Here is a 55,309-nt window from a genome sequence, read left to right as displayed (position 1 = left end):
GTCGATCCGCGACGGCCAGACCGCCGAGATCGGGATCGAGGCCGAGGGCGCGCTGGCGCATCTGCTGCCGCAATCGGCGCTGACGCTGAACGATGACGGCGCGCTTGGCGTGCGCACCGTCGCCGCCGACAACACCGCCGCCTTTGTCCCCGTGAAACTGCTGCGCGACACGCCGCAGGGCGTCTGGCTGACCGGGCTGGAGGACAAGGCGGACGTGATCGTCATCGGACAGGAATTCGTGGTCGCGGGCGTGCCCGTCGTGCCCTCGTACCAGGAAGCGACCCAATGACCGGAATAGTCGACTGGGCCGCCTCGCGCGCCCGCATGATCCTGGCCTTCATCGCCGTCTCGCTGATCGCGGGCGGCTTTGCCTATGTCAGCCTGCCCAAGGAGGGCGAGCCGGACATCGAGATCCCCGCGCTCTTCATCTCGGTCCCCTTCCCCGGCATCTCGGCCAGCGACAGCGAGACGCTGCTGGTCAAGCCGATGGAAACCGAGCTGTCGGACCTCGACGGGCTGGACAAGATGACCTCCACCGCCGCCGAGGGCTATGCCGGCATCGCGCTGGAGTTCGAATTCGGCTGGGACAAGACCAAGACCATGGCCGACGTGCGCGACGCCATGTCCAAGGCCGAATCCCGGTTCCCCGAAGGGTTCGACAAATATTCGGTGAACGAGATCAACTTCTCGGAATTCCCGATCATCATCGTCAACCTGACCGGCCAGGTGCCCGAACGCACCATGGCCCGCGTCGCCAAGGACCTGCAGGAAAAGGTCGAAGGCATCGACGCCGTGCTGGAGGCCGGGATCGCCGGCAACCGCGACGAGATGGTCGAGGTGATCATCGACCCGCTGAAACTGGAAAGCTACAACGTGTCGGCGAACGAGCTGATCGACGTTGTCACCTTCAACAACCAGCTGATCGCGGCGGGCGAGGTTGAGAACGAACAGGGCACATTTGCCATCAAGATCCCCGGCTCCTTCAAGGAACCGCGCGATATCTACTCGCTGCCGGTCAAGACCAACGGCGACCGCGTGGTCACCCTGGGCGATCTGGCCGACATCCGCCTGACCTTCGAGGACCGCCTGGGCACCGCCCGTTTCAACGGCGAAACGACGGTCGCGCTGCAGGTGGTCAAGCGCAAGGGCTACAACCTGATCGACACCGCCGCCGAGGTGAAGCGCGTGGTCGCCGAGGCCCGCGCCGATTGGCCCGAGGAACTGCAGGCCTCGGTCAATGTCGGCACCTCCAACGACCAGAGCCGCGTCGTCGGCTCGATGGTCCAGCAGCTCGAAGGGTCGGTCCTGACCGCCATCGCGCTGGTGATGATCGTCGTGCTGGCCGCACTCGGGCCCCGGCCGGCGCTGCTGGTCGGCTTCTCGATCCCGACCTCCTTCCTGCTCTGTTTCGTCCTTCTGGGGATGATGGGGATCACCATTTCGAACATCGTGATGTTCGGCCTGATCCTCGCGGTCGGCATGCTGGTCGACGGCGCGATCGTGGTAGTGGAATATGCCGACAAGCGCATCTCCGAGGGCTCCGGCCCGATGACCGCCTATGTCGAGGCGGCGCAGCGGATGTTCTGGCCGGTGATCTCCTCCACCGCGACGACGCTCTGCGCCTTCCTGCCGATGCTGTTCTGGCCCGGCGTCCCGGGCCAGTTCATGGGCATGCTGCCGGTCACGCTGATCTTCGTCCTGGCCGCCTCGCTGGTGGTGGCGCTGATCTACCTGCCGGTGATGGGCGGCGTCACGGGCCGCATCTCGCGCCTTTTCGGGCGGGCCTCGGACGGGCTGCGCCGGGCGGTGCCCTGGGTCGTGCGCGCCGCGCTGGTGCCGGTCGCGCTCTTCGGCATGTTCACCGGCGCGATGGCCACGATCAATCCGACCATCCTGTCCGGCCCCGGGGCCACCGGCGTCATGGCCACCCTGCCCGGCATCCTGCTGTTCCTGGCCTCTTCGGTCGCCGCCTCGATCACCCTGGGCGCCGCCAGGATCACCTGGCGCCGCAAGCGGGTGCGCGCCGGCCACCGCCGCACCGCCTTCGGCCTGCTGATCAAGCTGATCGCGGGCAACCCGATCATGCCCCTGGTCACCATCGCCGCGGTCGTCGCCTTCGTCATAGCCACGTTCAGCTACTTCGGCGAACACAACAAGGGCGTCGAATTCTTCACCGAGAGCGAACCGGAACAGGCCATCGTCTATGTCCGTGCCCGGGGCAACCTGTCGCTGGCGCAGAAGGACATGCTGGTGATGCAGGCCGAGGATATCGTGCTGCAGCATCCGGGCGTGCTGAACGCATTTGCCTTTGCCGGTGACGGCGGGCTGAACCAGAACACCGGCGGCGCGCAGCCTCCGCTGGACACGATCGGCCAGATCCAGCTGGAAATCGTCCCCTGGGAGGATCGCCGCGACCGGCCCGAGCTGGACGGCGACATCGTCATCGCGGAACTGACCGACCGGCTGTCGGGGATCCCCGGCATCCAGGTCGAGATCCTGGCCGCCAACATGGGCCCGGCCTCGGCCAAGCCGGTGCATCTGCGGATCAAGGGCGACAACTGGGACGACCTCATCGCCGCGACCGAACGCGTGCGCGCCAAGTTCGACGAGACGCGCGGCCTGGACCTGGTCGAGGACACCCTGCCCCTGCCCGGCATCGACTGGCAGATCGACGTCGATGTGGAAAAGGCCGGCCGCTACGGCGCCAACGTCGCCACCGTGGGCGCGATGGTCCAGCTGGTGACGCGCGGCCTGCTGCTGGACACCATGTCGGTCGACAGTTCCGACGAAGAGATCGAAATCCGCGTCCGCCTGCCCAAGAAGGACCGCGTGCTCTCGACCCTCGACACGCTGCGCGTGCGCACCCCGGACGGGCTGGTGCCGCTGTCCAACTTCATCACCCGCGAGCCGGTGGCCAAGCTGGCCCAGATCAAGCGCGTCGGGCAAAAGCGGTTCTTCGACGTCAAGGCGGCGGTTGTCCCCGGCCTGATGGCCAAGGGGCCGAACGGCGGCGAGGTGCCGCTGACGGCGGCCGAACGCATTGCCCATCTGCAGACCTGGCTGGATGACGGCGGGGCCGACCTGCCCTCGGGGATCTCGACCGAATGGACCGGCGATCAGGAGGACCAGGAGGAAAGCCAGCAGTTCCTCGTCTCGGCCTTCGGGGCGGCGCTGGCACTGATGTTCATCATCCTGCTCGCGCAGTTCAACTCCTTCTACAACGCGGTGCTGGTGCTGCTGGCCGTGGTGCTTTCCACCGCCGGGGTGCTGATCGGGATGCTGGTGATGGATCAGGCCTTCTCGATCATCATGACCGGGACGGGGATCGTCGCGCTGGCGGGCATCGTGGTGAACAACAACATCGTGCTGATCGACACCTACCAGGAATACAGCGCCTACATGCCGCGGATCGAGGCGATCATCCGCACGGCCGAGGCCCGCATCCGCCCGGTCCTGCTGACCACGGTCACCACGATGGCGGGTCTGGCGCCGATGATGTTCGGCCTCTCGCTCGACTTCTTCGCCGGGGGCTATTCGATCGACAGCCCGACGGCCCTGTGGTGGAAACAGCTCGCCACGGCGGTGGTCTTCGGCCTGGGGATCGCCACGGTGCTGACGCTGGTCTTCACCCCGTCGATGCTGGCGCTGCGGGTCTGGGCGGAAACCTATGCCAAGTGGATCGCCCGGCTGCTGGCCCGCCTGTCCTTCGGCCGCGGCAGCCGCGCAGCGCAGGACTGGGCCCTGCGCCGGGCCGCCCGCCGGCTGAAATCGCCGGAAATCGTCTGGGACGACGAAGGCACCGGCCCCCGGATCGTGATGCACGACGGCCCGGGCACATTGAAGGCGGCGGAATAGGCGCGCCACGACGCGCCACCTTTATCCGGCAGGACTTGCCTCGGCCGGAGACCCGGGTCCGGCCCGGCCCCCAGGGGCGAGTCGGGCCCGGCGCATCTGCGGCTGAGGGGGAGAGCCAGGGGCCGTGTGGGCCAGGGCGCGCGCGGGTCCGGCCCCTGGCCGTGCCCCCCGGCAGTGCCTCAGCAGGTCAGCGCTCCCCCCGGGACAAGTGCAAAGCGTCGCGCCCGGACATGCCTCCGCATGGCAGCCCGCCACCCGGGCACAGGCACCGCCGCGCCCCCTGCCAGGCCGCGGCATGACGATGCCCGGACATGCTGCCGCATCTCTGCCTGCCGGGCAAACCACAGAATGGCGCCGCCGCGGCTCCCGGCCATGCCCCGCACCCAAGGTTTGCGAATGTCAGGCCACGCGGCCCGGAACGGCATCGACGGGGCCCCGCGCAGGTGACGGGTCCGGGCTGTGCGGCATGGGCGCCCGCTGCAACACTTCCACCTCCCGGACCGCCTGCAAGCCCGCCCGGGAACCGCCAACGCGGCCAGGGCGGCCGCCGGACACCCGCAACCGACGCCCCACGGGACGGCGGGCGGGGCGATGTTCCGCAGGAACGAGCGCCGGGCGGCGTCAGGCGGCTTCGGCCTCCGAGGCCTGCCGCGCCCAGAGGCTGGCATAGCGCCCCTGCCGGGCCAGCAGTTCGGCGTGGCTGCCCTCCTCGACCACCTGGCCCGCGTCCAGCACCACGATCCGGTCGGCATCGGCCACGGTCGACAGCCGGTGCGCGATGGTCAGCACCGTGCGCCCCTCGCCGGCCAGGGCCAGCGCCGCCTGGATGTCGCGCTCGGTCTCAGTGTCCAGGGCCGAGGTCGCCTCGTCCAGCAGCAGGATCGGCGGGTCCTTCAGCAGGGTTCGGGCAATGCCCACGCGCTGCTTCTCGCCGCCCGACAGCTTCAGCCCGCGCTCGCCCACCCGGGTCTCGTAACCCTCGGGCAGCGAGACGATGAAATCGTGGATCTGCGCCGCGCGCGCCGCCGCCTCGATCTCGTCCTGGCTGGCGCCATCGCGACCATAGGCGATATTGTAGCGGATCGTGTCGTTGAACAGCACGGTGTCCTGCGGCACCACCCCGATGGCGGCATGCAGGCTGTCCTGGGTCACCCCGCGCACATCCTGCCCGTCGATCCTGAGCGCCCCGCCCTGCACGTCGTAGAACCGGAACAGCAGCCGCCCCACCGTCGACTTGCCCGACCCCGAGGGCCCGACAATCGCCACCTTCTCGCCCGCGCCCACGCGCAGGGTCACCCCGCGCAGGATGGGGCGTTCGGGCTCATAGCCGAATGCCACCGCGTCCAGCTCCACCGCGCCGCCGCTTACGGCCAGGGGTCTGGCGTCGGGCGCATCCTGCACCTCGGCGGGCTGGTCGAGCAGTTCGAACATTTCGGCCATGTCGACCAGCGCCTGCCGGATCTCGCGGTAGACCGTGCCCAGGAAGTTCAGCGGCATGGTGATCTGCAGCATATAGGCGTTGACCATGACGAAATCGCCCACCGTCAGCGCGCCGCTGGCCACCCCATTGGCGGCCATCGCCATCACGCCCACCAGCCCCGCCGTGATCAGCATCGTCTGGCCGAAGTTCAGGAAGGCCAGCGAATAGGCCGTCTTCAGCGCCGCCTGCTCATATCCGGCCATCGCCACGTCATAGCGCTGCGCCTCGCGGGACTCGGCGCCGAAATACTTCACCGTCTCGAAGTTCAGAAGGCTGTCGATCGCCTTCTGATTCGCGTCGGTGTCCTGGTCGTTCATCTCCTTGCGCAGCTTCACCCGCCACTCGGTCACCTTGAAGGTGAAGGCGACATAGGCCGTCACCACCGCCACCACCACCACGAGATACCAGATGTCGAAAACCCACCAGAGCACGATGGCCACCAGCAGCAGTTCCAGCAGCAGCGGCCCCATCGACAGCAGCATGAAGCGCAACAGGAAGTCGACACCCTTGACCCCGCGCTCGATGATACGGCTCAGCCCGCCGGTGCGCCGCCCGATGTGATAGCGCATCGACAGGCGGTGGATATGGGCAAAGGTTTCGAACGCCATCTGCCGCAGCGCCCGCTGCCCGACCTTGGCAAAGATCACGTCGCGCAGCTGCTGAAAGCCCACGTTCATCGCCCGCGACAGGCCATAGGCCACGGTCAGCCCGATGGCGCCAAGGCCCATCAGCCAGGCCGCGTTGTCCCCTTCGCCCGCCAGGGCATCCACCGCCGCCTTGTAGAAGAACGGCGTGACAATCGCGACCAGCTTGGCCGCCAGCAGCACCACCAGCGAGGCCATGACCCGCTTTTTCACCCAAGGATGTTCGTCGGGCCAGAGATAGGGCAGCACCCGCGCCACGATCTTGCGCCCGTTCTTCGGCATCTCGGTGGTGGTCATGGTCATGCGTCTGCTCATCGCTGGTCCCGGGCTGCCTTTTGGTTGCCGTGAGGCCGCATTCGCGCTATCACGGACCTAATTTCAACGTTTCATGAGTAGTTGAACGATGGACCGGAGTCCAGCCCTCGCCGCCCTGTCCGCGCTCGCCCACGAGACGCGCCTGGACATCGTCCGCCTGCTGGTCCGGCGCGGCCGGCGCGGGGCCCCGGCGGGCGAAATCGCGCGGATGGTCAGCGTCTCGGCCTCGCGCCTCAGCTTTCACCTGCGGTTGCTGGAACAGGCCGGGCTGGTCACCGCCACGCGCGAGGGGCGGCAGGTGATCTATGCCTTCGACCGGGCCCGGATGGGCGCGCTGATCGGCTATCTGCTGAGCGATTGCTGCGCCGACGACCCCGAGGTGCGCGCCTGCTGCAGCCAGGCCGCGATCCGCCTGCCCGCCGAGGACGGGGCGGGCTGAGCCCGTCCGCCGCCCGCTGCGCCCTCATTCGATCTTGGTTTCGGCCTCGGGCACGGTGAAGATCTGGCCCGGATAGATCAGGTCGGGATTGCGGATCCGGTCGGCATTCGCCTCGTAGACCTTGACGTATTGCACGCCCGAGCCGAGGTTTTCCCGCGCGATGGCCCAGAGGGTGAAGCCGGGCTGCACCGTCACCTGCAGCACCCCGTTGCGCATCTGCGCCTTCAGCGCGGCGCGCACATCGGCATCGGCCTCGCGTTCGAACGGTGTTTCCACGCGGGCGCGCACGGTGCCTTCGTCATCCACCTGGTCGACGCGCAGGGTATAGACCCCCTTGTCCACATTGGGCAGTTCCGTGCGCCATGTGCCGTCCTCGGCGATCCGGGAATCCACGATCGGCTTGTTGTCGAGATAGACCCGCACAAAGGCACCCGGCACACCGCGTCCGGCCAGTTCGACCTCGCCCGTATCGGTATAGGTGATGGCATCCAGCGAGACCTCGGACATGACCGTGGGCGGCGCATCCGGCGCTTGCAGCACGCGCGTCTCGTCGGCGCGCGACAGGATCACCGTGGGCGGCAGCGGTTCGGCAACCGCCGCCGGGGCGCTTGCCACCTCGACCGCGGTGTCACTGCCGGACACCGGCGCGGCGGGTGCCTCGGTCGCGGCGACCGGCGCGGTTTCTGCCAGGCCGGTATCGGCGGCGACCTCGGGTTCGGGGGCCGAGCCGGTATCGGCGGTTGCCGCGTCATCCGCATCCGCCATCCTGTCGGGCGCGGCGGTCTCGGCGTCGGGGTCGGTGCCGGCCGCGACCTCGGGTCCGGCTCCGTCGACGCCGGGCTGGCCCATGCCGGCCGCCGCATCGGCGACAACCGGGGCTGCGCCGCCGGTGCCCGCAGCGGCGCCTTCGCCCGCATCGGCGACCGCGGCATCGGCACCGGTGGCCGGGGTGCCGGCAGGCTGCGCCGCATCCGTGGAAGCCTCGGCGGGGGTGGTGGTGGTTCCGGCAGGACCGGCGGCGGCTGTGGTATCCCGCGCATCGGCCACCACGTCGGGCGACGTCACTTCGGGCGCCGCGTCGGCGGTGGCATCCGCCGTCCGCTCCGGCGGCGATCCGGCCGGTGCGGGGGCTTCGCCTGCGGGCGCGGCTCCGGCAGTGGCGACCGGGGCGCGCGGGGCCAGGATCACCCGGTCCTCCGAGGCGACAGGCCCCTGCCCCGAGGGGCCGTACATCGCCAGCGTCAGCACGCGCGGCACGTCGCTGACGGGCAGCGACAGGAAGGTGGCGAACTTGCCGTCAGAGCCTGCGACCTCGCGCACCAGCTCGTCCCCGTCCAGCTCCACCGCCACGGACCATTCCGGAGAGGCCTTGCCCGCGATCAGGGTCGACCCGTCGGCCTCGACCCTGACCAGGTCGAAGGTGGGCGGTGACGGCAGGCCTGCCACGGCGGGCGCCGGGGCGGCATCGGACGGCGCGGGCTCGGCGGTTTCCGCGGCGGGCGGGGTGTCATTGGCCGTTTCGGCGCTTGCGGGGCTGTCGGTCGCAGCCGCGTCAGCCGCAGCCGATGCCGTCACGGAGGGCTTTTTCGCCGGCGCGGTCGCCCCGCCCGTCCCGGTGGCCTGCTCTGGCGGCACGGTCGCCATCTGCGCGGGCGCGTCGGGCGCGGGCCGCAACCCGTCCAGCATGCCCGAGAAATATGCAGCCGCACCAAGCGCCGCCGCCGCCGCCACCGTGGCTGCAACGGGCCAACCGCCAAGACCTGCCAGTTTCGTCATCCCCGGGTCCTTCCAAGGTCAGAACCACGCGGCTCTGAGGTTGAGACCCTATATCAACAGGGATAACAGGGGTCAAAAGCGCATTACGCGCCTGACCCGGAAGGATATGCCCCCATGAGCAAAGCCTCGGTTTGTGTGTTCTGCGGATCACGCAAGGGCGCACTGCCCGAATATGCGGCGGAAGCGGAACGCCTGGGCAAGGCCCTGGCAGACCGCGACTGGCGGCTGGTCTATGGCGCGGGGGATGTCGGGCTGATGGGCCTGACCGCCCGCGCGGCCCAGGCGGCGGGGGGCGAGACCTTTGGCGTGATCCCGACCCATCTGATGAACATGGAGGTGGGCAAGCGCGACCTGACCAGCTTTGTCGTCACCGAGACGATGCACGAGCGCAAGAAGGTCATGTTCATGAACTGCGACGCCATCGTGGTGCTGCCCGGCGGCGCGGGGTCGCTGGACGAGTTCTTCGAGGTGCTGACATGGCGCCAGCTCGCCCTGCATGACAAGCCGATCTACCTGCTGGACACCCAGGGCTACTGGGCGCCGCTGATCGGGCTGATGCACCATGTGGTCGAACAGGGCTTTGCCGATGCCTCGGTCCTGGAATTCGTCACCATCAAGGCGACGGTCGAGGCGCTGATGGACGATCTCGCCCCGCGCCTCGCCGCCATCTGACGCGCCTCAGGCGGCGGCCAGGTCCTTGCGGATCAGCTTCTCGATCTCGCGGATCGGGTGGTTGGTGAGGGTCTTGGGCACCTCGTGCAGGACCTTGGCGCGCACCTCGGCATGCAGCTTGTCGCGCAGTTCGCCCAGCGTGGCCGGCGGGGCGACAATCACGATGTGATCGAACCGGCCGCGATGCGCACGCTGATAGAGCATGTCGGCCAGTTCGTCGGCGAACCGCTCCTTGGCCAGCTCGTGCCAGTCCGTGTCATCCAGGGCCGAGCGCTGTCCGGGCCCGGTATCGGGCATCCGCCCCGGCCGGTTGGCCGATTGCGCACGGTCCGACGGGTTGTCCTGTTCCTCCTTGCGCACGACCTCCAGATGAGGGTCCTGTCCGTCGGTCAGGTTGCGCAGGAACAGCGCCTTTTCACCATCGGCGACCAGCACCCAGGCGTCATTGGGAAGAGCGGTCATCACATGTTCTCCTTGTCGCCACTGCGGTTGCGGTCCTGCGCCAGAGGGCGCGTCGCCCCGGCCGAGGTCTCGTCCAGCCGCTTCTTTTCGTCCCGCGAGCCGACCTTGCGCTGCAGCTCGCCGCCGTTTGCGCCCTGCTGGCCGGGGGCTGGCATGTCCTCGGGGCGCTCGCCCAGGATCGCCTCGGTCTCGCGCTTGCGGTCCTGAGACTTCTGACGCTGTGCCATGTCATGATCCTCCTTCTGGCTTCACAGGGTCAACGAAGGCGCGCGGCCTCCGGTTCCTGTCCGGTCCCGCGCGGCGGCTGGTTCCGGCCTGCCGGGCGGCGGAGGCCGGGGTCCGAAACGAAAACGCCCCCGCAGATCCCTGCGGAGGCGTCCGATAGGTGTTGAAAACAGGCCCGCAGGCCCGGGATCACATGCGCGAGGCGACGTTTTCCCAGTTCACCAGCTTGTCGAGGAAGTTCGACAGATAGGCCGGGCGCTTGTTGCGGAAGTCGATGTAATAGGAATGTTCCCACACATCGCAGCCCAGCAGAGCGGTCTGGCCGAAGCAGAGCGGGTTCACGCCGTTTTCGGTCTTGGTGACCTTCAGCGACCCGTCGGTGTCCTTGACCAGCCAGCACCAGCCCGAGCCGAACTGACCCGCGCCCGCGGCCGAGAAGTCTTCCTTGAACTTGTCGACCGAGCCGAAGCTTTCGGTGATGGCCTTTTCCAGCTCACCCGGCATGCCGCCGGTGCCCGGGCCCATCATTTCCCAGAACTGGTTGTGGTTCCAGAACTGCGAGGCGTTGTTGAAGATGCCGTTCTGGGCCACGGCCTTGGGGTCGTAGGTGCCCTTGATGATCTCTTCGACCGACTTGCCTTCCCACTCGGTGCCGGCAATCGCCTTGTTGCCGTTGTCGACATAGGCCTTGTGGTGAATGTCGTGGTGAAACTCCAGCGTCTCCTTCGACATGCCGAGATCGGCCAGCGCGTCGTGGGCGTAGGGAAGGTCGGGAAGTTCGAAAGCCATAATTTCGTCCTTTCGGGTTGCGTCGGTGATTGCCCCTAGATGTTACCCCCGACCCCGGAAGGTCAAGGGGGCGCGGGCCGTTGAGGGGCGGATTGCAGGGGGCCCAAGGTGCACAACCGGCAGGCGTGACGCGCGGGTCCGCGCAGAAACCCCGGGGCTGGAGAGGGTGCCTGGCGGCGGGGATCGGGGACCGGCGGGCGGGGTTTGACGGCCGGGGGTGTCGCCTGTCCCTGTGCCGGGCGTGCGCTTGCGCAAGGGCAGCAATGGCGCGGGGAGCGAACACCAAGGCGCGGGGAAAAAGCTTGCCATTTCAGCGCTCTGGCTGTGGTCGGCCTTGGTCGCGCGGCGCCGGGCGGGCAAGCGCCGGATCGCGACAGGGCACGGGACGGGATGCCCCGCGGCCAGCGCCCTGCCCCCCATGCCGCGCAGGTGACCGGCGAGGCCCCGGCCTGCGCCGGGGCACCGCAACTCAGTAATGACCGACCGCGTCGCCCTCGCCGGCCGTGCAGAGCAGACCGAAGACATAGGCGGCAACCGAGCGGAAGCACATCAGCTCGAAAGAGCCGTCCTCCAGCATCCAGAAGGCCGCCGGGACCTGCGCCAGACGGGTGCGGCGGAAGTTGCCCGGGCCGAAGGCTGCGGGCGACAGATCCACCGGCGCCAGCCGCGCCAGCACCTCGCGGGCCACCGCGCCCTCGCCCGAGATCGAGAAGAGCGCGCGGGCATCCGTCACCTCGACCGCCAGATAATGTTCGCCTGCCATGCCCTCGGCCAGGGCCGCCAGCGCGCCCGCGACCTCGGCCGGGGGCAGCATCAGCAGCAACTCGTCCGGGGACATCCAGCCCAGCATCCGGTCGGCCGCGATCACCGCCTCTCCCGGGCCGGGCATGTCCAGCCCGCCCGAGGCCGCGCCGACAGCCGCGACCAGCGCGGCGGATTCCTGGCTGCCCCGGATGGTGATCATTCCCCGGCGGGGCAGTTCGGCGATCCGGGCCACCCCGGCATAGGTCGCGCCGTTCAGCGCGGTCACAGGCTCAGACATTCTGTTTCTCTCCGTCCTTGTCGAAGAACACCGGATCGACGATCCGGGCCGCCACGCGGCTGCCGTCGACCTTGCCGAATTCGATCACCTCGCCCATCCGGTCCGGCCCGTGCAGGACCAGCCCCATGGCGATGCCGCGCCCCAGCGTCGGCGAGTGGTAGGTCGAGGTGACCCGCCCCTGCGTCGCCACCTGGCCGTTGGCATTGGTGCCGTCCGCCACCGCATAGGCGCCATCGGGCAGGACAGACCCATCGACGGTTTCCAGGCCGACCAGCTTCCACCGGGTCGGGTCGGTCATATGGGTCCGCTGCTGCGCCCGCTTGCCGAGGTAGTCGGTCTTCTTCTTCGAAATCGCCCAGCCAAGGCCCAGATCCTGCGGGATCACCGTGCCATCGGTTTCGTCCCCGATCATGATGAAGCCCTTTTCGGCCCGCATCACGTGCAGCGCCTCGGTGCCATAGGCCATCACGCCATGCCCGGCCCCGGCCTTGTGCAGCGCCTCCCACAGGGCAAGCCCCTGCGAGGCGGGCACGGCGATCTCGTAAGACAATTCGCCCGAGAACGAGATCCGGTAGATCCGCGCGCCGATCCCGGCCACGGTGCGGTCCTCCCAGGCCATGAAGGGGAAGGTCTGGCTGTCCATGCCGGTGGCGCCCAACTGTTCCAGCACCTCGCGGGCCCTGGGCCCGACAACGGCGATCTGGGCATATTGCTCGGTCACATTGGCGACATAGACCTTCCAATCCCACCATTCGGTCTGCAGCCATTCCTCCATATGGGCATGGATGCGCTCGGCCCCGCCGGTGGTGGTGTGGCAGAGGAAGGTATCCTCGTCCCAGCGGGCAACCACGCCGTCGTCCATCAGGAACCCGTTTTCCGAACACATCAGGCCATAGCGGCACCGGCCCGGTTTCAGCGTCGACATCATGTTGGTGTAGAGCATGTCGAGGAATTTCCCCGCATCCGGCCCCTTCACCACGATCTTGCCCAGGGTCGAGGCGTCGAGCAGACCAACCGCCTTGCGCGTCTGGTTGATCTCGCGCTCCACCGCCTGCGCATGGGTTTCCCCGTCGCGCGGGTAGCAATAGGGGCGGCGCCAGTGGCCCACCGGCTCCCAGTAGGCGCCGGCCTTTTCGTGCCAGCCATGCATCGGGGTGCGCCGCAGCGGCTGGAAGGTCTCGCCCCGGGCCTCGCCCGCGATGGCGCCCATGCTGATCGGCGTATAGGGCGGGCGGAAGGTCGTTGTGCCGACCTGCGGGATCGTCGTGTTCAGCGACTGCGACAGCACGGCCAGGCCGTTGATATTGCTGAGCTTACCCTGATCGGTTGCCATGCCCAGCGTGGTATAGCGCTTGGCGTGCTCGACGCTTTCGAACCCCTCCTGCGCGGCCAGCTGCACGTCCGAGACCTTGACGTCGTTCTGGAAATCCAGCCAGGCCTTCATCCGCAGCGCCGGACCCGCGCCCTGCGGCATCAGCCAGACGGGCAGCAGCGGCGCCTCTTCGGGCGCCTCGGCCTCGGGCGCGGTGGCAGTGCCGTCGAACCCGGCGGCGGCGGCGGCCTTCAGACCGGCGGCGCAGGCATCGGCCAGCCCGCTTGCCAGCCCCATCTCGCCATTGGCGCTGCCCGCGACGGTGACGAAGGGCAACCCGTCATGGCCGGTGGGCGCGCGTTCGGCATCGGGGCGGAAATGGGCCTGGGCCTCGTCCCAGATCAGCTTGCCGCCGCAATGGGACCACAGGTGCACGACCGGCGACCAGCCGCCCGACATGGCCACGGCGTCGCAATCGATGGTCTCCAGCGCCGCGCCCTCGCCCGCATGGGGGCAGATCGCCACGCCGGTGACGCGCTTGGCGCCCATCACCTTGGCCACGGCGCGGCCCTGTTCGACCCGGATCCCCAGGTCGCGGGCCTGCTGCGTCAGCGCGCCGCCCGCCTCGGGACGCGGGTCGACGATGGCCGCGACCTCCAGCCCCGCCTGTTTCAGCGCGATGGCGGTGCGATAGGCGTCGTCGTTGTTGGTCACCACCACGGTGCGGTCCCCGGGCGAAATCGCCCAGTTCACCACGTAATCGCGCACGGCCGAGGCCAGCATGACCCCGGGGATGTCGTTCCCGGCAAAGGACAGCGGACGCTCGATCGCGCCGGTTGCGGTCACGACCTGCTTTGCCCGGATCCGCCACAGGCGGTGACGCGGGCCACCGGCTTCGGGCTGGTGATCGGTCAGGCGTTCGTAGCCCAGAACATAGCCGTGGTCGTAGACGCCCGATCCCATGCAGCGCAGGCGCAGGCGCACATTGTCCATCCCCGACAGTTCGGCCACCAAGGCATCCACATGGGCCGAAACCTCCTGCCCCGCCACGGTGCCGCCATCGACCGGGGCGCGGCCGCCCCAATGGGCGGTCTGCTCCAGCACCATGACCTGTGCGCCGCTCTGTGCCGCGGCCAGCGCGGCGGTCAGGCCGGCCACCCCGCCGCCGATCACCAGCACGTCGGTGAAGGCGTAGAAATGTTCGTACCGGTCGGCGTCACCTTCCTTGGGCGCCTTGCCCAGGCCGGCGGACTGGCGGATGATCGGCTCGTACACATGTTTCCAGAACGGCCGGGGCGCGATGAAGGTCTTGTAGTAGAACCCGGCCGGCAGGAAGCGCGACAGCTTGGCGTTCACCGCACCGATGTCGAACTCCAGGCTGGGCCAGTGGTTCTGGCTCTGCGCCGTCAGACCGTCGAACAGCTCGGTCGTGGTGGCGCGCTGGTTCGGCTCGAACCGGGCGCCCTGCCCTAGCCCCACCAGCGCGTTCGGCTCTTCGGCGCCCGAGGCGACGACGCCGCGCGGGCGGTGGTACTTGAAGCTGCGCCCCATCAGCATCTGGTCGTTCGCCAGCAGGGCCGAGGCAAGCGTGTCGCCCTCCACCCCGGTGAAGCGTTTGCCGTTGAAGGTGAAGTGAACCGGTTTCGCGCGGTCCAGCAGGCGGCCGCCAGCGGCCAGTCGGGTGCTCATGTCGCGGCCTCGTTGGGCATCGGGTTGCGGGGTCGGGCGAAGGTGTCGCAGGGGCGGAAAGGGGCGGCGGACAGGCTCACGTGAACTCTCTCCACTGCCAGCCGGGGCGCTTGGACGAGATCAGCTCGCGCAGGATCTGCGGCGGCTCGACCGTCTGGGCCGGATAGGTGCCAAAGACCTCAAGCGTGACGGTGCAGCGCGCGGCGTGGAACCACTTGCCGCAGCCGTTCACGTGGCGCCAGCGTTCGAAATGCACCCCGCGCGGGTTCACGCGGTTGAACAGGTAGCCCTCGAATTCCTGGTCCGAGCTTTCGGGGCCGAAGCGTTTCAGATGCGCCTCGCCACCGCCGTGGAATTCGGTTTCCTCGGCAGTCACGCCGCAACAGGGACATTCAAGCAAAAGCATGGCGCACCTCGGTCAAGCACGGAAACCCGGATGCGGCCAGCGGCCGTCCGGGCAGAAAAAAGGGACGGAGGCGCAAGGCCTCCGCCCTAGGGGACAGGTAAGGGACAAGGGAAAACGCGGGACCGATCCGGCGGGCGTGCCGCGGGGTGGTCGATGTCTTCCCAGGCAGTGTCGAAGAAACGCAGGCACTTGGGGAAAGGTTCCCCGAGGATGCGAAATTTTTTGCGGCGGGCGTGGCACAGGCCGCCATCGCGCGGACATGCGAAAGGCGAGGCCCCGGAAGGCCCCGCCCCTGCACATCGTCGCCCCCGCCCGGGCGGACGGGATCAGTTGCCGCTGTCGGCACCTGCCGCAGCCGCTGCATCGCCCGAGCCGCTTTCGGCCCCGGCAGAGGCCGCAGCGCCGCTGTCGGCCGCGCCACCGGCAGGCGCCGGATCGCTTGCGGCGCCCGCCGCGCTGTCAGACGTCGCGTTGATTTCGATGTCGGCGCCGCCGGTTGCCGGGGCCATGCCGTCGATGTCGCCAAAGACCCAGAACAGGATGAGCCCGACGGCAACCACAAGGCCGCCGACGATGAAAGCGAGCGGCGCAGTGCCGCTGCGGGAGCGGGTGTCGTGATAATGATGTTCGGCCATGGTAAGCCCTCCACAGTCGTTGCGTTCCCATATCCAACGCTGTGACGTGAAAGGCGGTTCCCTGCCCGGGGATGTGCCCCCGAACGGGCAGACCTGCCTGCGGTTACCGCAAACAGTCGATTTTCTGCATTTGCATTGCGCAAAATGTTGCCGATTTCCGCTTTCGGGCTACAATAAGTGGTAAGTCCGAAACGGGATGAGGCCGAGCCATGACTGACACCGAAGACCTGAAACAGGCTGTTTTCCGGGCCACGGGCGGTTCCGGCCGAGCCTGGGATTTCACTGTCGAGCGCTCTCTCGACACCCTGCCCGACGTGCCGGGCATCTTTGTCCTGCTGGCCGTGCCGCCGGCGCGGATCGGGCCGCCCCGGGCGCTGTTCTTCGGACGCGCCGAAACCGGGCTGGCCGACACCATCCCGCGGCACGAGAAGTTCGAACCGGCGATCCGCATGGGGCTGAACGCCTTTGGCGTGATCGCGATGGACACCCGGCTGGACGAGGCGCAGGCCGACCTGCTGGCCGGTACGCCCACGCCGCTGAACGCGCAACGCGACGCCCTGCGCGAGATCACCGCCCTGACCGACCTGCACCGCACCGCGCGCAACGTCGCGGCCGAATAGCCGCGCCGCACCGCCAGGGCGGGCCGTGCCGTGGGTCTGGATCGGCCGCGGGCTGTGCATCAGTGCGCGACCCCCGCCGCGACGCTTTCGTCGACGAAACGCCCCTCGCGGAAACGTTCCAGGCCAAAGCCCGCAGCCAGCGGCCCCGGCGTGCCCTTGGCCATCATGTCCGCCATCGCCCAGCCCGAGCCGGGGATCGCCTTGAACCCGCCGGTGCCCCATCCGCAGTTGATGTAGCAATTGCCCAGAGGGGTCTGCGAGATGATCGGCGAGCGGTCGCCGGTCATGTCCACGATCCCGCCCCACTGGCGCAGCATCTTGAGCCGCGAGATCATCGGGAAGGTCTCGACCAGGGCGCGCACGGTTTCTTCGATATGGTGGAACGACCCGCGCTGCGTGTAGTTGTTGTAGCCGTCCGCGCCGCCGCCGATCACCATCTCGCCCTTGTCGGACTGGCTCATATAGCCGTGCACCGTATTGGCCATCACCACCACGTCCATGCAGGGCTTGATCGGCTCGCTGACCAGCGCCTGCAGCGCCACCGACTCGATCGGCAGACGGAAGCCCGCCATTTCGGCCAGCACGCCCGAGTGACCGGCCACGACAATGCCCAGACGGTCGCAGGCGATGTCGCCCCTCGTCGTCGACACGCCGGTCACCTTGCCGCCTGCGGAGGTGACGCCGGTGACCTCGCATTTCTGGATGATGTCCATGCCCATGGCCGAACAGGCCCGCGCATAGCCCCAGGCCACGGCATCGTGGCGCGCGGTCCCCGCACGATCCTGCCAGAGCGCGCCCAGCACCGGATAGCGCGGCCCGTCGATATTGATGATCGGCACCAGCTGCTTGACCCGCTCGGGGCTGATAAATTCGGTCTTCACGCCCTGCAGCGCGTTGGCATGGGCGGTGCGCTCGTAGCCGCGCACCTCGTGCTGGGTCTGGGCCAGCATCATCACGCCGCGCGGGCTGAACATGATATTGTAGTTCAGGTCCTGGCTCAGCGTCTCGTACAGGCTGCGCGCCTTCTCGTAGATCGCGGCCGAGGGATCCTGCAGGTAGTTCGAGCGGATGATCGTCGTGTTCCGCCCGGTGTTGCCACCACCAAGCCAGCCCTTTTCGATCACCGCGACATTGGTGATGCCGTGGTTCTTGCCCAGGTAATAGGCGGTCGCCAGCCCGTGCCCGCCTGCGCCGACGATGATCACGTCATAGCGTTTTTTGGGTTCGGGCGAGGCCCAGGCCCGTTCCCACCCCTTGTGGAAACGAAGCGCCTCTCGGGCGATGGCGAATGCGGAATAGCGTTTCATGTTGCGGGCGACTCCGGGCTGGGTATGGGCGGCAAACTGTACTTTTAGCAGCCCCGACCGCAGTACGGGAACGTCATGTCGGATCACAGTTGCGACATGGTGCAGCCCTGCGTCCTTTTGCGCTTTTTTGCAAGGGCTCGGCACGGTAAACGGGCGGTCGGAAAGGGCCTGCCCATGTTGTTCTGGATCCTCGTTTCCGGCCTGTCTCTGGCCGTTGCAACCGTGCTGTCGCTGGCGGCACTGCGCGCGCGTGCCTCTGCCGGTCTGCACGGCGGTGCCGACGTGCCCGTCTACAAGGCGCAGCTGGCCGAGGTCGACCGCGATCTGGCCCGCGGCACCATCGGCGCCGAAGAGGCCGGCCGCCTGCGCAACGAGATCGCCCGCCGCCTGCTGGCCGCCGATGCCGCGCAGCACGCACCGGCCGCCGCGCAACGCAGCACGGCATCCTGGCCCGTGCTGGCCATCTGCGGCCTGGCGGTGCTGGGGGCCGGGGCGCTCTACACCACGATCGGCGCGCCGGGCTACGGCGACCTGCCGCTGTCCGACCGGATCGCCCGCGCCAAGGAACTGCGCGACACCCGCCCCTCGCAGGCCGATGCGGAACAGCAGCAGCCCGAACGGCCCGCCGCCGAGCTGAACCCGGAATTCGCCGGGCTGATGGACCGGCTGCGCCAGGCCGTGGCCACCCGCCCCGACGACCTGCAGGGCAATCGCCTGCTGGCCCGGAACGAGGCCGCCATCGGCAATTTCCGCGCCGCCTACGCGGCCCAGGAACGCGTGCTGAGCCTGCTGGGCGACACGGCCACCGACACCGATTACGCCGATTACGGCGAGATGCTGGTGCTGGCCGCGGGGGGCTATGTCTCGCCCGAGGCCGAGACCGCCCTGCGCGGCGCCCTGTCGCGCAACCCTGAAAACGGCCCGGCGCAGTATTACATCGGGCTGATGATGCGCCAGACCGGACGCCCCGACATCGCCTTCCGCCTGTGGGACCGCCTGCTGCGCAAGGGCCCCGAAAGCGCGCCCTGGATCCCGCCGATCCGCGCGCAGATCGACCAGGCCGCCGCCCTCGCCGGGGTGCAGTACGAACAGCCCCGCCCGGATGAAACCCTCGCCGGGCCCAGTGCCGCGGATATCGAGGCCGCGGGCGATCTGTCCGCCGAGGACCGGCAGGAGATGATCCGCGGCATGGTCTCGCGCCTGTCGGAACGGCTGTCCTCGCAGGGCGGGTCGGCGGCGGAATGGGCGCGGCTGATCGGGGCCTACGGCGTGCTGGGCGACACCGGGCAGGCCCGCGCCATCCGGGACGAGGCGCTGCAGGTCTTTGCCGGGCGCGAGGACGACCTCGCCACGATCCGTGCCGCCGCCGCCAGCGCGGGTCTGGGCGAATGATCCACCCCGAGATCGCCGCCTTTGCCACCACCCTGCCCCCGCTGCGCGCCCTCGCCGGGATCGACCTGGGCGAAAAGACCATCGGCGTGGCTGTGTCGGACACCTTTCGCAGCGTCGCCACCCCGCTGGAGACCATCCGCCGCCGCAAATTCACCCAGGATGCCGAGGCGCTGGCCGCCATCCTCAAGGCGCGCGGCGTCTGCGGGCTGGTGCTGGGCCTGCCGCTGAACATGGACGGGACCGAGGGGCCGCGCTGCCAGTCGACCCGGGCCTTCGCCCGCAACTTCGAGCGGGTGTTGGACCTGCCGATGACCTTCTGGGACGAACGCCTGTCCACTGTTGCGGCAGAACGTGCCCTGCTGGAGGCGGATACGACCAGAAAACGTCGCGCCGAGGTGATCGACCATGTCGCGGCGGGATATATCCTGCAGGGTGCGCTGGACAGGCTGCGCCATATCGGAACGGGAACATGACGGACGACACCATCTGGCACCGCAAGGAAATCGACTCGCCCTGCGTGCGCATCTGCGTCGTCCACCCCGAGGCGCGGCTGTGCACCGGCTGCCTGCGCTCGCTGGACGAGATCGCCGGCTGGTCGCGCTATTCCGACGAGGAGCGCAGCCGGATCATGGACGAACTGCCAAGCCGCAAGGGCCTGCTGGCCCGGCGCCGGGGCGGACGCGCCGCGCGGCTGAACCGGAACGGCTGAGCCGGGCCGCCACGCGCCCGTCTGTCACGCGGGATCGTCATCGCCTGCGCCCCCTCAGCCGCCCCCGGTCAACGACAATGCCCCGCTGCGCGATCCGCGCCCGGGGCATCGTGACTTCGGTGCGCCCCTCTCGGGGCGGATGGCCAAGGGATCAGGCGGCTTCGCCCAGTTGAACCAGTTCGATATGGCGGGCATGGACCTTGCCGTATCCGTTCTGCACCACGGCAACGACGCGGCCGCCCAGGGTCACGCGGGCGGTGCCCGGGTGGTGCGGGTCCTCGGAGATGCCGATCCGGCCGTCCCCGGCCTCTCCCGGGCGGTAGCCGATGACGATCTGGTCCTCGTTCGGATCGAAATCGTCGATCACCGGCGGGCCGTCCTCGGCGGACAGGGGCATGGCGACGGGGCCCTCATCGTCGTCGAGGTCATCCAGGTCGTCGTCCAGCATCTCGGGCTCGGGCGCCTTGCGGGTCGCCACGGGGGCCGGGCGGCGTTTGGCGGGCGCGGCCGCGGCCTCTTCTGCCTCGGTCACCGCCTCGTCCTCGATCAGCGCGGCGCGCAGCAGGTTGCGCGTCTCGTCGAAGCTCTCGTCATCCTTGCTGCCCACGGGCCTGGCCCTGGCCGGGCGCGGCGTGTTGGCATGGGTCACCACCGGATGGCGCGGATGGACCGGGGCGCCGTGCACCGCATCGACCGGCGCGCCGGTGTCGGGTGCAAAATCTTCCTGGTCCCAGGTGTCCAGCAGGTCGTCCTCGGCGTGGTCGTCTTCCAGCCGGTCGGTGTCGTTGAAATCCACGGTCGCGGCCGTGCGGGCCGTCTGGTCCTGGGACTCGGGCAAGTCCTCGCCGACCTCGTCGCCCAGGCTGTCGCCGCTCACCAGTTCGCTAATGGCGGATGTGTCGACGCCGAGGGCCTTGGCCGCGGCCTCGCTTGCGCTGCCGTCACGGGCGGCGGCACGGGCGGCCTGGGCCCGGCGGAAACGGCTTTTGCGGCCCTTGCGGCCCACGTCGATGCCAAGCACACCGATACCGCCCTCGTCGCCATCCTCCTCGTCGAGCCCATATCCGTCGCGCGCATTGCGGCCATTGCCGGCGCCCTCCGGTTCATGTGTCGTCGCGGTGAAAAACACGCCGATGGAGGCAAGTCCAAAGACAACTAGTAACTCGAGCATGGCAGAACTCCCGGTACCGATACATGCTCGATTATCCTCGGGAATGGGGCGGGTTCGTGGCCGTCCCGCGACGGTAGCATGGAATCCCGCTACTCGCCCCTAGCGGGCATTGTCAGCCAATAATCGCTTTTCTCAGCATGTTGAGGGCCACCAGCAGCAGGAATGCGGCAAAGATTCGGCGCAGCGGCTTGGGATCCGTCGCATGGGCAAGGCGCACGCCAAGCGGAGCCGTGATCAGCGTCATCGCGATCACCACGGCAAAGGCGGGCAGGTTCACGGCCCCCACGGTGAACGGCGGAAGCACCTGATTTTCCGGCGAATACAGCAGGAAACCGATGACCGAGGGCACGGCGATGATGACGCCGAACCCGGCCGCCGTGGCCACCGCCCGGTGGATCGGACGGCCAAAGAGCGTCATCGTCGGCACGCCGAAACTGCCCCCGCCGATCCCCATGAGAACCGACAGGAAGCCAAGCAGCGGAGAGAGCAGCGCCAGCCGCCAGCCCTTTGGCATGTTCTCGGCAATGCGCCATTCGACCCGCCCGAAGGCGAGGTAGAGTCCGACCACGATGCCCAGGCAGCCGAACAGCACCTGCAGCGCCGAGGAACGCAGCGCCGTTGCCGTAAGCATCCCCAGGATCGCACCGACCACGATGCCCGGCAGCCAGGCACGCAGGATGTCCCAGTCGACCGCGCCCTTGCGGTTGTGACTGGACAGAGAGCGCAGCGAGGTCACCACGATGGTTGCCAGCGAGGTCGCCAGGCAAATCTGCATCAGGTTCGGCCCGCCATAGCCAAGCGTCTGGAACGCATAGAAAAACGCGGGCACCAGGACGATCCCGCCGCCGACGCCCAGCAGGCCGGCAAGCACCCCCGCCAGCGCGCCTATCGCCATCAGCAGCACCAGCATGGTCAACAGCAATCCGGGATCGGGCATGGGCAGTCCTTCGCAGTTCTGGCCCGGGGCGTCGCGGACCGCCCGCAAACCTCAACCAGCTTTTGTGCGCTGACGCAAGTCACGGCGCCCCTTCTCTCTCACGCCAACCGTGCAGTTGCAGAAATCGCGCCTTGGCTTTGCGGGGGGCCGCGCCTAGGGTCCGCGCGCGTTTTCCTGAAAGGTTTCCCATGTTCCGGCTCGCCGTCACCCTCGGGCTCCTGTCGCTGATCGGGCCCTTCGCCATCGACATGTACCTGCCCGCCCTGCCCGACATCCGCGACGGGTTCGGCGCCTCCGAGGGGCAGGTGCAGCTGACCCTGACGGCCTATTTCCTGACCTTCGGGCTGGCGCAGCTTGTCTATGGCCCGCTGGCCGACCAGAACGGGCGCAAGCTGCCGATCTTCATCGGGACGGTGATCTTCTTTGCCGGCTCCATCGGGGCGGCCAGCGCGGGCAGCATCGCAACGCTGACCCTGTGGCGCGGGATCCAGGGCCTGGGCGGCGCGGCGCTGATGGTGGTGCCCCGGGCCGTGATCCGCGACCGCTACACCGGGCCCGAGGCGACACGGCTGATGGCGCTGATCATGCTGGTGATCTCGGTCTCGCCGATGCTGGCGCCGCTGGCCGGGTCGATCGTCATCGCCTTCACCGGCTGGCGGGCGATCTTCGGTTTCATGGCGGTGCTGTCGGTCCTCAGCCTGGCGCTCGCCGTCTTTGCCCTGCCCGAGACCCTGGCGAAAGAGAACCGCGTGCGCATCAACGCGGGCAACATGATGCGCGGCGCCAAGGTGCTGCTGAGCGATCCGATTTTCATGGGGCTGACCTTCATCGGCGGCTTCGGCATGGCCAGCTTCTTTGTCTTCATCGCCTCGGCCAGCTTCGTCTACACCTCGCAGTTCGGGCTCAGCACCACCGGCTTTTCGCTGGCCTTCGCGGTCAACGCCATCGGCTTCTTCGGCGCCTCGCAGGCCGCCGGGCCACTGGGCGCGCGGCTCGGCATCCGGGCACTGGTGCGCCTCGGCGTGGTCGGCTTCTTCACCTGCGCCCTGGTGACCGCCCTGCTGTGCCTGGCCGGGTTCGCCAGCCTGGCCGTGGTGGCCGCGGGCCTGTTCTGCGGCAATGCCTTCCTGGGGCTGGTGATCCCCACCACGATGGTCCTGGCGCTGGACGAACACGGCGACATCGCCGGGCTTGCATCGTCGCTGGGCGGCACGCTGCAGATGCTGGCGGGCGGGCTGGTGATCGCGGTGTCGGGCCTGTTCTTCGACGGCACGGCCACGCCGATGATGATCGCCATCGCGCTTTGCGCCGGTGTCAGCCTGACGCTCACGCTGATCGTGCTGCCCCGCCGCGCGGGCGCCGCCGCCTGACCCCGGGGCCTATTCCGCCGCCGCGGCCGCCTCGGCCGTGGCGGAGGTGACGGCCTCCAGCGCCTCAAGCATCAGCGCGCTGCCCGCTCCGGCGCGATGCGCGCCCTCGGACAGGATGCGCCGCCAGCGCCGCGCCCCGGGCCGCCCGGCAAAGAGGCCCAGCATGTGCCGCGTGACCTGCGCCAGCGTGCCGCCCTCTGCCACATGGGCATCCACATAGGGCACCATGGCCCGCGCCGCCGCGACCGGATCGCTGTCCGGGCCGCTGCCGTGGATCAGCCGGTCCGCCGCGCAGAGGATATCCGCCGGGGCGTGATAGGCCGCCCGGCCGATCATCACCCCGTCCAGCCCCGCGTCGAGAAAGCCGCGCGCCTCGGCCAGCGAGGCGATGCCGCCGTTGATCGAGACATGCAGATGCGGGAACCTCTCCTTCATCCGCAGGACCAGCGGGTAGTCGAGCGGCGGCACATCGCGGTTCTGCTTGGGGCTGAGGCCCTGCAGCCAGGCCTTGCGGGCATGCACCGTCACCCGCCCCACCCCGGCATCCGACATGCGCGACAGGAAATCCGGCAGGATCACCTCGGGGTCCTGATCGTCCACGCCGATGCGGCACTTGACCGTCACCTCGACCTCCACCGCCGCCTGCATCGCCTGCACGCAGCGCGCGACAAGGGCCGGATCCTTCATCAGCACGGCGCCAAATGCCCCGGATTGCACCCGGTCCGAGGGACAGCCGACATTCAGGTTGATCTCATCATACCCGGCGGCAGCCCCCATCCGCGCGGCCTCGGCCAGCTCTTCGGGGTCTGAGCCGCCCAGCTGCAGGGCCACCGGATGTTCCGAGGCATCGAAGGCCAGCAGATGCACCGCCCCGCCCCTGACCAGCGCGGGGGCGGTCACCATCTCGGTATAAAGCAGCGTGTCGCGGCTGAGCAGACGGTGGACGTACCGGCAATGGCGGTCAGTCCAATCCATCATGGGTGCCACGGCAAGCCGTGACGCATATTTTGCATTTACTTTCATACACTTACTCTCCGCATACGCAGACAGCCACCTAACGGGATTTCTCGTGATTCCCGGGGGTTTTCCCTGGTTTCCGTGGGTTTTCCAAGACAGCTTGCTACCGAGTAGCAACATCCATCCCGCCAATCATGTCCGAGCCAGAGCTCCGCCAGGGTCAGGCGACCCACCTGATTCTGGCTGCGCCTCGACTTACCCCATCCGGACGGTTTCCGGCCAGATCGAAGTGACACCACGTTCTCGACGATCAACAAGAAAGGGACGGTCATGTCTCACACGACCCAAGTTAGCTCCAAAAATATACTCCAGCAAATCTCGCGTGACCGCGCAGCGGGTTCTCCATTTGCCTTCCGCGCAGAACTGCCCGCCCAGCCGCGACCTGCCGAAAGTTCCGGGACCAGCAAGAAAGACTCTTTGCGAAAGCCGAAACAGACCAAGCGGACGCAAGTGTCGACCAAAGCGGATAACTTGCCCACAGTAGAAGACTGTTCGGACGAACCCTTCATTTCGGCACGCGCTCCGAAAGACGGCCTCCCGAGATACTGCGCGCAAATCCGTCGCAGGACCGACGGTGGTCCAATCAATATAAGCAAGACATTCACAAGCCTCAAGGACGCCAAGAAGTGGCGAGATGACACGTTGGCCCAGATACAACTGGGTTTACTTGCTCCCAAGCAAGAAGAAGGCTCAAAAACGGCACCTCGTGTCTGTGATCTAATTCAAAAAAGGAAGGACAAGGGGCGGAGCGTCGAGAAGACCGCAACCCAAAATCTCGAATTTTGGATCAATCACCCACACTGTCAGGAGCCAGCGTCTACCATAGACCTGAAGTGGTTCCAAAACGCGGCAGAGGACCTGCTCAAGTTGGAAATGATGCCGCAAACCGCGGCGACCTACATGACAATGCTTGCTTCATCTTTGAAATGGGCAGCTGAACGCGACGAGGATGTTCCATACGATGTCGTCGTTCGCGCCATGAAAGTATTGTGGCACGATGAAATCTTGGCACGGTCCGAGGAGCGTGAACGGCGCCCCACTCTCGATGAGCTCGATCTGATCTTTGACGCAGTGCTTGCGAACAAAAGGCAAAAGATCCCTGTTATCACGATAAGTGTGTTCGCCATCTTCTCCTGTCGCCGCCTCAGTGAGATCTGTCGTCTTCGCTGGAGTGACCTAAACGTGACTGATCGAAAGATTCTGGTGCGGGAGATGAAGCACCCCCGCAAGAAGAAAACTAACGACGTTTGGGTGAAGCTCACCCCTCAGGCCATGAAAATCATCCTTTCCATGCCCAGGACGTCGGACTTTATTTTCCCATACAATCCGCGTTCAGTGGGCACCGCTTTTCGACGCCACCGGGAGCGCGTCAAGATTGACGATCTGCGTTTTCACGATCTCCGGCACGAAGGTATCAGCCGTCTGTTCGAGAAGGGAAAGCGTGACCATTTCGTGATGAAGACCTCAGGGCATCAGTCTCGAAGCTGCTTGGATCGGTATGTGAATGTCGAAAAGAAGGGCGATAAATTCAAGAATTGGCACTGGCTGGACTGGGTTCTGGCATACTGGGCCAGAACCTGATCACCTGCCGACTCCGTGACTTCGGCGCGTTCTCTGGCGACAGGGCCACACCTGAGTCGTGACTCAGGTCTGTTGGAAATTCCTTGGCGGCTTGCACTGACCAGCTGGAGGTTCGGCGCCTATAAGGCAAGGAGGAAAAGTGTAGTTGGCTAAGGCAGGGCTTTCCGATCGTCAACCTTCCCCGATTGGAACTGGCACGACGCGAACAGCCCAGGGCAGCGTCGGCACGGTCTTGGCAATCTCCGTCTTGGCGTGATCTGCCTGGTGCTCGCCGTCTCCAGTTGGGTGGGGTGTTGCACCACCCCGAAATGACGCCACTCGCGATCTCCGACCACCGTCGCGAAACGATCACGCTCGTCATGCACAGCAGACTTCCGCAAAGGAACTTTTCCGCGTCCTGCAGTTCGATCTCAATTCCTATGCAGGAACCATGCGGAGGTAATGATGACAACACTTGATATGCTCCTGGCCCACTTCGGCGGCACACCCGTAATTCCTCTTGAGGTGGCGGCTCAATACTGGGGCTATGAGGCAGACACATTGGCCAGGAAAGCCGACAGTGGGGAGGTTCGAGTACCCTACTTTCGGCTCGACGAACGTCAGAAGGCAGCTCGTCTCATGATGCTTACAGACATTGCCACTATCATCGAGGAGCGCCATCGTGCAGCGCGCGCCAACTTTGAAAAGAAATGGCAAGACGATGGTGAAGAAGACGGCTGACATGCTATGCGAATAGAGGAAGCTGAAGGGAACAAATGACAGGTCGCAAGCTCTCAACTCGATCCCCAACCGAGAGGTTCACACCCAAGGGGCCTTCGAGTGTCAATTCCGGCGCGGTGGCAGGGCAGATCGCCTATCTCTCACAAGCCGAGGAAGATGACGCCGACTGCGTGGTGATCGACACGCCGCCCCATGCCGGCGGCACGATCGACGCCGCGATCCGCGCCGCAGACTTGCTCATCATTCCCATTCGGTCGACTCCCTTCCACATCAACGTGGCCGCGGGCACGGTCGAGATCATGAAGCAGAACGGTCGGCAGGGAAGATTCGTCCTGAGCCAGGTGGCGGCCGTCGGGCCCCAGGGCGACGACACCGCGGCGGTGCTGCAGGAACTCTACCCGGACGTGCCGGTAGCCAAGGCGCGGCTCTGGCAGCGCAAGGCCTTCATGCAGGCGCTGATTTCGGGCCAGGCGATTACGGAGTTCGATCGGCCGAGCTCGAAGGCCGTCACGGAAATCAAGGCGCTGTTCCGGGAGGTGCGGAGCAGGCTGTGACCGCTGAAAGCTGCATCAGATCAGGCAAATGCCTGCTTTCGATTTTTGCCGTCCGAACCCATCTCTTTTAGCAAAGGCATAAGAAGACACGAGCAGCATGGTCAACGTCACGAGCGTAAATCTTCCCGCACCTGCCGACTGGCAGGCATTCGAGCGGCTGACGAGGGATCTGTTCGAAAGCGAATGGCAGACAGACGATGCGCGCGCCAATGGCCGGTCTGGTCAGGAGCAGCATGGTGTCGATGTTTACGGCACGGACCGGGTTCACAAAAAATGGGTCGGCGTCCAGTGCAAAGGCCGCTCCGGAGGCTACGGGAAGGCGCTTAAAGAAAAGGATCTTCGCGAGGAGGTCGAGAAAGCCAAGTCATTTCACCCTCCTCTCGACAGGTTCATCCTCGCCACCACAGCCCCCAATGACGCGCGAATACAGGAAGTCGCGCGAGAGCTGAATGAGAAGAACCGAAAGAAGCTTCTCTTCGAAGTCGATGTCATGGGCTGGGACGAGATCAAGGCTGTTCTCAATCGCCATCCTCGCGTTGCGGCCATTCATTGCTCGGGCGTGTCGACGGTCGCCGACCTCCAGATATCTGCAGCAATGAACGATCTGCGCGGTGACGTATCCCGAGATCTGGCGGGGCTCACGTCCAGTATCCTCGATCTCCAGAGGTCAGTCATAGCGGGCTTGGAGCGTGAGCCGACTGGAGACGCGCTCGGTCAGCGCATCACCGACGCCGCCGACCTCCTGAACGATAGCCCGGCGCAAACCGCCATCACCCGGCTTGAACGACTTCTCGAAAATGAGGGCCGCACTGCCAGCGCTCGAGACCGTTTCCGCATCAAGGCCAACCTTGGATCCGCCCATTTTGCCAAGGGAGACAAGGATGCAGCCGTAGATTGGTATCGTCAGGCTCACGACGAGTATCCCGATACATCCGAAGCGCTATCCATACTCGCGGCCGCCGAGTCCATCGCAGGCAATCGTGAGAAGGCGGCTGAACTGGCCGCCAGCGCCATGGCGATGCGAGAGCCACAGCAGCGGGCAGCCGGAGTGTTCTTGGAGACGGCTCCGGCGGAAACGCAATGGCAAGAGCTTCAGGCTCAGCTTCCGGAACAGTTCCAGCGGATCCCGGAGTTCCTTCTGGCGCTCGCGGAGCACGCGCAGAAAGCGGGTCAGATCAAGGACTGCCGGCGGTTGACCAAGGATGCGGTCAATCGAGATCCCGATAATTGGCGCGTGCGCGCATATGCGGGCTACCTCAGGTTCCAGGAAGTCGCCGAGCGAGACGACATCCGCAGCCTCAGACTCGTGCGGAAAAGCGACATCGAGATCGTCGAGGATGCGAGAGCACACTTTCTCGTTGCCTGGGATCTTCTTCAGGCAAGCGGGTGGGCGCGAGAGGCTGAAACCTGCGTCATGAATGCCCTCTCGGCCTCCCTGATGCTTGGGGATGAAGAGAAGGCCGAAGAGCTCATCGAAGAGGCCTTCCGGAGGATTGGAAATACGCCGCAACTGCTCCGGTTCCGCGCCGCCTATCAGATGCACAAGGGTGAGGATGCCGCGGTTGCCGATGCGCTGTCGAGGATTCCCGAAGGCGATCGGGATCCGAATGATGAGCTCATGCTCCTCCAGGCGCGCATCAATGAAGGGGACCCAGAAGCAGCTCTCGCACGTGCCGACTTCCTATATCGAACAGCAGAAGACGCCGGCTTGCGTGTCGCGTTTGGCAACTGCCGTATCCTGGCGGCTGCGCAGATCAACCCTGATCTCTTCAAGGAAGTCACCCATGACATCTTGACGGAGCATCCGGACTCCACACTGCTCTTGGCCTATTATGTGTTCAACCATCCTGGCGATCTCGACGATCCCGCAGTCATCGATCGCCTTGCCAAGTTGTCAGAGCGCGAAACCAACAGCTTCGCACGTGACCGTGCGGCCCATGCCCTTGCCATGGTCGGCCGGAACTCCGAAGCCGCGGACATCTATCTCGATCTCTGTAGTCCTGACACGGATACGCCCCAACTCAGGATGGCACTCCAGACACTGGTGAACTGCCGCAGGATTCGAGAAGCCCGAGAACTCTATGGGAAGCTCGACGCCAGGATCAAAGATACCGCCAGCATGCGCAGGATCGGCGCTGTCATCTTTCAATGCGCTGGCAACTTGAAGGGCGCCAGAAAGGAACTCGAGCACGTGTTCGGCACAGGGGATGAAACCCTGGAAGACCGTGCTCGCTGGATCGATATCTGCGAGCGTCTGCCGGACATCTCTTCAATCATCCGGTATCTCGACACCGTGCCGGTGGACATTTCCGGCGATCCCCGGATGCGCATGCACCTTGCGCACAAGCTCGATCACTACACGGACGACTTCCAGAGGGCGCTCGAGATCGGATACCGCGCGTTGCGCGACGGCTATGAAGACCCACAGATACATCTCGGCTTCATGGTCGGGTTGATCCTGACAGGCCGTTCTGGGCGACATGTCGATTTCGACCACGAAGTCGTTGAGGAGGATACAGTCGTTGTGGTCTCGCGAGATCACGCTGACCCGCTCACGAAGATCATCGAGACAGCCCCTGCCCCGCGGGCGGACCGCGACGAAATTTCCCCTGAAGACCCGCTGGCTCTTCGCCTGATGGGAAAGGCTGTGGGTGACAATCTCCCGATGGATTCCGCTGTCGGGAAGCTGAACGCCACCGTCACAAAGATCCTGTCCAAGTATGCCCATGCGTATCATCGGTCTCAGAAGGACTTCGAGCGCCTGTTTCCGGAGAGCAAGATATTCGGAGCGCTTCGGATCGATGAAAATGATCTGGAAGGCAGTATTCGTCCCATCCTCGAAAGCGCCAGGGAGCGTGCGGGGCAGGTCAAGCGCATCGAGGAGGCCTACGAGTCAGGGAAAGCCCCGATAGCTCTGTTGGCCGCCGCAGGTGGAGGCACGGTCTTCGATTTCTGGGATTTTCTGCGGCACCACGGCAGCATCAAAATCAAGATGGCCCTCGGTAATGCTGTAGAACGGAAGGCGGCAACGCAATCGGCTATGGCTGCGCCCGGCGTGATCGTCGATCCAATCACCCTATACAGCGCCCAGACGCTCGGCTTCGCCGACACCCTCCTTCAGGCCTGCCCGGACCTGCATATCACCCAGAGCAGCATCGATCTGCTTCACGAAGCCTATCGGGACAGGGTGGATGCCATCGGGGGAGAAGGACGCCGAGGTAGCTTCGTAGCGGACGAGCATGGGGCGCGTATCATCGAGCTGTCCCGAGAGATGTCCGACCTTCTCATATCGGACCTCGGGCGAACCCTCGACCTGGCACGAGGCCTGAAAATCGCCATGCCGGAAGAAGGCACTGCCCTTCATCCGGACTTCGAAGCGGTTTTCGAAGATGTGGGCCCGTGCTTCGTAGATACGCTGGTAGTCGCCAAGGAGAGAGGGTGGACCTTGCTTGCGGATGACACCTCCCTCCGGCTGTTTGCGAGCCTGGATGGTATTTCATCGGCTTGGAGCCAGGTCGCTCTACAGATCGCGCGCAACAAGCGCATGATTTCGCAGGAAGCATATTCTGATGCCCTCGGCGCTATGCTGGAGGGGAATTACCGATACGTCAGCATCGACGGAGATACGACGCAGTTCGAGTGGGAGCGCAAAGAAACGTCGCTCTGGCTGAAGCAATTCCTCGATCATATCGCCCTGCCGACGAACGACCCCTGGAGTGTTGCCCAGTTGATCGGATCCAGCCTTCTGGAACTCTGGGACGATACGGACGATGGAGCGCGTTGCGTCGCCTATGCCGCCTTCATGCTTGAAGAGCTCTCAGAGCGATTGGGTGAAGGCCCGGCGATCAAGATGCTTGGTGATTCAGTTGCCGCGGCGGTCGCGAAGGCGCAGAGAAACGCCCGAATGATCAAGCTCCCCCCGCTCCTGAGAAGCACTACCCACATTATTTCCCCGGGGCTTCTGGCGGTGGACATAAATCGAGATCATAAAGACGCCGTCCTGAACACGATTGGTGACTGCGTGAAGTCAGCACGTAACCTCACCAAAATGCGCAGCAAAGATCCCCTGGAAGACGAAGGCGCATGAGGTTGGCAGCTGCCAACTGAGGTCCTTCGGCTCAACCTGTTCGAGACTACGCCGATGAGATACCTGAGCATCAGACGCGAAATCGAGGGGAGCCTGCCCACCGTGGCAGAGCTCCTTCGCCAGAAAGGCGAAAATGATGCCCTCCGCGCCATGAGTCAGGCAGATATCGAGATCGACGAGGTCGGGTACGACAACTGGAACGGCGGCACCGAGCTCTGGACCGTCTTTCTACGCGTCCCGGTCAGTGTTTTCGTGTGGATAGAGGACAGCCGGAACGAGATCGCCGGGATCATCTCGAAGAACCTCGAACTCGTCACAGGCAAGGACAATGGATACTGGGTGAGCGCGGAGATCTCGCCGATGCGCGCCGCGCCGCCGGGGCGGCGTCTGCCCGACGGGAAGATCAGCGAACGGACACGCGCCGCCATCCTCGACGAGATGCGTGCCAGGGAGACTGCCTGGCACGGCGCCCTGGATGAGATTGCCTTCCTCAGCCGGATCTTCGATCTGACCTCCCTGCCCTCTTATGACAGCCGGTTCCAGAACGCCGAGCAGGACATCTGGCAACACTGCATCAACAATTTCGACTGGTCGCAGGACTGGGTCTACAGCGACCCGCGCTTCCGTCTCTATGCCGCTGATCAGGATACCTTCCTGAAGTTCATCTGCGAGATTCTTCATCCCATCGTCCGGAAGGACGACGCGGAGCAGGATGCGCTCGCCCGGGCGTTCAATGGTCACCTGCGGGCCGACGGATGGGAACTCGTCGAGGACGCCATCATCGATGGCCGACCGGCCTATGTGCCACAACGCAAGGTTCACGCCTTGGGTGGGTCTGTCCAGCGCATCAAGGCCGTGGCAGCAACCCTGAACTCGGATACGCTCTACGAGGATCTGCGACGCCTCGAGCGCATCGGCGACAGCGAGCCTGGCGAGGCGATCGCCTTGGCAAAGGAGATCGTGGAGAGCTGTTGCAAGCTGATCCTCGACGATCGGAAGGTCGCCTATCCCGAAAAGGCGGAGATCCCCGAGCTGCTGAAGCTTCTCCGCCGAGAGATTAAGATCATGCCGGACGGGATCGATGAGAACGCCAAGGGCGCGAACGAAATTAGGGGTATCCTGACCAGCCTTGGAAATATCGCGCACTCTCTCGCTCCGTTGCGCAACGCCTACGGCAAGGGCCATGGCCGCGGGCGCGACTTCAAGGGTCTCCAGCCGCGGCACGCGCGGCTCGCGATCGGGGCCGCCAGCACCTTCGTCGACTTCGTTCTCGATCGTCACCTGTCTCAGGTTGCAGCCGAGACCGCCGAGAGCTGATTGAAATGGACAAGTGTAACACTAAGTGTTAGGGAGGAGCGTGAGAGTATTCGTTGGAAAGGCGTTCAGAAAGTGGGCCGGGTCCGAGGCGATATCGGACGAGGACCTCTGTGCGGCCGCGAAGGAAGCGTTTGACGGCAACGTCGAAGCCGACCTTGGCGGCTACCTCTTCAAGAAGAGGATCGCGCGCACAGGCGGAGGCAAGTCGGGTGGTTTCCGGACCATCATCGGCTTCCGGAAGAAGAAATCCGATAGGATCTTCTTCCTCTACGGCTTTCCGAAGAGCAGCCGATCGAACATCACGCGCCGGGAAAAGGATGCCCTCTCGGTCAACGCCAAGGTGCTCATCGAGGCTGATGACAGCCAGATCGATGCGCTGAAGGCGAAGGGCACCATCGCAGAGCTGGAGTGCAAGGCATGAGTAACATTCTGGATATGGCCCACGACATGGCGAAGGACCTGCACGAGGTCGGCGCCATGGACGACATCACCATGCGCGTCATGGATCGGGTCTGCGTTCCGGAGAAACCTTCCTTTACGCCGGCCAGGATCAAGAAGATCAGGGCCAAGAGCCGTATGAGCCAGCCCGTTTTTGCCCAGTTTCTCAATGTCGGTGCGACAACGGTCGCTCAGTGGGAACAAGGCAAGAAATCCCCGGGTGGTTCATCGGCGAGGCTGCTCGACGTCATCGATCGGAAAGGCATCGAAGCCATCATCTGAGCTGGGGTCGAAAAAACCACCCTCATGGTCCCCGCCGCGAGAGGCTCGACTTGAGGAGGTTAGAAGGATGATATCGGCAATCGACCCAACGGTTCAGGCCTTCTTGGGCTTTCTCGAGCAGGAAGCCGCGTCCGACCCGCAGCGCCTGCGGCCTTTCGGCGGGCACATCGTCCAGCGCGCCGCCGACCTGGTCGAGGATGTTGAAATCGACCTTCTCGCACCATTCGAAGAAGACTGAACAGGGGCAAAATAACCGGAGATCCGATCATGCCGGACGACAGCGAAGCAGCTACGATATCGCCGATCCAGAGGTCGCCTGAGGACCTACTGGCAATGCAGCGGACCCGCGAGGCCGCACAGCGGCTTGATGATGATGCACTTGCTGTCACTTGCTGGCTGGATGCGGAATTCCCTGGTCTGATTATCATCATGGAACTGCAGCGACATCATAGCTGCGAAGACAACGAGATAGCACATGTTGAACCACGGGTGACGGATCGCCTCAGGCGGCATGAAGCACGCGATGCCGCGGAAAAGGCGCTCACGGCACTCGGATGGTCCTTCAAGCCCGAAGGGCGCGATGTCCGCTCAACCTTCCATCGCCCGTCTCAAGCGCAATCCGCCCATGCCCGCCTGGCAGATATCGCCCGCGTTCGTCGAGCGGTGAAGCAAGCGCACACCAAGAGATCCAGCTATTGTCCTTCAACGGCGCGCAAAGAGTGAGACCATGGATGCTGCAGTTGAGAAATTCGCGATCCTGGACTTCGAGGCATCAAGCCTGTCGGGGGCCAGCTGGCCCATAGAAATCGGACTCTCGTGGCTCGAGCACGGAGAAGTGCGCACCTGGTCCTCCCTTATCCAACCGGCTCACGATTGGGAAATCGACGATTGGTCGCCGCAGAGCGCAGCGGTTCACGGCATTCCCCTGTCCGAGCTCTCAGAGGCGCCCTCGGCAACAGAAGTGGCCGAAACCTTCTTCAAGGTCCTCGGAGGCCGCAGACTCGTCTCTGACGCCCCTGAGTTCGAGACACGATGGCTGGACCGCCTGTTCCGAGCTGCCGGGCGTGCAGAGAACCCTTCGGTCGAAGATTTCGACGGCGCATCTTTCGCGATGTTCGAGGGATATGCTCTGGACCTGCTCTACGAGACGGTGGAGCGACGCCCTGCCCCGCATCGGGCGGGGCCGGACAGCGCGCGTCTCGCTCGAGGCTGGCTGAAGGCGGCCGAGCATCAGGTGACATTTGTAATGGAAGGCAGGACCGCATGACCGAGATATTCACGACGGAGATCATCGTCGGGTGCGGCCTGCTCGGCGTCAGCGGCCTGGTGATGATCGCGAGTGTCATCATGTTGCGTCCACCGAGGGACGAGCGACCGAAGATCGACCTCGATGCATGTATCCGCGATGCGCCTTACCACCGGCTCGAAAGCGCGGGCATCAAGGTCATAGGGGCGGCCCCAGCCAACTGACAGGATCCTCGAATACAGAGGAAACTTGCCAGATCTCCGAACTGCCTTCATAATGCCATCATTTCGCAGTCAGGATGCGTCATGGCACAACTCACCGTCCGAAATGTCGACGATGCAATCGCCGCGGCCCTCAAGGAGCGCGCGGCGAAAGCGGGGCGATCCGCAGAGGCGGAGCATCGCAGGATCCTCGAGGAAGCCCTCCGCCCCGGACACAGGGCCGATTTCTTTGCCGAGGCGCGCACCAAGCGCGTGAAACTGGCCCCTGGTGCTCCGACCACGACCGAGATCCTGCGCGCGGATCGTGATCGCGACGAGGCGTCATGACAGGCGGCGAGAGCTTCGTTGTCGACACCTCCGTCGCGATCAAATGGATCGTGGACGAAGAGGACAGCGACAAGGCAGAGCTCCTCCAGGGCGCCGACATGGTGGCCCCCGCCCTCTTCCGGATCGAGGCCAGCAACGTCCTTCGCACCCTCGTCTCGAAGCAGGTCCTCGCCAACGAGCGCGCGATCGACCTCTTCCTGTTTCTGCAAACGGCCCCGGTGACGATCATCGACGCCGACGAGCTCCTGGAGCGACGTGCCCTCGACCTCGCGCTGGCGCTCGAGCACCCGATCTACGATTGCGTCTACCTGGCGCTTGCCGAACGCATGGATCGCCAGCTCATCACCGCCGACCGGCGGTTCATCAAGGCCCTTTCCGGCACCGAGCATGCGTCGCGGGCGCTTGCCCTCGACACCTTGGGATCAGCCGTGCAGGAGGAGGTCCGCCTTTGAGACGCCTTCCGCCGCGAGCAATATTCATTTCAGCAACGATTTTCCGAGTGAGCGCATGAACCCGACAGACATTTTCGAGGCTCTCGATGCCATTGCCAAGGCTCCCTTCGATCCGGCGGATTTCGGGTTCTCCTTCGCCGAGGCAACCGACAATGCCCAGGCGACGGTCTCGAAGCTCCGCGGCGGGTCATTGAACAGGTCGGACATCGAGGGCGGTGTCCTGATGAACCTCAAGTTCCATTACGCCCCGGCCGACGCGCTTGGGGTCGAGGCCACCCTCGATGCGCTGAAGGGCAGCAAGCGGACCGCGAAGCACAAGCCGGCGATCCTGATCGCCACCGACGGCGAGACAGTCGCGGCCGAGCATTGGAAGAGCGGCGAGCGGCTGCACTGCGCCTTCTCGGAGATCGGCGACCATTTCGGGTTCTTCCTGCCGGCCGCCGGCAAGGACCGGTATCGCCCGGCCGAGGAGAACCCAGTCGATGTGAAAGCCACGGGCAAGCTCGCGAAGCTCTACGACGCCCTGGTGAAGGCCAACCCCGACTGGGCCGCCGATGCCCGGCGCCACGACATGAACCAGTTCATGACGCGTCTGATCTTCTGCATGTTCGCCGAGGATGTCGGGATCTTCCCTGAGAACCAGTTCTCGCGTGCGATTTTCACCCATGCCGGCGACAAAGGCGAAGAGGCCCATGGCGTCCTGATCTCCGCCTTCCAGGCGATGAATCTGCCCAAGAACAAGCGGGCTGACCTTCCGGCGTGGAGCCACGACCTCGAATACGTCAACGGCGGGCTCTTTGCCGGCACGATCGACGCGCCGCGCTTCGACGTAATCGCCTTCCGTTACCTTCGCGAGGGCTGCGACCTCGACTGGAAGGAGATCAACCCGGACATCTTCGGCTCGATGATTCAGTCGGTCGCCGACCCGAAGGCGCGTGCCGAGCTCGGCATGCATTACACCAGCGTGCCCAACATCATGAAGGTGCTGGGGCCCCTTTTCCTCGACGAGCTCGACGCCGAGATCGACAAGGCGTGGGATCGGCCGAACGGGCTGCGCAAAGTGCTGGATCGGATGTCGGAGATACGGGTGTTCGACCCGGCCTGCGGCAGCGGCAACTTTCTGGTCGTCGCCTACCGCGAGCTGCGCGCCCGCGAAATCCGCATCCTGCGGCGTCTCGGCGCGATCGAAGGCCAGACCCAGATCCAGATGTGGTCGCAAATCCCGATCACGAACTTCTACGGCATCGAGATAACTGACTTCTCGGCCGAAACAGCGAAGCTCGCCATGTTCATCGCCGAGTATCAGGCGAATGCCATGTTCGGCGAAGCCTTCGGGCGCAAGCCGGCCGCGCTGCCGCTGAAAGGTGGCGCTAATGTTCTGTGCTGCAACGCCCTCAGAGTAGACTGGTCCTCATTCTGCCCTAACAGGCCGCTGAAGAAGTCGGGCTCGAAGGACGCTGTTCCTGCCGCCACGATTTGAAGGCGGTTCTCTGTAACATCGGCGGCGGACGCCGGGTCTGGGATGGTCTGCTTCTCATGCTGCCAGGAGTTTCGGCAACCTGGCCAGATTGCAGGCCGCCATTGTCATTGTGAACTGTGCGCGGACCCTGTCGAGGCCGCGGTGGACGGTCTGGGCCATGCCGCCCACGGTCTTGGCCCAGCCGAAAGGTTCCTCGATCTTCTTTCGGCGCCGCTGAGACTGGGCATAGCCCGGATGCTGGGTGGTCCGGCCGTCGATGGCGGAATGCCGGGCCTTTTGCGCGACATGCGGCGTCACCACCATCCGCCGGAGCTCGGCGACGAAGGAGGCCGCATCGTAACCCTTGTCTGCCCCGAGCGTCACGCGCCGGGTCGAGCCCGGCGAGTGCCGGTTGATCATCTCGATCGCCGCCTCCCGCTCGCTATGGCCGTCGGCGTGGGTCAGGTCCGCCTGCACCACAAGGCCGTTGCGGTTTTCCATAAGCGTATGTCCCATGAAGCATAGCGCCGCCGCGGCGCCCGGCGCCTTCTTGTAGAGGCGGGCATCGGGGTCCGTCACGGACGCGTGGGTCGCGTTTGAGCGCTTCTCGCCCCGGAAGTTCACTTCGGCGTTGCGGGGCTGGCGGGGCGTGGCGGGCATCGGCTGGGTCTCGGTCTGCTGGGGCGGCTTGTCGGTGTCTGCGGTGGGCTCTTGGTTTGGTGGCGGCGGGTTGCCCGGATCGTCGTCGTGATCGGGTGGCGGACGGTCCTTCGGCTGAAAACTCTTCATGGAAGCCCACGCCTTCACCAGCGTGCCGTCCACCGAGAAGTGCTCGTCAGACAGCAGTGGCTTGACCTCAGGGTGCGCCAGGATCGCGGCCATGACCTTGCGCGACATGTCCGTAGTCAGCAGCCGGTCGCGGTTCTTGGTGAACACGGTTGGGACCCACACGGCATCGTCGATGCCGAGCCCGACGAACCATCGGAACAGCAGATTGTAGTCCATTTGCTCCATCAACTGCCGCTCCGAGCGGATCGAAAACAGGATCTGGAGAAGGCTCGCTCGGATCAGCCGCTCCGGCGCGATGGAGGGACGGCCGAAATCCGTGTAGAGCGCGTCGAACTCGGCATCGAGGCTCGCCAGCGCGTCGTTCACGATCTGCCGGATCTTGCGGAGCGGATGACCCGCAGGGACCCGTTCCTCAAGGTCCACATAGCTGAAAAGCGTCCCGCTTGCCTCGTCCGTCCCGCGCATCACACCCGCCTCCGTCTCCGTGACAGGGGTGAATCATGTTCTCGAAACCGCGTCGAGCCCGGTGTTTTTCAGCAGCCTGCTAAAGAGGACGGCGACGAGGTCTACATCGCAGGGAATCCACCGTATCTTGGTGGCAAGAAGCGCGAGGCTTGGCAGACGGACGATATGCGCTACTGCGGTCTCGAGGACGTCCTATTGCTGGATTACGTCACAGCTTGGTTCTTTAAGGCTCAGGGATATTCTCCGAGCGCATTCGCGTTTGTGGCGACAAGTTCGATCTGCCAAGGAGAACAAGTAGCCCCCCTTTGGAGCAGGCTTTTCAACGCTGGTCTGTCGATCAGCTTTGGTCATATGCCGTTCCAATGGCGCAATTCCGCAGCCGATAACGCTGGGGTATGGGTAGTCATAGTCGGTTTGCGCAATCGGCCCCGCAAACCGGTCAGGTTGTTTGACCAAGGATGGGTTGGAACTGGCTCCACCATCAGCCCATATCTGTTCCTCGGCGCTGAGACCTATGTCTCGGCTCGATCTACTCCACTGTGGAGGCTTCCAGAAATCGTCATGGGTTCGAACCCTGTCGACGGTAAGCGGTTGGTTGTCTCCCCGGAGGAAAAGAACCGCATCGTTAATTCACACCCGGAAGCTGAGGAGTTCATCCGGCCATATCTTGGTGGCGACGAGATACTTGGCGGGAAAGAACGATTCTGCGTTTGGGTCGATGACGACGCCGTGGAGAGAGCACAAGCCTGCCCTCCGATTGCTGCCAGGATAAGAGAGTGCCGGGAATACCGAAAAGATGCAGGTCGAGACGCGCGGCGCTACCAAGACCAGCCGCATCGATTCGCTTACCGCGGGACTGTGAAAGATCTTCCCTGCATTGCAATACCGAATTCTCAATCGTCAAAACGGCCCTATCTGCCCACTGCGCGAGTTCCAGCCGGCACCGTTGTAAGCAAGGAAGCATTTGCCGTATACACCACAGAAGACTGGGTGCTCGCCATTCTCTCTTCGAGAATGCATCAAGTTTGGCTTGCAACGGTCGGCGGTCGGATAGGAAACGGTTTCAGGTATTCCGGCACCCTCGTATATAATACCTTTCCCCTTCCCGGAATGACCGATGGCGATAGAGAAGAGCTGGCGGCGGCGGGGCGCCAAATTCTCAAAGCGCGATACGAAAATTATCCTCATAACCTCGACGAGCTCTACTCCGAAGGTAACTTTCCGAACAATTTAAGGACTGCACACGAGAAGAACGACAGAATTCTCGAGAACCTGTACACCGGAAAAACATTCGCGAATGATGCTGCGCGCCGGGACATGCTCATGAAACTCTACTCCGTTCGTGTTGCAAGGGAAAACGAGGAGGCCGCGTGATGGTCGATCTTGTTAAGGTCGCCTACGGGCGCACGGGCACATCGAAGACGACAAACGCCATGGGCATGCGGCCCATGCAGGCGCGGGTCTACGAAGCTCGCGGTGCGCAGTTCATCCTGCTGAAAGCTCCGCCCGCTGCGGGCAAGTCCCGGGCGCTCATGTTCCTCGGCCTCGACAAGCTCGAGAACCAGGGTGTCCGCAAGGTGATCGTCGCCGTGCCCGAGACCTCGATCGGCGCCTCGTTCCGGTCGACGGAGCTTCGGCCGGCCTTCTTTCGCGACTGGCATGTCGAACCGCGCTGGAATCTCTGCGAGAGCGGCGCCGAGGAAGGTTCGAAGTCGCAGAAGGTGAAGGCCTTCCGGGAGTTCATGGCATCCGACGACGAGGTGATCGTCTGCACCCATGCCACCTTCCGCTTCGCCTATGACGCCATCGAGGCCGAGATCGGCGCGGAGGCCTTCGATGACTGCCTGATCGCGATCGACGAATTCCACCATGTCAGCGCCGGCGACGATAATCGACTGGGCGAGATCCTGCGCCGCCTGCTCGTGCGCGAGAAGGCGCATGTCGTGGCGATGACCGGCAGCTACTTCCGCGGGGACAGCATCCCGGTCCTGCGGCCCGAGGACGAGGCCAAGTTCCGCTCGATCACCTACTCCTACTACGAGCAGCTCGATGGCTACGAGCATCTCAAGTCGCTCGGGATCAGCTACAGCTTCTACCGGGGCAAATACATCTCGGCGATCCCGGACGTTCTCGACACCGACCTCAAGACCATCGTGCACATCCCGCACCGCGGCTCGGCCGAGGCCTATGGGGAGAAGAACGACGAAGTTGGTCGGATCATCGACGCCATCGGCGAGCATGTTGGTCGCGACGAGGAAACCGGCTTCGATCTGGTCCGCCGCAAGTCGGACGGGAAGATCCTCAAGGTCGCGGACCTGGTGAATGACAACGAGGAGCGCGGCGGCGTGAAATCTGCCCTGACCCGCGAGATCACCGGCCCCGACGGCCGCCGCGACGACGCGGCCGACCGCGACAAGGTCGACATCATCATCGCGCTCGGCATGGCCAAGGAAGGCTTCGACTGGCCCTGGTGTGAGCACGCCCTGACGATCGGCTACCGCTCCTCGCTCACCGAGATCGTCCAGATCATCGGCCGCGCCACCCGGGATGCCGCGGGCAAGGCGCACGCGCAGTTTACGAACCTGATCGCCGAGCCCGGCGTCGAGACGACGGTCGTGGCCGACGCGGTCAACGACATGCTGAAGGCGATCTCTGGCGCCCTGCTGATGGAGCAGGTCCTGCAGCCCAACTTCCGCTTCTACCGCCGCGAGGACGGCGACATCCGTGAGCCGATCGAGGTCGACGACACCGGCACCGTCCATATCGGCATCAAGGGCCTGATGGAGCCGCCGACGAACCGATCGAAGGCGATCTGCGAGAACGACATGCAGGACCTGATGGCGAAGGCCTGCCAGGCCATGGACCGCAGAACCGTCGGCGACGACATCGCACCCGAGGTCGCGACGCAGATGGTCCTCACCGACATCATCGAGAAGAGCTACGAGAACCTCTCCGCCGACGAGACCGAGGCCATCCGCCAGGACTTGGCCGCGCGCATGAACATTGCCAACCTCGCCCGGCGGGAAGCCGAGAGGGACCAGGAAAAGGCAGAGGCTGAGGGCGGCAACAGAGACGCCGAGGAGGACGAGATCGAGAGCGCGCCCGATGGCATGAACCTGATCAACATGGTGAAGAAGTTCATCAACGTCCGCGAGCTCGACATCGACCTGATCGACGGGATCAATCCGTTCCGCGAAGGCTTCGATGTCGCCTCGAAGGCCCTCGACACGCCGCTGCTCAAGCAGATCCAGAGCGCCATGGTCGCACAGCGCATCCAGATGACCGAGGACGAGGCGCGTACGCTCTGGCCCCGCATCAAGCGCTTCCGCGAGGCAGAGGGGCGAGAGCCCAACCCGCACGCCGCGGATCCCCTGGAGAAGCGCATGGCCGAGGCCCTCGCCTACATCAGGTCCAAGAAGGCGGAGCGGTTGCGCTCGGCCGCCGCGGAGTGAACGCATGCCGCGGCCCACGCTTGACGAGATCTTCGACGAGCCGGACGAGTTCGGCCTCCTCGATGTCCGGCTGAAACCGCGCGGCACGCGGCCGCCGGAACTCGAACGGGATGCCGGGCTCGTGCGCGAGGTGAACGACTTCTACGACCGGCACGTTCGGCTGCCCAACGAAAATGCCTCCGACCACGACGAGATGCGGCTCGGAACGATCTGGAGCGGCCTTGCAGGACGCGCCGACCCTGACGTCTTCGCGGACGTCGACCGCAACGGGCTCCTCGCCATGACGCCTGTGGAAGAGGCCCCTCCAGCCCGGGATTGGCGCGACGACCCGCTCGAGGACGAGATCCCCGACAGCCTGGACGACATCTTCGACGAGGACGACGGGGACGTCTCCGAGGCCTTCACCCGGATCCAGAACGTCACGCCGGTCGCCGAGCGCCACCTGCCGGACCATCGTGCCGAGTTCTTCCCCTGCCCCGACTTCGAGGTCTTCCAGCCCGCCTTCGAAGAGCTCCAGGGTGAGCTCGAGACCGGTATGCGAGAGGCGACGGCCGTCGGCTCACGAGAGGTGATCGACGTGCAGGAGGGCGGCTACTTCATCCGCAATGGCCTGCTCGCCTACATCGCCGAGAAGGCAGAGATGACCGCGCGCGGCGGCAAGCGGGATCACCGCCTCCGGGTCATCTTCTCCAACGGCACCGAGAGTGACCCCCTGATCTCCTCGTTCCGAAAGGCGCTCGCCGCGGACCCGACAGCAAGGGTCATCCATCGTCCCGGCATCGGCCCGCTCGATCCGGACTGGGAAGCCGACCAACTCGACCTCACAGGCACGATCTACGTCGCGCGCAGCCGCTCCACCGAGCCGGCCATCGCCGAGGTGCGTGACATCCTCCTCAAGATCGGCGTCACCACCCAGGATGTGCAGAGGCGCCTTGCGGACGCCCGGAACGACCCGACCTTCCTGCTCGCCCCTGTCGACGTCGTGGCGACCTACGAGCTGAAGAACCTCTCCAGGCGCAAGGTCGAGGATCTGCTGCATCGCTTCTTCGACACGGCCCGGCCGCGGGATCTCTGGATCCGGGATCGGTTCGGCAAGCGCATCTATCCACGCGAGTGGTTCTATGTCCTGCCCGAGCACGTCAGCCAGGCCGTGGCGGCGATCCGGAACGGCACCCTGCATGAGCTGCGCTACGACCCCGCGAGCCAGAAGATCGTCCGCAAAAACTGACTATGGGGCCTCGATCGGCACCGTTGGCGGCCAAGACCCAGCGCACCCGCCGCGGAGACAGCTCCGCCTTCAGCCTCCACTCTGCCGGATGATTGGTTGGCCCCCGCAGGGGTTGGGGCTGGGAGCCAGTTCGTCGACGGTTGAAACCGCGCCGAATGGCGTGAGCCGGCCAGTCCGGGACGCCCTTACTCCGCCTTCTTCAGGGCCGTGTCAAAATGCCCCTCGACCGGAAGACAGTCCTCCTTGTCAGCATCGGCAAAGAAGCTGTCCTTGCGGCACAACTGCGCGGAAAAGCTGCCTGTGATCGTCGACCCCTCTTCTTCGAGGGAGAGCGTGTCGAGCGAGATGCTCAGGTCGCCCCCGATCTCCTCGTTCATGTAGAAGGGGGCATTCATGCCCTCTGGCCACCACGACACAGAGGCATCCATCATCGCGGCCGAGGCGTCTGTGCCCATAAGGGATATCTCGATCGTCAAGATGCCCTGCATGATGCTCTCCGCGTCCGGGTCATGTGCCTGGATGCTCAGGGAGGACACCGGACCGAAGGTGCGCCATTCCGCGGTAGAGGTTCCTTCGGAAGGAACGTCGAGGGTTTCACCCTCGTAGGCCGCCTCGCCGATGGTGGCGGTTACCGCGCCGACCGGGACCGTCTCGATCTGGGCCGTCGCCGTCTGGGAAATCATCAGCAGACCGGTCACAAGGACCGAAAGAAGTTTCGTGTTCATAATAGTCTCCATAGGTCTTGCGCCACTTACGGGAATGTCCTGCCGTCATGTTCGACGCGGAAGATACGCAACGGCGCGCCAGGCCGGCCCGTTTCTGGGCGCAGCCGGAAGACGGCGGTGTGCGTCCGCCCGAAATTCTCAATCCGAACATTGATGGTGATCATGCCGCGGACCATGGGCTGTTCGGGATCGGGTTGCGGGACACTTACGGTGCCATCGAAATCCTGCGCACCATAGATCGGGTCGGCCTGAAGCGGTGTCGCTTGCATGGCCGCCACGACATCAGCGGAGAAAAAAGTGCCCGCATTCGCCGGATCGAGCGGGTCCGGCCCGCCCATCCGTGCCAGGCGCGCGCTCTCATATAGGGCGCGGACAAGCTCCTGCGCCTCGCGGATCATTGCATCACCCGGCGCCTCGTCCGTATCGGCGGCGGGCGTCTCTACCTGCTCGTAGCCTTCGCCAATCAGGTAGCGTTGTGCCACCCAGCCGGCCTTGCTCATGTCCGCCGAACGCACCAGGCACCATCGTGGCGGCAGAGCCTCGATCTCTGCCTCGGTCATGGTTGAGTAATGCGCCATGGTGAAGAACGGCACGCAGGTGATCTCTTCCACCCCCCGCGCATCATGGGCAAAGGTCTCGATCACCGGATAGCCGGTGCCGGGCCCCATCCGAGCATTCAGAACATCATCTGCAGCAACCCCGGTCACCCGCCATGCATCGGGGCCATGCCCATCAATCTCCGCACTCAAGATGCCAGGCAGCAGGGAGACGCCAATGGCGGTCAAGACCACATCGAGCATTCTGCGCGTATTCGTTGTCATGATACCTCCAGCACTTCGCAGCTCCGGTGCTTGCACCTTTGCGATGGAAAAGGATCGACCCGCCGACCTGGTTTAAGTCGGCGGGCAAGTTGCAAAGGTCTTCGCGATCCGTCGTCCTGCGCAAGTCAGATACGTTCTCGCTGCTATTTCGCCTCGACTTGCCACGGTATCGCAACAAGCTCGAGCGGCTCTGTCGTCCCACTTGCGTTAAGGAGCTGCACTGTCTGTCCCACTTTCATTCCGAGCAAGGTGACCCCGAGGAATGTCTTGATCGGGATACCTCCCTGATCATGTGCAAAACCATGGTCAAAGAGTGTCCTCGATTGTGGTGCCGTCCCCCTGATAGAGTAGGTCACACGTGAGCCCAGGGTGGCGACGTTTCCGGCCTCTTCTTTGGGATTCAGAATATATGCATCCTGAAGCTTTGCCCGGATCAGGTGGGACAGCAGAGGAAAGACACCGCCTTCGATAGCTGCGCATTCCCTCCGCAGTTCTTGCAGGTGCCAGAAGTCCCGCTTGGAAAGGAACGATTGGAGCGGTCGCATGGTCTCGACGCTTGCGAACGCCCGGCTATCAATCGCGGCAGCCTCGTTGCCTGATCTTCCAGCGAAAATCGCCATTTCATTTGATGTTCGCATATCTTCTCCTCGGCCTGCTCGACGCAAGCCTCAAGAATCCAAAGTTGTTGGTGAAGAAGATCCCCGAGCGTGGAGGTCAGCGCATGCGGCCCCCTGCTCGGGGCAGGGAGCGGTTCAGCAGAGATCCCGGAAACGACCGGCCTCTGATTTTGCATGAGAACACAAACATCGAGCCACGCTATGAAGTTTCCGGCGCCAAGTCAAACTTTGCCGGGTCCTCGGAACAGCAGATGCCACCACCACCCGCCGCGCTGACTCTTTCAGGCCGAGGCGGGAAACCTTTCCGAGAGTCGGAAAATGAAGACCAGTGAGGCCGTCCCGCCTCCAGGCAAGCCGTTGATGCCGATAGTCCCCGCTTCGGATGCTCCAGCGCCCGCATTAGTTGCAACCCGTCACTACACGGTAAAAGGCGCCCCCACCTGGGTTACCACCAATGACCGGGTGGTGCCGTCTTCGGACAGCAGCTTGGTGCGTTGCCCGGTCGACATTCCGATGAGCGTGGCCCCCAGGAGAGAGTGAATCGGGATTTCTCCGGCACGCGTCACCAGGCCGAAACTGAGAACCCCACTTTCGATATCTTTCCCATCCACCACGCAGGAAATGTAGCTGCCAAATGTGGCAACATCGGACGGTGCCGCACCCTCTATGGCAACGGCGACCTGCAGTTTCTGGTATAGAAGATCCAGCATGAGCTGGGAGTAGGCGACACTGCTGTTGCCGGCGAAGCTCAGAAATCTCTCGATTCCCAGCCGATCGGCTTTTGTCAGGCGGCACTTGCAATCCCCGCTACCCGCTTCCGGCTTTCCGTGTCGCGGTATCGTTGATCCCGTAACGTCAGGTATGGCCATGTTTCCCCCTGGAGTTGCCTCCGACAATCTCTGAACTTTTCTCGAGATGTCCCCGGGAGATCGCTGCGCATAGAACGCCCGCGAACCGCCCGGGGCTAAGGGCGGTTCAGCAGAAGAAACCGGAACTTGATCTGATACCTGACCATGGATTGATCGTTGCTTGCCGCCCGTCGAGTGTCAATCCCGGCGCACTGACCGCGATCGCGGAGTGACGGGAAAGCTTCCCCGCGACAGCACCTCTCCCTCTGCGTCGACAACGAGACGGAACGCGCGGTCTGCACGGTAGAAGGTCATGCGCCAACGTCCTTCGTCTTCGCCCGCCCCGCTCTCGGAGCGGCTGCTGATGAGTCCGTTCCGCATCTCTTCCCGGACCTGCTCTTCCGTGATCTTGAAGGCCCGCGCGATGGCGGCTGCTTCCACAACGAACCCGCTGTCGGTTTTGGATACTTCACTCATCCCAGCGTCTCCCATGCCCTGATCCCGCGCCGATCTCCGCCAGTCAAGCTCTGCGCGGTTTCGCGCGATTGCGCTCGACCACAATAGGTATTTACAATACCACTTGGGAGACGTACCCCGTCAATACAACTGCGACCAAGGTGCCACACCGATGACCTCCATCCAGCCTTATTCATCGCGCAGCCCCTCCGCGCGCCCGGAGATCACCGCCGATCTCGAGGCACGGACCGGACTCGATGACGCGGTGCTGCGCGAGCTGGTCCATGCATTCTATGGCAAGGTCCGCAAGGATCCTGTTCTTGGCCCTATCTTCGCGGCGCGCATCGATGACTGGCCACCGCATCTGGAGCGGATGACTGCATTCTGGTCCTCCGTTGCCCTTATGACAGGCCGCTATCATGGCGCCCCGGTACCCAAGCACGTCGGTCTGCCGATTGACTGGGGCCATTTCGAGCGGTGGCTCACCATCTTTCGCGAGACCGCGAAGGAGATCTGCACACCCGCAGGCGCCTCCCATGTCATCGAGCGGGCAGAACGCATCGCCCGGTCGCTCAACTTCGCGGTCGAGGATGCCAAAGGCACCGGCATCCCGAAACTGGTTTGACCCTCGCATGGCGAAGCAATTCGATATCGATATTGCCCGCGTTCACGACGAGACGTCCGGCACGGACCGCGCGAGGCTGCTCGTGGATCGGATCTGGCCGCGAGGTATTTCGAAGACCTGTCTCGGGCACGATGACTGGATCAAGGACATCGCGCCGACCACCGAGCTCAGGAAATGGTTCGACCACGACCCGGACAAATGGGGAGAATTCCGCAACCGCTACCTGCAAGAACTGGCTGACAACACGGACGCTGTCGAGCACTGCCTCGCATGGTGCCGAGCTGGCCCCGTTACTCTGCTCTTCGCCGCGAAGGACCGGGACCACAACCAAGCTGTGGTCCTGCGGGACTACCTGAAGCAGCGACTCAAGGGGAGCAAGTCATGACGCTTGAACCCGGGTCCCTTCGCACCCCCCTCTGCGATCTGCTGGGATGTGAGTATCCCATCATCCTGGCCGGTATGGGAGGCGTCGCGCGCGCCGAACTGGCCGCCGCGGTCGCCAATGCCGGCGGTTTCCCGACGCTGGGGATGGTGCGCGAAGCGCCTTCACTGATCGCCTCGGAGATCAGGGCCTATCGTCGGCTGTCAAACCGCCCTTTTGCCGTCAACCTCATCCCCGCAGCCACCGACCCAGGCCTGCTGGACCAGCAAATCGAAACTTGCCTTGCGATGGAGGTCGAGGTGTTCTCGTTCTTCTGGGACGTGGTGCCCGAGGCAGTTGCCCGGGTGAAGACGGCAGGCGCTCTCCTGCTGCACCAGGTGGGCACGCTGCGCGCGGCACGGGAGGCCGAAGCCGCCGGGGCGGATGTGTTGATCGCACAGGGGCAGGATGCTGGCGGCCACGTTCACGGGCGCACCCCGACATTCGACCTGCTTCGGGCCGTGCTGGAAACAACGGCTCTCTCGGTTGTCGCCTCGGGCGGCATCAGCAACGGCAAGGGGCTGGCCCGGGCGCTCTCGTTCGGGGCGCAGGGCGTCCAGTGCGGCACCGCCTTCCTGGCCACGGCCGAATCCTTCGCCCACGACTACCACAAGCAACGGGTCGTGACCGCCCAGGGAGAGGATACCGTCCTGACCGACGGCTTCGTGCTGAACTGGCCCAAGGGATCGGTCGTGCGCGTCCTCCGCAACAGCGTCACCGAGACCTTTGGCCCGGCCCTGATGGGACATGACCCCGAGAGGATCGCACATGAGGTGATCGCCCGCGACGGCCTCATCCCGCGGCTGCGCCAGAGCACGGACTCGCCCCTGCGCACCACGACCGGAGATCTTGAACAGATGCCGCTTTATTGCGGCACCGGAGCGGGTGAGATCGACGAGATTGTCCCGGCGGCGCAGCGCCTGAACACCCTGTGTGCCGAGGCTCAAGCTCGCCTCGCATCAGGCCGGCAAACGCCGGTGGGGCGGACATGAACATCCTTCTACTGCTGATACCCGTGACGCTGATGATGGGTGCAATCGGCCTCGGAGCATTTTTCTGGGCGATGAAGACCGACCAGTTCGACGACCCGGAAGGCGATGCCCGCCGGATACTCCAGACGGAGGACCGTCCGCTGCCACCAAGACATAGAACTGACCGGGAGGTTGCCAGATGATGGAGCGGTTGACAGGTGCCGAACGCCAGATCGCATTGATGATTTGTGTCGTCATGGCGACTGTCGGGTTGGTGATGGCCGCAGCGGGTCGAGGCGATCCGATGGGGAGCCACGGCGCGATCGTGCTGATTGCAGCCGGTATCACGACCTTCTTCGTCCTGCGTGCGATTGGCGAGCCCGAACCGGCCGAGGATCGCACGGTCAACTACTATGACGACCCGACCAAGGCCGGGCTGGTAATTGCCCTATTCTGGGCCGTCGTCGGTATGGGCATGGGCGTCTGGGTCGCGGCGCAACTGGCCTGGCCGGACCTGCGCTTCGATGCGGCGTGGTCGAGCTTTGGCCGCATTCGCCCCGTTCATACGTCGGGGGTGATCTTCGGCTTCGGTGGCAACGCCCTCATCGCGACGTCCTATCATGTCATGCAACGCACCAGCCGGGCCCGGCTGGCGGGACATGTCTCACCGTGGTTCGTGCTGCTGGGCTTCAACCTGTTCTGCATCGTCGCCGCCTCGGGCTACCTGATGGGCGTCACCCAATCCAAGGAATACGCCGAGCCCGAATGGTATGCCGACATCTGGCTGGTGATCGTCTGGGTGGTCTACTTCGTGCTCTACATCCGCACGTTGGCGCGCCGGAACGAGCCGCATATCTACGTGGCGAACTGGTATTACATGGCGTTCATCCTGGTGGTGGCGATCCTTCATATCGTCAACAACCTCGCCGTCCCCGCCAGCCTGACAGGAGCAAAGAGCTACTCGGCATTCGCGGGCGTGCAGGACGCGATGACGCAATGGTGGTATGGCCATAACGCGGTCGCCTTCTTCCTGACCGCCGGGTTCCTCGGCATGCTCTATTACTTCCTGCCCAAGCGGGCGGAGCGGCCGATCTATTCCTACCGCCTGTCGATCCTGTCGTTCTGGGGCATCGTGTTCTTCTACATCTGGGCCGGCTCGCATCATTTGCATTACACCGCCCTGCCGCAATGGGTGCAGACGCTGGGCATGACCTTTTCGGTCATGCTGCTGGTGCCCTCCTGGGCCAGCGCGGGGAACGCGCTGATGACGCTGAACGGCGCCTGGCACAAGGTGCGCGACGACGCCACGCTGCGCTTCATGATGGTGGCGGCGGTGTTCTACGGGCTGTCCACCTTCGAAGGCTCGTTCATGGCTGTGCGTGCGGTGAACTCGCTGTCGCATTACACCGACTGGACGGTAGGGCATGTCCATGCCGGCGCGATGGGCTGGGTGGCGTTGATCACCTTTGGCTCGATCTACTCCGTCGTCCCACTGCTGTGGAAGCGCGAGACGATGTATTCCTGGAAGCTGGTGGAATGGCACTTCTGGCTCGCGCTGGCCGGCACGGTGATCTACGTCTTCGCGATGTGGAACAGCGGCATCATCCAAGGGCTAATGTGGCGCACCTACACCGAGAGCGGCACGCTGGCCTATTCTTTCACGGACACGCTGGTGGCCATGCATCCCTATTACGTCGCACGGGCCTGCGGTGGTGCCCTGTTCCTGACCGGCGCGATCCTGGCGGCCTACAATGTCTACATGACGATCCGGCACGCCCCTGAAAAACGCCCGGAACGCGATTACCCTACCTCGTCCGAAGCCACCGAACCTCCCGTCCCGGCAGCGGAGTGACACGATGTTTCGCAAAATCCTCTCCCCCTTCGCCCGCCTGTTCGAGTTTCACGCCCGTACCCACTACCGCACCGAGAGGCACTCGATGGCGCTGACCCTCGGCATCATCGTCGCCGCTGGAGTGGGCGGTTTCGTGGAAATCGCGCCGCTCTTCACCATCGACGAAACAGTCGAGGCCGCACCGGACATGCGGCTTTACACGCCGCTCGAGCAGGCCGGGCGCGACATTTACATCCGCGAGGGCTGCTATGCCTGCCACTCCCAGATGATCCGGACCCTACAGGACGAGGTGGATCGCTACGGCCCCTATTCGCTGGCCGTGGAATCGCAATACGACCACCCGATGCTCTGGGGGTCCAAGCGAACGGGTCCGGACCTCGCGCGGCTGGGCAACAAGTATTCCGACGACTGGCACGTGCGTCACCTCGTCGATCCACGCGCCGTGGTGCCGGAATCGGTGATGCCGCAATACGCTTTCTTGCTGGATACCACGCTCGAGACAGAGAGCCTGCCGGATCGCCTTGCGGCCCTGCGGGTGGTGGGCGTGCCCTACAGCGACGAACAGATCGCCAATGCCGATGTCGACGCGCGCGGACAGGCCCGGCCCGACACCGACGCAGCCGACGGGGTCAGCGAACGATACGGAGACACGACCGGCATCCGGCAATTCGACGGACAGCGCGACCGCGTCACGGAGATGGACGCGTTGGTGGCCTACCTTCAGATCCTCGGCGGGCTCACGGACGCTGCCTTCGAAAATCAGCCACTCGGGGAGGACTGACAGCATGGATCTCACCCACGACCTGACCTCGGTGATCGCGAAGTCCTTCGGGTTGTTCTACCTCATCGCCCTGTCGGTGGGCATCACCGCCTACGCCTACTGGCCGTCGCTGGGCAAACGCTTCGACAAGGCCGCCAACAGCATCCTGGATGACGAGGACGGGCCATGTCAGTAAAGGAACGAGATCCCCTCACTGGGCACCAGACCACGGGCCACGAATGGAACGGGATTACCGAGCTGAACACTCGCGTGCCGCGCGCGGTGTGGTTCTTCATAATTGTCACCCATATCTGGGCGCTGGTCTACTGGGTGCTCATGCCGGCCTGGCCACTGGTGAACACCTATACTCGCGGGCTGCTGGGCATTGACCAACAAGAACAGGTGGAAGAGCGCGTGGCCGCCGCGGATGCCACCCGTGGCATCTGGGCGGATCAAATCGCCGCGCTCCCGTTGGACAAAATCCGTGACGATACCCTGCTCATGGCCCACGTCGAACGGACAGCGCCCGCACTCTTCGGTGACAATTGTGCGGCCTGCCACGGAAGCCGCGCCAAAGGCGGCCCCGGTTATCCCTCCCTCGTCGATGACGCCTGGCTCTGGGGCGGTGACGATGAAACGATCCTCGAAACCCTGCGTGTCGGTATCAATTCACCTCATCCCGACACGCGCTATGCCGAGATGTTGGCGTTCGGCCGTGATGGCATGCTCGACCGAGACCAGATCCGCGTCGTGGCGGACTACGTGCAGTCGCTGGCGGGCCTCGACAGCGGCGCCTCGCCCGAGCGGCTGGAGGAAGGCGCCGCACTCTTCGCCGACAATTGCTCAAGCTGCCACGGCGAGGATGGTGCGGGCATGCAGGACCTTGGTGCCCCGAACCTCACAGACAACTACTGGATCTACGGCGGCTCCGATGAGGCGCTGTTCGAGACGATCTATGGTGGCCGACAGGGCTGGATGCCCGCATGGGAAAATCGGCTGACCGGGGCGCAGCGCAAGTTGCTTGCCATCTACATCACCTCGCTGGCCGATGGAGGCCCGCAATGACCATTGAACGGCCCCGTGTCCTGGCGATCTCCGCCGCATTCTTGGTAGTGGCCGTCTTCGCAGCCGCCAATATCCATCTCGTCTCGGTCTCGCTGTCGTCGCAACCGAACTGCGTTGAAATCGCCAAGGAAGGCGCCGGCACCTACCGCCCGGCGAAACCGTCATGCTGAGCCAGAACAATGCCCCGCCGCCCGACAATCCGCACGCCGGGGGCGTCATTCCGAAGGTGGTCCCACCCTTGGCGCGCCCGAGCTCGCACGCCCGCGACCTGCCGTGGCGCACCGCCTTCACATGGCTGCGGGCCGGGTGGCGCGATCTCTGGACCCACCCGCTTCCGAGCCTGATCTACGGCCTCGGCGTTTTCCTCGTCTCGGTCGCCGTGGTCTGGTTTCTGTTCCACTTGAATTTTGACTATGCGCTGTTCCCGGCACTCGCAGGTTTCATGGTGGTCGGGCCGCTGATCGCCGGCGGGCTCTACGAGAAGAGCCGGCGACTGGAGGCAGGCGAGCCGGTCGGCCTCGGGCCAATGCTGTTCGTCCGGCTTCGGTCCGGCGGTGCCGGTGTCTTCATGGGGGTCATGCTGCTGGGGCTCTTCCTGCTGTGGATGCGCGCGGCGGTCCTGATCTATGCGCTCTTCTTCGGCATGGTGGCCTTTCCCGGCACCGAGGAGATCGTGCCGATGCTTCTCCTGACTCCCACTGGCTGGGCCCTGCTGCTGGTCGCCTCTGCCGTCGGTGCGCTCTTCGCCGCCTTCTCCTTCGCCATCAGCGTCTTCGCCTTTCCGATGCTGCTGACGGAACGGACCGACGCGCTCTCCGCGCTCGGGATCAGCATGGCGATGGTCTGGAACAACCTCGGGGTGATGATCGCCTGGGGTGCCATCGTAGTGGTGCTGTTTGTCCTATGCCTACTCACGGCCGGACTGGGGCTGATCCTGGTGTTCCCGTTGCTGGGACATGCGACGTGGCATTGCTACCGCGCCATCCGCTCAGACGACGCTGCCGCGCATGAGGATGACCGCATGTTCATTCGTCCGGCCTGACCCGGAAACGGCGGGGCTGCAGAAGCCTGCAACCCGATGTGTGTCTGGTCGCGGCAAGGCAAATGTCTGGGTCATCGGCGGGACACATCCGGAACAAGACCCAATATTGCACAACCTCGGAAACGAAGGCTTCGAAGAAAAGCAGACGCTCACCGGCACATCTCGAAGGTTGCCCACGTGTAGCTCCGCCAGCCTTGATCAGCTTGTCGTCGCTTTTTGAAGCAAGTGAGTGGTCTGCATATCCTCGGCGGCGAAGTCGATAAGGGCTCGTATCTTTCGAGGCAGGGTCCGACCTTCGAGATAGACGGCGCTGACCGGTCCCATGTCCATGTCGAAATCCTCCAGCAGGGGAACGAGGCGGCCCGTCTCAAGCATGTCCGCAATGGCGAACCGGGGCGGAAAGGCGATCCCCATGCCGGCCGCGGCCAGCTCGATTGCTGCCCTGGCCGAGTTGACATGAAACCGGCCCCGCACTTGGGTGACAATCTCGGTGTCGTTCTTTTTGAACACCCACCGATGCGGTTGGCGACGGTTCATGTCGACGATGCAGGCGTGATGCACGAGTTCGTCAGGTGATTGCGGAGCTCCTTGGGATTTCACGTAGTCGGGATGGACCACCAGGCAGCTATGGAAGACACCAAGCTTGCGGGTCTTGAGCGAAAGTGTCTCTGACACGCCTATCCGGAACGCCAGGTCTATGCCGTCGGCGGCCAGGTCGACGTAGCGATCATCCAGCCTCAGGTCGAAGGTCAGATTCGAGTGCGCTTCGGCGAACCGGGCCAGCATGCCGGCCACGTAGACTTCGCCGAAGGTCACGGGCGCCGAGACCCGGACGATCCCGCTCAGGCCGCGCGATCCTTCCGAGACATTGCTCAGGAGAGCATCAAGCTCGTCGAGGACGGCCGGCGCCCGCGCAAGGAGATCCTCCCCGGCCGGTGTCAACCCGACCTTCCGGGTCGTCCGCTGGAGCAACCGCGTGCCGAGGCGCGCCTCCAGTTCGGCCACGTATTTCGAAGTCAGGCGGTTCGAGACCCCCAGTTGCTCGGCTCCGGCAGTGAAGGAGCCGGTCCGCGCGGTGGCCACGAAAGCCTTGAGTTCGTCCACGATATCCATATCGCCCCCTTTAAGAACAAAATCGCGATAGTCATTCAATAACATCGTCATTTTATGGAAGATGGGGAAGCCTTACTTTGACTTCAGTGAACAACAGGCCGCCCGAGGGCGGGAAACTGAAGGAGAATGCAATGCGTATCGCAGTTATCGGAAACGGAAACGTCGGCTCCGGTCTCGCCAAGGTGCTGAGCCAGGCCGGCCATGAGGTAACCACCATCGGCCGCAACGACGATCTCTCTGCCGCCGTCTCCCAGGCGGAACTGGTGGTCCTGGCCACGCCCTATGGGGCCGTGGCGGATCTTGCCGGCAAGGCGAACTTCAGCGGCAAGACTGTCATCGATGTCTCGAACCCGGTGACCGAGGACTTTTCGGGTCTCCAGGTCGGTCATAAGACTTCGGCTGCCGAAGAGATCGCCTCCCGGCTGCCTGGCGCGACGGTGGTGAAGGCGTTCAACACGGTCTTCGCCCAGCACTACGGCACGGGCCTCAAGGTGAATGGCCGGCTTATCCAGACCTTCGTCGCAGCCGATGACGAGGCCGCACGCGAGAGGGTCAAGGCCCTGGCCGCCGAGATCGGCCTCGAGCCGGTCGATGCCGGCCCGCTCGCCAACGCCCGCTACCTGGAGCCCATCGGTTTCCTCAACATCCAGTTCGGCTACGTTTTCGGTCACGGCACCGGGATCGCGCCGCGCTGGCAGTTTTCCTGAACCTTCTGAGCGGAGCAAATGACATGACGACCCGAACCAATGCAGACTATGCTGCTTTCGTCCTTCGCGTTACGAGTGGCGTGGCCTTTCTCGCCCATGGCTGGATGAAGGTGAGCCTCTTCACCATCCCCGGCACCGTGGCCTTCTTCGAAAGCCTCGGCCTGCCCGGCTTCTTTGCCTATCTGACCATTCTCGGAGAACTCGGCGGCGGGCTCGCGCTGATCCTTGGCGTCGGTGTGCGCGCCGTTTCGATCCCGCTCGTCGCGATTCTGCTCGGCTCTGTCTGGGCCCATTCAGGCTTCGGCTGGAGCTTCTCGAACGAAGGGGGCGGCTGGGAATACCCGCTCTTCTGGACGGTGGTGCAAGGCGTCGTTGCTGTCCTGGGACGCGGCGCTTTCGCCCTC

At 64.7% G+C, this 55,309-nt stretch carries 58 protein-coding genes (2 of these 58 running past the window's edge); 38 read left to right on the top strand and 20 right to left on the bottom strand.

Annotated features, from left to right (window positions below; translation table 11 throughout):
- Both GLS40_RS10905 and GLS40_RS10900 read left to right on the top strand, forming a co-directional pair.
- Positions 1-289, top strand: partial view of an efflux RND transporter periplasmic adaptor subunit gene (locus GLS40_RS10905; protein WP_160382753.1) — the 3' portion only. Its footprint begins 1,046 nt before the window's first position; the window shows 289 of its 1,335 coding nt (coding positions 1,047-1,335); its start codon lies off the left edge, out of view; the stop codon is at positions 287-289.
- Positions 286-3,855 carry an efflux RND transporter permease subunit gene (locus tag GLS40_RS10900; protein ID WP_160382752.1) on the top strand — a complete coding sequence of 1,190 codons (3,570 nt, stop codon included), beginning with the start codon at positions 286-288 and terminating at the stop codon, positions 3,853-3,855. The genes GLS40_RS10905 and GLS40_RS10900 overlap by 4 nt, the downstream gene beginning before the upstream one ends.
- Positions 3,856-4,476: 621 nt before the next feature.
- On the opposite strand, the gene GLS40_RS10895 is transcribed toward GLS40_RS10900, so the two are convergent.
- Positions 4,477-6,282, bottom strand: coding sequence for an ABCB family ABC transporter ATP-binding protein/permease (locus GLS40_RS10895; RefSeq protein WP_328598892.1), 1,806 nt, complete (start codon positions 6,280-6,282; stop codon positions 4,477-4,479).
- A gap of 100 nt (positions 6,283-6,382) precedes the next feature.
- Between GLS40_RS10895 and GLS40_RS10890 the strand changes: the two genes are divergently transcribed.
- Positions 6,383-6,733: an ArsR/SmtB family transcription factor gene (locus tag GLS40_RS10890; RefSeq protein WP_160382750.1), complete on the top strand. Its 351-nt coding sequence runs from the start codon at positions 6,383-6,385 to the stop codon at positions 6,731-6,733.
- A 24-nt stretch (positions 6,734-6,757) separates the two neighbouring features.
- Here the strand turns inward: GLS40_RS10890 and GLS40_RS10885 are convergent, their stop codons facing one another.
- Positions 6,758-8,509: a LysM peptidoglycan-binding domain-containing protein gene (locus GLS40_RS10885; RefSeq protein WP_160382749.1), complete on the bottom strand. Its 1,752-nt coding sequence runs from the start codon at positions 8,507-8,509 to the stop codon at positions 6,758-6,760.
- Between the two features lie 114 nt (positions 8,510-8,623).
- Here GLS40_RS10885 and GLS40_RS10880 point away from each other — a divergent pair, with 114 nt between their 5' ends.
- Positions 8,624-9,181: an LOG family protein gene (locus tag GLS40_RS10880; protein ID WP_160382748.1), complete on the top strand. Its 558-nt coding sequence runs from the start codon at positions 8,624-8,626 to the stop codon at positions 9,179-9,181.
- A 6-nt stretch (positions 9,182-9,187) separates the two neighbouring features.
- Here GLS40_RS10880 and GLS40_RS10875 read toward each other — a convergent pair whose 3' ends face one another.
- The 7 genes from GLS40_RS10875 to GLS40_RS10845 form a co-directional block, all read right to left on the bottom strand.
- A complete protein-coding gene (locus GLS40_RS10875) occupies positions 9,188-9,643 on the bottom strand; it encodes a host attachment family protein (RefSeq protein ID WP_160382747.1) in 456 nt (151 codons plus the stop codon).
- Positions 9,643-9,870 carry a hypothetical protein gene (locus GLS40_RS10870; protein ID WP_160382746.1) on the bottom strand — a complete coding sequence of 76 codons (228 nt, stop codon included), beginning with the start codon at positions 9,868-9,870 and terminating at the stop codon, positions 9,643-9,645. Before GLS40_RS10870 ends, GLS40_RS10875 begins: the two co-directional genes overlap by 1 nt.
- Positions 9,871-10,057: 187 nt before the next feature.
- Entirely contained in the window at positions 10,058-10,657 is a 600-nt protein-coding gene (locus GLS40_RS10865; RefSeq protein ID WP_160382745.1) for a superoxide dismutase, read from the bottom strand.
- A gap of 469 nt (positions 10,658-11,126) precedes the next feature.
- Positions 11,127-11,699: a sarcosine oxidase subunit gamma gene (locus GLS40_RS10860; RefSeq protein WP_160382744.1), complete on the bottom strand. Its 573-nt coding sequence runs from the start codon at positions 11,697-11,699 to the stop codon at positions 11,127-11,129.
- Positions 11,692-14,700, bottom strand: a complete 3,009-nt coding sequence (locus GLS40_RS10855) for a sarcosine oxidase subunit alpha family protein (RefSeq protein WP_160382743.1) — start codon at positions 14,698-14,700, stop codon at positions 11,692-11,694. The genes GLS40_RS10860 and GLS40_RS10855 overlap by 8 nt, the downstream gene beginning before the upstream one ends.
- Positions 14,701-14,776: 76 nt before the next feature.
- Positions 14,777-15,106 (bottom strand): sarcosine oxidase subunit delta, encoded by a 330-nt coding sequence (locus GLS40_RS10850; RefSeq protein WP_160382742.1) that lies wholly within the window; start codon positions 15,104-15,106, stop codon positions 14,777-14,779.
- Positions 15,107-15,432: 326 nt separating this feature from the next.
- Positions 15,433-15,741 (bottom strand): hypothetical protein, encoded by a 309-nt coding sequence (locus tag GLS40_RS10845; RefSeq protein WP_160382741.1) that lies wholly within the window; start codon positions 15,739-15,741, stop codon positions 15,433-15,435.
- 209 nt (positions 15,742-15,950) lie between these two features.
- On the opposite strand from GLS40_RS10845, the gene GLS40_RS10840 reads away from it, so the two are divergent.
- Positions 15,951-16,361, top strand: a complete 411-nt coding sequence (locus GLS40_RS10840) for a hypothetical protein (RefSeq protein ID WP_160382740.1) — start codon at positions 15,951-15,953, stop codon at positions 16,359-16,361.
- A gap of 59 nt (positions 16,362-16,420) precedes the next feature.
- Here the strand turns inward: GLS40_RS10840 and GLS40_RS10835 are convergent, their stop codons facing one another.
- A complete protein-coding gene (locus GLS40_RS10835) occupies positions 16,421-17,668 on the bottom strand; it encodes a sarcosine oxidase subunit beta family protein (protein WP_160382739.1) in 1,248 nt (415 codons plus the stop codon).
- Between the two features lie 174 nt (positions 17,669-17,842).
- Here GLS40_RS10835 and ccmI point away from each other — a divergent pair, with 174 nt between their 5' ends.
- The 3 genes from ccmI to GLS40_RS10820 are packed head-to-tail and all read left to right on the top strand — an operon-like array spanning position 17,843 to position 19,769.
- Positions 17,843-19,060 (top strand): c-type cytochrome biogenesis protein CcmI, encoded by a 1,218-nt coding sequence (gene ccmI / locus GLS40_RS10830; RefSeq protein ID WP_160382738.1) that lies wholly within the window; start codon positions 17,843-17,845, stop codon positions 19,058-19,060.
- On the top strand, positions 19,057-19,533 hold the full coding sequence (gene ruvX, locus GLS40_RS10825; protein WP_160382737.1) for a Holliday junction resolvase RuvX: 477 nt from the start codon (positions 19,057-19,059) through the stop codon (positions 19,531-19,533). The genes ccmI and ruvX overlap by 4 nt, the downstream gene beginning before the upstream one ends.
- Positions 19,530-19,769: a DUF1289 domain-containing protein gene (locus tag GLS40_RS10820; RefSeq protein WP_160382736.1), complete on the top strand. Its 240-nt coding sequence runs from the start codon at positions 19,530-19,532 to the stop codon at positions 19,767-19,769. The genes ruvX and GLS40_RS10820 overlap by 4 nt, the downstream gene beginning before the upstream one ends.
- A gap of 151 nt (positions 19,770-19,920) precedes the next feature.
- On the opposite strand, the gene GLS40_RS10815 is transcribed toward GLS40_RS10820, so the two are convergent.
- Both GLS40_RS10815 and GLS40_RS10810 read right to left on the bottom strand, forming a co-directional pair.
- A complete protein-coding gene (locus GLS40_RS10815) occupies positions 19,921-20,940 on the bottom strand; it encodes a hypothetical protein (RefSeq protein WP_160382735.1) in 1,020 nt (339 codons plus the stop codon).
- 112 nt (positions 20,941-21,052) lie between these two features.
- Positions 21,053-21,877, bottom strand: a complete 825-nt coding sequence (locus GLS40_RS10810; RefSeq protein ID WP_160382734.1) for a sulfite exporter TauE/SafE family protein — start codon at positions 21,875-21,877, stop codon at positions 21,053-21,055.
- Between the two features lie 188 nt (positions 21,878-22,065).
- On the opposite strand from GLS40_RS10810, the gene GLS40_RS10805 reads away from it, so the two are divergent.
- Positions 22,066-23,247, top strand: coding sequence for a multidrug effflux MFS transporter (locus GLS40_RS10805; protein WP_160382733.1), 1,182 nt, complete (start codon positions 22,066-22,068; stop codon positions 23,245-23,247).
- Positions 23,248-23,256: 9 nt separating this feature from the next.
- Here GLS40_RS10805 and dusA read toward each other — a convergent pair whose 3' ends face one another.
- Complete coding sequence (gene dusA, locus GLS40_RS10800) at positions 23,257-24,270, bottom strand: tRNA dihydrouridine(20/20a) synthase DusA (protein ID WP_160382732.1); 1,014 nt, start codon at positions 24,268-24,270, stop codon at positions 23,257-23,259.
- Between the two features lie 264 nt (positions 24,271-24,534).
- Here dusA and GLS40_RS10795 point away from each other — a divergent pair, with 264 nt between their 5' ends.
- The 14 genes from GLS40_RS10795 to GLS40_RS10730 all read left to right on the top strand — a co-directional run bounded on the left by GLS40_RS10795 (position 24,535) and on the right by GLS40_RS10730 (position 36,969).
- Positions 24,535-25,845 carry a site-specific integrase gene (locus tag GLS40_RS10795; protein WP_160382731.1) on the top strand — a complete coding sequence of 437 codons (1,311 nt, stop codon included), beginning with the start codon at positions 24,535-24,537 and terminating at the stop codon, positions 25,843-25,845.
- A 444-nt stretch (positions 25,846-26,289) separates the two neighbouring features.
- Complete coding sequence (locus GLS40_RS10790) at positions 26,290-26,565, top strand: pyocin activator PrtN family protein (protein ID WP_160382730.1); 276 nt, start codon at positions 26,290-26,292, stop codon at positions 26,563-26,565.
- Between the two features lie 35 nt (positions 26,566-26,600).
- On the top strand, positions 26,601-27,119 hold the full coding sequence (locus GLS40_RS10785) for a ParA family protein (RefSeq protein ID WP_160382729.1): 519 nt from the start codon (positions 26,601-26,603) through the stop codon (positions 27,117-27,119).
- A gap of 97 nt (positions 27,120-27,216) precedes the next feature.
- Positions 27,217-31,206, top strand: a complete 3,990-nt coding sequence (locus tag GLS40_RS10780; protein WP_160382728.1) for a PIN domain-containing protein — start codon at positions 27,217-27,219, stop codon at positions 31,204-31,206.
- A gap of 54 nt (positions 31,207-31,260) precedes the next feature.
- Positions 31,261-32,523, top strand: coding sequence for an abortive infection family protein (locus GLS40_RS10775; RefSeq protein ID WP_160382727.1), 1,263 nt, complete (start codon positions 31,261-31,263; stop codon positions 32,521-32,523).
- Between the two features lie 40 nt (positions 32,524-32,563).
- Positions 32,564-32,944 (top strand): type II toxin-antitoxin system RelE/ParE family toxin, encoded by a 381-nt coding sequence (locus GLS40_RS10770; protein WP_160382726.1) that lies wholly within the window; start codon positions 32,564-32,566, stop codon positions 32,942-32,944.
- Positions 32,941-33,243, top strand: a complete 303-nt coding sequence (locus GLS40_RS10765; RefSeq protein WP_160382725.1) for a helix-turn-helix domain-containing protein — start codon at positions 32,941-32,943, stop codon at positions 33,241-33,243. Before GLS40_RS10770 ends, GLS40_RS10765 begins: the two co-directional genes overlap by 4 nt.
- 67 nt (positions 33,244-33,310) lie before the next feature.
- Positions 33,311-33,481, top strand: a complete 171-nt coding sequence (locus tag GLS40_RS10760) for a type II toxin-antitoxin system PrlF family antitoxin (protein ID WP_160382724.1) — start codon at positions 33,311-33,313, stop codon at positions 33,479-33,481.
- 29 nt (positions 33,482-33,510) lie between these two features.
- A complete protein-coding gene (locus GLS40_RS10755) occupies positions 33,511-33,966 on the top strand; it encodes a hypothetical protein (RefSeq protein WP_160382723.1) in 456 nt (151 codons plus the stop codon).
- Positions 33,967-33,970: 4 nt separating this feature from the next.
- Complete coding sequence (locus tag GLS40_RS10750) at positions 33,971-34,510, top strand: 3'-5' exonuclease (RefSeq protein ID WP_160382722.1); 540 nt, start codon at positions 33,971-33,973, stop codon at positions 34,508-34,510.
- Entirely contained in the window at positions 34,507-34,713 is a 207-nt protein-coding gene (locus GLS40_RS10745; RefSeq protein ID WP_160382721.1) for a hypothetical protein, read from the top strand. The genes GLS40_RS10750 and GLS40_RS10745 overlap by 4 nt, the downstream gene beginning before the upstream one ends.
- Before the next feature lie 81 nt (positions 34,714-34,794).
- A complete protein-coding gene (locus GLS40_RS10740; RefSeq protein WP_160382720.1) occupies positions 34,795-35,037 on the top strand; it encodes a FitA-like ribbon-helix-helix domain-containing protein in 243 nt (80 codons plus the stop codon).
- Positions 35,034-35,489 (top strand): type II toxin-antitoxin system VapC family toxin, encoded by a 456-nt coding sequence (locus GLS40_RS10735; protein WP_160382719.1) that lies wholly within the window; start codon positions 35,034-35,036, stop codon positions 35,487-35,489. Before GLS40_RS10740 ends, GLS40_RS10735 begins: the two co-directional genes overlap by 4 nt.
- A 55-nt stretch (positions 35,490-35,544) precedes the next feature.
- Positions 35,545-36,969 carry a DNA methyltransferase gene (locus GLS40_RS10730; RefSeq protein WP_160382718.1) on the top strand — a complete coding sequence of 475 codons (1,425 nt, stop codon included), beginning with the start codon at positions 35,545-35,547 and terminating at the stop codon, positions 36,967-36,969.
- 54 nt (positions 36,970-37,023) lie between these two features.
- Here the strand turns inward: GLS40_RS10730 and GLS40_RS10725 are convergent, their stop codons facing one another.
- Complete coding sequence (locus GLS40_RS10725) at positions 37,024-38,202, bottom strand: IS5 family transposase (protein ID WP_160382717.1); 1,179 nt, start codon at positions 38,200-38,202, stop codon at positions 37,024-37,026.
- Here GLS40_RS10725 and GLS40_RS10720 point away from each other — a divergent pair.
- From GLS40_RS10720 to GLS40_RS10710, 3 genes are read left to right on the top strand one after another with little or no spacing between them, the layout of a single operon-like run.
- Positions 38,128-39,576 (top strand): type IIL restriction-modification enzyme MmeI, encoded by a 1,449-nt coding sequence (locus GLS40_RS10720; protein WP_328598891.1) that lies wholly within the window; start codon positions 38,128-38,130, stop codon positions 39,574-39,576. The two genes, GLS40_RS10725 and GLS40_RS10720, sit on opposite strands and share 75 nt — an antisense overlap.
- Positions 39,576-41,654 carry a DEAD/DEAH box helicase gene (locus GLS40_RS10715; RefSeq protein ID WP_160382715.1) on the top strand — a complete coding sequence of 693 codons (2,079 nt, stop codon included), beginning with the start codon at positions 39,576-39,578 and terminating at the stop codon, positions 41,652-41,654. The genes GLS40_RS10720 and GLS40_RS10715 overlap by 1 nt, the downstream gene beginning before the upstream one ends.
- A gap of 4 nt (positions 41,655-41,658) precedes the next feature.
- Complete coding sequence (locus GLS40_RS10710; RefSeq protein WP_160382714.1) at positions 41,659-42,882, top strand: GIY-YIG nuclease family protein; 1,224 nt, start codon at positions 41,659-41,661, stop codon at positions 42,880-42,882.
- 185 nt (positions 42,883-43,067) lie between these two features.
- Here the strand turns inward: GLS40_RS10710 and GLS40_RS10705 are convergent, their stop codons facing one another.
- From GLS40_RS10705 to GLS40_RS10685, 5 genes are all read right to left on the bottom strand, one after another.
- Complete coding sequence (locus tag GLS40_RS10705; protein ID WP_160382713.1) at positions 43,068-43,607, bottom strand: hypothetical protein; 540 nt, start codon at positions 43,605-43,607, stop codon at positions 43,068-43,070.
- A gap of 26 nt (positions 43,608-43,633) precedes the next feature.
- Positions 43,634-44,428 carry an SH3 domain-containing protein gene (locus tag GLS40_RS10700; protein ID WP_160382712.1) on the bottom strand — a complete coding sequence of 265 codons (795 nt, stop codon included), beginning with the start codon at positions 44,426-44,428 and terminating at the stop codon, positions 43,634-43,636.
- Between the two features lie 143 nt (positions 44,429-44,571).
- Positions 44,572-45,066: a hypothetical protein gene (locus tag GLS40_RS10695; RefSeq protein WP_146178888.1), complete on the bottom strand. Its 495-nt coding sequence runs from the start codon at positions 45,064-45,066 to the stop codon at positions 44,572-44,574.
- A gap of 395 nt (positions 45,067-45,461) precedes the next feature.
- A complete protein-coding gene (locus GLS40_RS10690) occupies positions 45,462-45,914 on the bottom strand; it encodes a hypothetical protein (protein WP_107978697.1) in 453 nt (150 codons plus the stop codon).
- 177 nt (positions 45,915-46,091) lie between these two features.
- The gene (locus tag GLS40_RS10685; protein WP_107978698.1) at positions 46,092-46,370 is read right to left on the bottom strand and encodes a DUF6522 family protein; all 279 of its coding nucleotides are present in this window, start codon (positions 46,368-46,370) and stop codon (positions 46,092-46,094) included.
- Between the two features lie 151 nt (positions 46,371-46,521).
- Here GLS40_RS10685 and GLS40_RS10680 point away from each other — a divergent pair, with 151 nt between their 5' ends.
- Genes GLS40_RS10680 through GLS40_RS10640 form a run of 10 tightly spaced genes read left to right on the top strand, consistent with a single transcriptional unit; the run spans position 46,522 to position 53,085 of the window.
- The gene (locus GLS40_RS10680; RefSeq protein WP_107978699.1) at positions 46,522-46,974 is read left to right on the top strand and encodes a group III truncated hemoglobin; all 453 of its coding nucleotides are present in this window, start codon (positions 46,522-46,524) and stop codon (positions 46,972-46,974) included.
- A gap of 7 nt (positions 46,975-46,981) precedes the next feature.
- Positions 46,982-47,359 (top strand): DUF488 domain-containing protein, encoded by a 378-nt coding sequence (locus tag GLS40_RS10675; RefSeq protein ID WP_107978700.1) that lies wholly within the window; start codon positions 46,982-46,984, stop codon positions 47,357-47,359.
- Positions 47,356-48,387 carry an NAD(P)H-dependent flavin oxidoreductase gene (locus GLS40_RS10670; protein WP_107978701.1) on the top strand — a complete coding sequence of 344 codons (1,032 nt, stop codon included), beginning with the start codon at positions 47,356-47,358 and terminating at the stop codon, positions 48,385-48,387. The genes GLS40_RS10675 and GLS40_RS10670 overlap by 4 nt, the downstream gene beginning before the upstream one ends.
- Positions 48,384-48,569 carry a cbb3-type cytochrome oxidase assembly protein CcoS gene (gene ccoS / locus GLS40_RS10665; protein ID WP_107978702.1) on the top strand — a complete coding sequence of 62 codons (186 nt, stop codon included), beginning with the start codon at positions 48,384-48,386 and terminating at the stop codon, positions 48,567-48,569. The genes GLS40_RS10670 and ccoS overlap by 4 nt, the downstream gene beginning before the upstream one ends.
- Positions 48,566-50,218, top strand: a complete 1,653-nt coding sequence (gene ccoN, locus GLS40_RS10660; RefSeq protein WP_160382711.1) for a cytochrome-c oxidase, cbb3-type subunit I — start codon at positions 48,566-48,568, stop codon at positions 50,216-50,218. The genes ccoS and ccoN overlap by 4 nt, the downstream gene beginning before the upstream one ends.
- A gap of 4 nt (positions 50,219-50,222) precedes the next feature.
- Positions 50,223-50,999: a cytochrome-c oxidase, cbb3-type subunit II gene (gene ccoO / locus GLS40_RS10655; protein WP_160382710.1), complete on the top strand. Its 777-nt coding sequence runs from the start codon at positions 50,223-50,225 to the stop codon at positions 50,997-50,999.
- A gap of 4 nt (positions 51,000-51,003) precedes the next feature.
- A complete protein-coding gene (locus tag GLS40_RS10650; RefSeq protein WP_160382709.1) occupies positions 51,004-51,174 on the top strand; it encodes a cbb3-type cytochrome c oxidase subunit 3 in 171 nt (56 codons plus the stop codon).
- Positions 51,165-52,043 carry a cytochrome-c oxidase, cbb3-type subunit III gene (gene ccoP, locus GLS40_RS10645; RefSeq protein ID WP_160382708.1) on the top strand — a complete coding sequence of 293 codons (879 nt, stop codon included), beginning with the start codon at positions 51,165-51,167 and terminating at the stop codon, positions 52,041-52,043. The genes GLS40_RS10650 and ccoP overlap by 10 nt, the downstream gene beginning before the upstream one ends.
- Entirely contained in the window at positions 52,040-52,213 is a 174-nt protein-coding gene (locus tag GLS40_RS17840; protein ID WP_202076089.1) for a hypothetical protein, read from the top strand. Before ccoP ends, GLS40_RS17840 begins: the two co-directional genes overlap by 4 nt.
- Complete coding sequence (locus tag GLS40_RS10640; RefSeq protein WP_160382707.1) at positions 52,207-53,085, top strand: DUF2189 domain-containing protein; 879 nt, start codon at positions 52,207-52,209, stop codon at positions 53,083-53,085. Before GLS40_RS17840 ends, GLS40_RS10640 begins: the two co-directional genes overlap by 7 nt.
- Positions 53,086-53,283: 198 nt before the next feature.
- On the opposite strand, the gene GLS40_RS10635 is transcribed toward GLS40_RS10640, so the two are convergent.
- Complete coding sequence (locus tag GLS40_RS10635; protein ID WP_107978708.1) at positions 53,284-54,198, bottom strand: LysR family transcriptional regulator; 915 nt, start codon at positions 54,196-54,198, stop codon at positions 53,284-53,286.
- A 131-nt stretch (positions 54,199-54,329) separates the two neighbouring features.
- Between GLS40_RS10635 and GLS40_RS10630 the strand changes: the two genes are divergently transcribed.
- Together GLS40_RS10630 and GLS40_RS10625 are read left to right on the top strand one after the other, a co-directional pair.
- Positions 54,330-54,905, top strand: coding sequence for an NADPH-dependent F420 reductase (locus GLS40_RS10630; protein ID WP_107978709.1), 576 nt, complete (start codon positions 54,330-54,332; stop codon positions 54,903-54,905).
- 23 nt (positions 54,906-54,928) lie between these two features.
- Positions 54,929-55,309: the 5' portion of a DoxX family protein gene (locus GLS40_RS10625; protein WP_107978710.1), read on the top strand. The gene runs 42 nt beyond the window's last position; 381 of the gene's 423 nt are visible here — the first part of the coding sequence; the start codon lies at positions 54,929-54,931; its stop codon lies beyond the right edge, outside the window.

The organism is Pseudooceanicola pacificus (assembly GCF_009789075.1).
In the GTDB taxonomy this organism is placed as follows: domain Bacteria; phylum Pseudomonadota; class Alphaproteobacteria; order Rhodobacterales; family Rhodobacteraceae; genus Pseudooceanicola; species Pseudooceanicola pacificus.
Note: the sequence above shows the minus strand (reverse complement) of the source record. Positions and strands in the feature narration are given on the sequence as shown.

Coding starts and splice junctions, on each gene's coding strand:
- GLS40_RS10900 (WP_160382752.1), top strand. CDS start 286: ATGACCGGAATAGTCGACTGGGCCGCCTCGCGCGCCCGCATGATCCTG.
- GLS40_RS10895 (WP_328598892.1), bottom strand. CDS start 6,282: ATGACCATGACCACCACCGAGATGCCGAAGAACGGGCGCAAGATCGTG.
- GLS40_RS10890 (WP_160382750.1), top strand. CDS start 6,383: ATGGACCGGAGTCCAGCCCTCGCCGCCCTGTCCGCGCTCGCCCACGAG.
- GLS40_RS10885 (WP_160382749.1), bottom strand. CDS start 8,509: ATGACGAAACTGGCAGGTCTTGGCGGTTGGCCCGTTGCAGCCACGGTG.
- GLS40_RS10880 (WP_160382748.1), top strand. CDS start 8,624: ATGAGCAAAGCCTCGGTTTGTGTGTTCTGCGGATCACGCAAGGGCGCA.
- GLS40_RS10875 (WP_160382747.1), bottom strand. CDS start 9,643: ATGACCGCTCTTCCCAATGACGCCTGGGTGCTGGTCGCCGATGGTGAA.
- GLS40_RS10870 (WP_160382746.1), bottom strand. CDS start 9,870: ATGGCACAGCGTCAGAAGTCTCAGGACCGCAAGCGCGAGACCGAGGCG.
- GLS40_RS10865 (WP_160382745.1), bottom strand. CDS start 10,657: ATGGCTTTCGAACTTCCCGACCTTCCCTACGCCCACGACGCGCTGGCC.
- GLS40_RS10860 (WP_160382744.1), bottom strand. CDS start 11,699: ATGTCTGAGCCTGTGACCGCGCTGAACGGCGCGACCTATGCCGGGGTG.
- GLS40_RS10855 (WP_160382743.1), bottom strand. CDS start 14,700: ATGAGCACCCGACTGGCCGCTGGCGGCCGCCTGCTGGACCGCGCGAAA.
- GLS40_RS10850 (WP_160382742.1), bottom strand. CDS start 15,106: ATGCTTTTGCTTGAATGTCCCTGTTGCGGCGTGACTGCCGAGGAAACC.
- GLS40_RS10845 (WP_160382741.1), bottom strand. CDS start 15,741: ATGGCCGAACATCATTATCACGACACCCGCTCCCGCAGCGGCACTGCG.
- GLS40_RS10840 (WP_160382740.1), top strand. CDS start 15,951: ATGACTGACACCGAAGACCTGAAACAGGCTGTTTTCCGGGCCACGGGC.
- GLS40_RS10835 (WP_160382739.1), bottom strand. CDS start 17,668: ATGAAACGCTATTCCGCATTCGCCATCGCCCGAGAGGCGCTTCGTTTC.
- ccmI (WP_160382738.1), top strand. CDS start 17,843: ATGTTGTTCTGGATCCTCGTTTCCGGCCTGTCTCTGGCCGTTGCAACC.
- ruvX (WP_160382737.1), top strand. CDS start 19,057: ATGATCCACCCCGAGATCGCCGCCTTTGCCACCACCCTGCCCCCGCTG.
- GLS40_RS10820 (WP_160382736.1), top strand. CDS start 19,530: ATGACGGACGACACCATCTGGCACCGCAAGGAAATCGACTCGCCCTGC.
- GLS40_RS10815 (WP_160382735.1), bottom strand. CDS start 20,940: ATGCTCGAGTTACTAGTTGTCTTTGGACTTGCCTCCATCGGCGTGTTT.
- GLS40_RS10810 (WP_160382734.1), bottom strand. CDS start 21,877: ATGCCCGATCCCGGATTGCTGTTGACCATGCTGGTGCTGCTGATGGCG.
- GLS40_RS10805 (WP_160382733.1), top strand. CDS start 22,066: ATGTTCCGGCTCGCCGTCACCCTCGGGCTCCTGTCGCTGATCGGGCCC.
- dusA (WP_160382732.1), bottom strand. CDS start 24,270: ATGAAAGTAAATGCAAAATATGCGTCACGGCTTGCCGTGGCACCCATG.
- GLS40_RS10795 (WP_160382731.1), top strand. CDS start 24,535: ATGTCTCACACGACCCAAGTTAGCTCCAAAAATATACTCCAGCAAATC.
- GLS40_RS10790 (WP_160382730.1), top strand. CDS start 26,290: ATGACAACACTTGATATGCTCCTGGCCCACTTCGGCGGCACACCCGTA.
- GLS40_RS10785 (WP_160382729.1), top strand. CDS start 26,601: ATGACAGGTCGCAAGCTCTCAACTCGATCCCCAACCGAGAGGTTCACA.
- GLS40_RS10780 (WP_160382728.1), top strand. CDS start 27,217: ATGGTCAACGTCACGAGCGTAAATCTTCCCGCACCTGCCGACTGGCAG.
- GLS40_RS10775 (WP_160382727.1), top strand. CDS start 31,261: ATGAGATACCTGAGCATCAGACGCGAAATCGAGGGGAGCCTGCCCACC.
- GLS40_RS10765 (WP_160382725.1), top strand. CDS start 32,941: ATGAGTAACATTCTGGATATGGCCCACGACATGGCGAAGGACCTGCAC.
- GLS40_RS10760 (WP_160382724.1), top strand. CDS start 33,311: ATGATATCGGCAATCGACCCAACGGTTCAGGCCTTCTTGGGCTTTCTC.
- GLS40_RS10755 (WP_160382723.1), top strand. CDS start 33,511: ATGCCGGACGACAGCGAAGCAGCTACGATATCGCCGATCCAGAGGTCG.
- GLS40_RS10750 (WP_160382722.1), top strand. CDS start 33,971: ATGGATGCTGCAGTTGAGAAATTCGCGATCCTGGACTTCGAGGCATCA.
- GLS40_RS10745 (WP_160382721.1), top strand. CDS start 34,507: ATGACCGAGATATTCACGACGGAGATCATCGTCGGGTGCGGCCTGCTC.
- GLS40_RS10740 (WP_160382720.1), top strand. CDS start 34,795: ATGGCACAACTCACCGTCCGAAATGTCGACGATGCAATCGCCGCGGCC.
- GLS40_RS10735 (WP_160382719.1), top strand. CDS start 35,034: ATGACAGGCGGCGAGAGCTTCGTTGTCGACACCTCCGTCGCGATCAAA.
- GLS40_RS10730 (WP_160382718.1), top strand. CDS start 35,545: ATGAACCCGACAGACATTTTCGAGGCTCTCGATGCCATTGCCAAGGCT.
- GLS40_RS10720 (WP_328598891.1), top strand. CDS start 38,128: ATGACCCGCAGGGACCCGTTCCTCAAGGTCCACATAGCTGAAAAGCGT.
- GLS40_RS10725 (WP_160382717.1), bottom strand. CDS start 38,202: ATGCGCGGGACGGACGAGGCAAGCGGGACGCTTTTCAGCTATGTGGAC.
- GLS40_RS10715 (WP_160382715.1), top strand. CDS start 39,576: ATGGTCGATCTTGTTAAGGTCGCCTACGGGCGCACGGGCACATCGAAG.
- GLS40_RS10710 (WP_160382714.1), top strand. CDS start 41,659: ATGCCGCGGCCCACGCTTGACGAGATCTTCGACGAGCCGGACGAGTTC.
- GLS40_RS10705 (WP_160382713.1), bottom strand. CDS start 43,607: ATGAACACGAAACTTCTTTCGGTCCTTGTGACCGGTCTGCTGATGATT.
- GLS40_RS10700 (WP_160382712.1), bottom strand. CDS start 44,428: ATGACAACGAATACGCGCAGAATGCTCGATGTGGTCTTGACCGCCATT.
- GLS40_RS10695 (WP_146178888.1), bottom strand. CDS start 45,066: ATGCGAACATCAAATGAAATGGCGATTTTCGCTGGAAGATCAGGCAAC.
- GLS40_RS10690 (WP_107978697.1), bottom strand. CDS start 45,914: ATGGCCATACCTGACGTTACGGGATCAACGATACCGCGACACGGAAAG.
- GLS40_RS10685 (WP_107978698.1), bottom strand. CDS start 46,370: ATGAGTGAAGTATCCAAAACCGACAGCGGGTTCGTTGTGGAAGCAGCC.
- GLS40_RS10680 (WP_107978699.1), top strand. CDS start 46,522: ATGACCTCCATCCAGCCTTATTCATCGCGCAGCCCCTCCGCGCGCCCG.
- GLS40_RS10675 (WP_107978700.1), top strand. CDS start 46,982: ATGGCGAAGCAATTCGATATCGATATTGCCCGCGTTCACGACGAGACG.
- GLS40_RS10670 (WP_107978701.1), top strand. CDS start 47,356: ATGACGCTTGAACCCGGGTCCCTTCGCACCCCCCTCTGCGATCTGCTG.
- ccoS (WP_107978702.1), top strand. CDS start 48,384: ATGAACATCCTTCTACTGCTGATACCCGTGACGCTGATGATGGGTGCA.
- ccoN (WP_160382711.1), top strand. CDS start 48,566: ATGATGGAGCGGTTGACAGGTGCCGAACGCCAGATCGCATTGATGATT.
- ccoO (WP_160382710.1), top strand. CDS start 50,223: ATGTTTCGCAAAATCCTCTCCCCCTTCGCCCGCCTGTTCGAGTTTCAC.
- GLS40_RS10650 (WP_160382709.1), top strand. CDS start 51,004: ATGGATCTCACCCACGACCTGACCTCGGTGATCGCGAAGTCCTTCGGG.
- ccoP (WP_160382708.1), top strand. CDS start 51,165: ATGTCAGTAAAGGAACGAGATCCCCTCACTGGGCACCAGACCACGGGC.
- GLS40_RS17840 (WP_202076089.1), top strand. CDS start 52,040: ATGACCATTGAACGGCCCCGTGTCCTGGCGATCTCCGCCGCATTCTTG.
- GLS40_RS10640 (WP_160382707.1), top strand. CDS start 52,207: ATGCTGAGCCAGAACAATGCCCCGCCGCCCGACAATCCGCACGCCGGG.
- GLS40_RS10635 (WP_107978708.1), bottom strand. CDS start 54,198: ATGGATATCGTGGACGAACTCAAGGCTTTCGTGGCCACCGCGCGGACC.
- GLS40_RS10630 (WP_107978709.1), top strand. CDS start 54,330: ATGCGTATCGCAGTTATCGGAAACGGAAACGTCGGCTCCGGTCTCGCC.